The sequence below is a fragment of the Streptomyces sp. NPDC005485 genome (assembly GCF_040606085.1).
Lineage (GTDB): Bacteria > Actinomycetota > Actinomycetes > Streptomycetales > Streptomycetaceae > Streptomyces.
Genome location: NZ_JBEXDZ010000010.1, coordinates 57672 through 99239, shown reverse-complemented (window position 1 = coordinate 99239; position 41568 = coordinate 57672). Strand labels below are relative to the sequence as shown.

The following is a 41568-nucleotide window of genomic DNA, read 5'->3' as shown; positions in this document are numbered from 1 at the left end:
TGCCCTCCTCGACCACGGCTCCCTCGGAACGCGGGAAGAACTCGTACCAGGCGCCGTACAACGCCCGCTCACGCTCCACCAGCAGAGGCATCGGCTCGCACGACGTGACGAAGTCGCGCAGCGGATGGCGGGCGAGGACCTCGTTCACCTCGGGCGTGAGAGCGGCGGCCAGCCGGGCCGCGGCAGGGCGGCCCGTGTCGCGCAGCGCGTCCACGGCCGCGAGGATCGTGTCCCGGCGCCCCTTGCCCTTGGGCACCCCGGCCGCCGCCCGCTCGTACAGGCGTGCGCCCTCCGTCAGGACCAGTTCCGTGTCCATCCCCGCCGGGATCTTGATGCCCGCGTGGTGGCGCCAGGTGCTGACCGGATCGCCCCACGCCTCGACCCGGTACGTCCAGCGGCCCTCCTTCCCCGCGGACACGGTGGCGCCCCAGCGGTCGGTGCCGGGGGCCAGTTCGCGCATCGGGGTCCAGGGGCCGGGGCGGCCGTCCGGGTCACGCAGGACGACGTTGGCGGCGACCGCGTCGTGCCCCTCGCGGAAGACCGTCGCGGAGACCTCGAAGGCCTCGCCGACGACCGCTTTGGCGGGCCGCCGTCCGTGCTGGACGACGGGCCGGACATCGAGGACCGGGATACGCCCCACGGCGTCGCCGCTGCTCGCAGGGGGTGCCGAGGAGGTGGGGGGACCGGTGTCGGCCCGTCGTATCGGAATGGTGTCGGACATGCCGGTCCTCGCTGGTACCTCGGTGCCGGACCTGGCCGGTTCGTCGGTACCGGCCGCGGGGGCCGGGGTGCGCGTCGGGGGTGACGACGAGTGGTGCGTTGCGGGCATGACCGCTCCTGTCCGCATCAACGTGGGTGGGCGGATGAGGGTGTGGGGAGGTGGGGCCTGCGGGGCGTACCGGGGGAGCCTTCCCACCCTATGCGGGTGCGCATTCCGGCACTTTGTTAACTACTCACGCGTATGTCTACACACAAGACCGGCCTCGCCCGGTGAGGACGAGGCCGATACATGTCACATCCGTTCATCCGGGGCTGCTGACCTGCGCGGCCCGGGCGCCTCGGTGGCCCGCCCCGCTATGGGTTGCCGACTTGGAGGAGCTTGTTCGGCGAGCCGGGACCGACGTCCGAAATTCTCCCTGTGACGGCATGTTTTACCAGAGCCTTGCCGACGTCGGCGGGTGCCGCCCGGGGATGGCCCGCCAGATAGAGCGCGGCCGCGCCCGCCACGTGCGGACTCGCCATCGACGTACCGGAGAAGGTCGCCTTCCCGGTGTCGCTCGTGTACGACGCCGACGTGATCGCCACGCCCGGCGCGAACAGGTCGAGCGAGGCACCCGTGTTGGAGAAGGCCGCCCGCCGGTCCGCCTTGTCGCTCGCGCCGACCGTGAGGGCCTGCTTGACCCGGGCGGGTGAATACAGGCCCGCCGGCAGCCCGTCGTTGCCGGCCGCGACGGCGTAGGTGACCCCCGACGCGATCGAGTTGCGCACCGCCGCGTCGAGCTGGAGGTTGGCGTAGCCGCCCAGGCTCAGGTTCGCCACCGCGGGCTTGTGCGCGTGCCGGGTCACCCAGTCGATGCCCGCGATGACCTGCGCGGTCGTGCCCGAGCCCGCGTTGTCCAGGACGCGGACCGCGACCACCTTGGCCTTCTTCGCCACGCCGTACTTCGTGCCGACGATGGTGCCGGCGACATGCGTGCCGTGCCCGTTGCCGTCCTTGGCCGTCCTGTCGTTGCCGACGAAGTCCCAGCCGTAGCTCGCCCGGCCGCCGAAGTCCTTGTGGGTGATCCGGATGCCGGTGTCGATGACGTACGCCGTCACACCGGCGCCCGCTGATTCGGGCCATGTGTAGCCCTTGTCGAGCGGCAGGCCGGGCTGGTCGATGCGGTCCAGGCCCCAGGACGGCGGATTCTTCTGGAAGTGGTCCAGCACCACCCGGGTGTCCTGGGCGACCGAGGCCACGCGGGAGTCCGCCGCGAGCCGCCGCGCCTGCCGCTCGTCGACCCTCACCGCATAGCCGTTCAGGGCCGTGCCGTAGGTGTGGCTGATTCTCGCCCCATACGTGGCGGCGATGCTCCTGCCCGTCTTCGACGGGGCCTTCGTACTCCCCTTGAGTGTCACGATGTAGCTTCCGCTGACGGAACCGGGATCGCCGGCGCCGAGTATCTGCCCCTCCGGGGCGGCGTGCGCGGGCAGGGTGATGGCCGAAAGTGCCGCAGCCGTCATGACGGCGACAAGGCCCCCCGCCCAGCGCAGACGCCTCTCTCGCGTCCGTGCCATGGCTTGAGTTCCCCTCCTCGACAGGCGTACGACGGCCGCGTCTCGCCACGTCCGGCCTGCGCGGTCCGGTCCGCCACTGGGCAGCCTCTCGTGCGGTGTGAAGCACCACAAGAACGCACAGGAGGGCGGAATCAGCCATATCGCTCATGCGGTACACGTGAGGGTTGCGGCAGTTTTCCGCCGAAGTCACCGCAGCGGTGCTCAAGCCGGGGAGGCACGGAGTCGATGCGCCGTAGTTGGATCCGCGCCCGCGCCGCTACCGTCGTAGGGACGAAGGGCGTACGACGAGGTGCGCCCCTCAGAGCCTGTCCCGCAGGCTCTCCACCGCACTGCCGCGTACGTCCTTTGTGAAGGTGGCCGCTGTGAAGGCGATCCGCAGACTCACCGTACGTCCCGTACTCCCCGAAGCCCTTCACCCGCTCAGTGACCTGGCACGCAACCTCCGCTGGTCCTGGCATGCCGAGACACGCGATCTCTTCCAGTCCGTGGACCCCGAGCGCTGGGCCGCGTCCGACGGCGACCCCGTACGGCTGCTCGGCAGCGTGTCCACCGGGCGCCTCGCGGAGCTCGCGGAGGACCGCCGCTTCCTGCGCAGGCTCGGCGCGGCCGTCGACGACCTGCGCGACTACGTGAGCGGCGACCGCTGGTACCAGAACCAGACCGCCGAACTCCCCGCCGCCGTGGCCTACTTCTCGCCCGAGTTCGGCATCACCGCCGCGCTGCCGCAGTACTCGGGCGGCCTCGGCATCCTCGCCGGAGACCATCTCAAGGCGGCCAGCGACCTGGGTGTCCCCCTGATCGGCGTCGGGCTGCTCTACCGGCACGGCTACTTCCGTCAGTCCCTGTCGCGGGACGGCTGGCAGCAGGAGCACTATCCGGTCCTCGACCCCAACGAACTGCCCGTCGCCCCGCTGCGCGAACTCGACGGCACCCTCGCCCAGGTCTCCCTGGCGCTGCCCGGCGGCCGCGCGCTGCACGCCCGCGTCTGGCTGGCCCAAGTCGGCCGGGTCCCACTGCTCATGCTCGACTCCGACGTCGAGGAGAACGACCTCGGCGAACGCGGCGTCACCGACCGGCTCTACGGCGGCGGCAGCGATCACCGGCTGCTGCAGGAGATGCTGCTGGGTATAGGAGGAGTGCGGGCGGTGCGGACGTACTGCCGTCTCACCGGCCACGCCCAGCCCGAGGTGTTCCACACCAACGAGGGGCACGCGGGATTCCTGGGCCTGGAGCGTATCGCCGAACTGGCCGACGAGGGGCTGGAGTTCGATGCCGCCCTGGAGGCGGTCCGGGCGGGCACTGTCTTCACCACGCACACCCCCGTCCCCGCCGGCATCGACCGCTTCGACCGGGAGCTGGTGGCCCGGCACTTCGGCGCCGACGCCGAACTCCCGCGCATCGACGTCGAACGCGTCCTGCGGCTGGGCATGGAGACCTACCCGGGAGGCGAGCCCAACCTCTTCAACATGGCGGTGATGGGGCTGCGGCTGGGCCAACGCGCCAACGGGGTCTCCCTGTTGCACGGTCACGTCAGCCGGGAGATGTTCTCCGGGCTCTGGCCGGGCTTCGACCCGGAGGAGGTGCCGATCACCTCCGTGACCAACGGGGTGCACGCCCCGACCTGGGTGGCGCCCGAGGTCTTCCGGCTCGGCGCCCGGCAGATCGGCGCGCAGCGCACCGAGGACGCGATGACGGTGGGCGCCTCGGACCGCTGGGACGCGGTGGCGGACATCGCCGACCAGGAGATCTGGGACCTGCGCCGCGTCCTGCGGGAACAGCTCGTGGTGGAGGTGCGCGAACGCCTGCACGCCTCCTGGCGCCAGCGCGGCGCGGGAACGGCCGAACTGGGCTGGATCGACGGGGTGTTGGACCCGGACGTCCTCACCATCGGCTTCGCCCGCCGCGTCCCCTCCTACAAGCGCCTGACACTGATGCTGCGCGACCGCGACCGCCTGATGGATCTGCTGCTGCACCCCGAGCGCCCGATCCAGATCGTGGTCGCGGGCAAGGCGCACCCGGCGGACGACGGCGGCAAGCGCCTGATCCAGGAGCTGGTCCGGTTCGCCGACGACCCGCGCGTACGCCACCGGATCGTGTTCCTGCCCGACTACGGCATGGCGATGGCGCAGAAGCTCTATCCCGGCTGCGACATCTGGCTCAACAACCCGCTCAGGCCCTTGGAGGCATGCGGGACGAGCGGAATGAAGGCGGCGCTCAACGGCTGTCTGAACCTCTCCGTCCTGGACGGCTGGTGGGACGAGTGGTTCCAGCCCGACTTCGGCTGGGCCATCCCGACGGCGGACGGCACGGCCACGGACGACGACCGCCGCGACGACGTGGAGGCCGCGGCCCTCTACGACCTGATGGAACAGCGCGTCGCCCCGCGCTTCTACGAACAGGGCCAGGGCGGCCTGCCCGACCGCTGGATCGAGATGGTCCGCCAGACGCTGACCCACCTGGGCCCGAAGGTGCTGGCAGGCCGCATGGTCCGCGAATACGTGGAGCGCCTGTACGCCCCGGCCGCCCACGCCCATCGCGCCCTGTCCCCGGACACCGCCCGCGAGCTGGCCGGCTGGAAGGCACGGGTGCGCGATGCGTGGCACCACGTGAAGGTCGACCACGTGGAGGCGTCCGTCGCCACGACCACCGCCGAACTCGGCACCACCCTGTCCTTGCACGTGCGGGTCGGCCTCGGGGAACTGGTCCCGGACGACGTCGAGGTCCAGGCCGTCTCCGGCCGCGTGGACTCCGACGACGGCATCGCCGACGCGAGCTGCGTCCCGCTGAAACCGGCGGGCGGCCCGGACGCGGAGGGCCGCTGGATCTACGAGGGCCCCCTGTCCCTGGACCGCACCGGCCCCTTCGGCTACACGGTCCGCATCCTCCCGACCCACCGACTCCTCGCCTCCGGCGCGGAGTTGGGCCTGGTGGCGGTGCCTTCGGAGGAGACGGGGGAGGGGGCGGGGGTTCTGCTGCGGTGAGGGGGCCTGCCCCGTTGTGACCTACTCCTCGTACGGCGCGCACAGCTTCCGCAGGACCGCCCCGCACCGTCGGGCGTACGCGTGCTGGAGGCCGCGGGTGGCCGGGCCCGCCGCGCGGGCGTACCACTTGGCGGGGCGGCTGAAGGCGGTGACGGTGAGCCAGACCGTGCCGTCGCCGGTGCGTTCGACGACGAAGGCCTCCTCGCCGCATTCGGGGTGGCCGGGGAGGGTGCCGTAGGCCCAGCCGGCGCGGCGGTACTCCTCCACCGTCCACACGATGCGGCAGGGGGCCTTGATGAGGGGACCGAGGCCGACGGTGACGTGGACGCCGGGGGCCGCCCTGTCGGCGTCCGCGGAGATGCCGACGCCCATCGCGCGGTGCATCTCCCAGGTCAGGACGGCGTCGGCCGCCGTACGGAAGACTTTCTCGCCCTCGCCGATGCGCGTACGTACGTGGAGGGGGTGGAACCCGGGCGGGCAGCGGCCGTCGCGGGTGGCGCCCACGTCCTCGTAGCTGAAGGGGGTGTCCGGGGAGAGCATGGGGGACAGCCTAGGGCGGTACCCGGAGTTGCCTTCGCTCCGGGTACCGCCCTGGCGTCGGTCAGGCAGTGACTAGCTGACGTTGACCGCGGACCAGGCCGCCGCCACCGCCTTGTACTCGGTGCTGGTGGAGCCGTACAGGGCGCTCGCCGCGGAGAGCGTGCCGGTACGGGCGGCCTTGTAGTTGGTCGACGACGTGAAGTATGTCGTCAGCGCCTTGTACCAGATCTGCAGGGCCTTGTCGCGGCCGATGCCGGTGACCGTGGAGCCGTTGGACGTCGGGGAGTTGTAGCTGACCCCGTTGATCGTCTTGGCGCCGCTGCCCTCCGAGAGGAGGTAGAAGAAGTGGTTCGCGACACCGGACGAGTAGTGGACGTCCAGGTTGCCGACGGAGGAGGACCAGGAGTCCGCCGAGCCGCCGTCCTTGCTGGGCTTGTCCATGTAGCGCAGCGGGGTGCCGTCGCCGTTGATGTTGATCTTCTCGCCGATGAGGTAGTCGCCCTTGTCGGAGGCGTTGTTGGCGAAGAACTCGACGCCGGTGCCGAAGATGTCCGAGGTCGCCTCGTTCAGGCCACCGGACTCGCCCGAGTAGTCCAGGCCCGCGGTGTTCGCGGTGACACCGTGGCTCATCTCGTGGCCGGCCACGTCCAGCGAGGTCAGCGGGTCGGTGTTGCCCTCGCCGTCGCCGTACGTCATGCAGAAGCAGCTGTCGTCCCAGAACGCGTTGACGTACGCGTTGCCGTAGTGGACCCGGGAGTAGGCCGCCACACCGTTGTTCTTGATGCCGCTGCGGCCGAACGTGGACTTGTAGAAGTCCCAGGTCTCCTGCGCGCCGTACGCGGCGTCGACGGCCGCGGTCTGGTCCGTGGCCGAGCTGGAGGCCGTGCCGGTGCCCCAGGCGTCGTCCGCGTCGGTGAACAGGGTGCCGGCCGACGAGCTGGTGCCGTGCGACTTGTTGTACGTCTTGTGGCCGCCGCGGGTGCCGTCGGTCAGCTGGTACGTCGTGCCCGACTTGGTGGTGTTGAGGGTGACCGTGCCCGAGTAGAGGCTCTTGCCGGAGCCGGTCTCGATGCCCTGGTACTCGAAGAGCTTCTTGCCGGTGGCGGCGTCGGTGATGACGTGCAGCTGGTTGGGGGTGCCGTCGTCCTGGAGTCCGCCGACGATCGTCTCGTAGGCCAGGGTCGGGGTGCCGTTGCCGGCCCAGATCACCTTGCGTGCGCCGTCCGCGGCGGTCTTCGCCGAGCCCGCGGCCTGCGCCGCGGTCAGGGCCTGCTTCTCGGCCTTGGCGGCGGTGACCTGCGGCTTGAGGGAAGCCACCTTGATGGTCTTCTTCGTCGCCTTGGTCACGGTCTCGGTCTTGCCCGGCTTCTGGTGGACGACCAGGTCGCCGCCGAGGACCGGGAGACCAGCGTACGTGCGCTCGTACCGCGTGTGCACCGTGCCGTCGGCGTCCTTGATGACGTCCTTGACGACCAGCTTCTCCTTGGCGCCGAGGCCTATCTCCTGAGCCGTCGCGGCCGTGTTGGCCTGCGCCTGCTGGATCAGGGACGTGCGCGCCGCCGTGGACAGCGATACCGGGGCACCGGCGAGCTTGGTGCTGCCCGAGGGGGAGGCGGCGTTCTGTGCGGATGCACCGGTGGTCATACCGGTGGCGAGCAGGGCTCCGGCTGCGACAGCAGTGGCGATGGCCAGAGTGGTGCGCTTGTGACGCGCGTAGAACTGAGTCACGCAAGCTCCTCGTGTGGGGGCGTCCGGACAACGTGGGGTAGCCGTACGGACGGTGTGAAGTTGCGGTGCGGGTGAGCCGTGCGGTGGAAGAGTGACATCGGAGGCACATAAATGTCATGACCCCGACCAGATCTTGGCTGAAAATCGACGTCTGGGTGAAGAATTGGGGGTCACACGGAGACGGTTCGGTCCTGGCAAAGCGGCAACCAAGGCACGGCCAGGGCATGGCAAAGAGGGCGCCGCCCCGGGGAGTTGAACCTCCGGGACGGCGCCCTGTCCTGTGCCTTGCGGGAAACCCCGTCGTTCAGGGTTTACGGGAAGGTCAGCTTCCAGCTGTTGATGTAGCCGGTGTCCTGTGCCGCCTTGTCCTGGACCCTCAACTTCCAGGCACCGTTGGCGACTTCGGAGGAAGCGTTGACCGTGTAGGTCGTCTGGACGTTGTCCGCCGAGTCGGAGGAGCTGAAGGCCTTCAGGTTGTACACCGAGCCGTCGGGGGCCACCAGGTCGACGACGAGGTCACCGCGCCAGGTGTGGATGATGTCCACCGCGACCGCGAGGTTGGTCGGTGCGTTGCCGGTGCGGCCGCTGACCGTGATCGACGAGGTGACCGCCGCTCCGTTGTCCGGAATTGATACGTCGGCCGTGTTCTCGAACGACGTACCGCCACCGCCACCACCGCCGGGACGCGAGCCCACGTTCACGCCCGCCCACGCGTTCTGCACGGCCGTGTACTCGGCGCTCGTGGTGCCGTACAGCTCGCCCGCCGCCGCCAGCGTGCCCGTGCGGGCCGACGCGTAGTTGGTGGTCGAGGTGAACTTCGTGGTGAGCGCGCGGTACCAGATCTGCAGAGCCTTGTCGCGGCCGATGCCGGTGACCGGCAGACCGTCGGAGGTGGGCGAGTTGTAGCTGACGCCGTTGATGACCTTGGCGCCGCTGCCCTCGCTCAGCAGGTAGAAGAAGTGGTTGGCGACACCCGACGAGTAGTGCACGTCGAGGTTGCCGACACCCGAGTACCAGGAGTCGGCGGAGCCGCCGTCCTTGCTGGGCTTGTCCATGTAGCGCAGCGGGGTGCCGTCGCCGTTGATGTCGATCTTCTCGCCGATGAGGTAGTCGCCCACGTCGGTCGAGTTGGCCGCGTAGAACTCCACGCCGGTGCCGAAGATGTCCGAGGTGGCCTCGTTCAGACCGCCGGACTCACCGCTGTAGTTGAGGCCCGCGGTGTTGGAGGTGACACCGTGGCTCATCTCGTGGCCGGCCACGTCCAGCGAGGTCAGCGGGTCGGCGTTGCCGGAGCCGTCGCCGTAGGTCATGCAGAAGCAGCCGTCGTCCCAGAACGCGTTGACGTACGCGTTCCCGTAGTGCACCCGGGAGTACGCGCCCACGCCGTTGTTCTTGATGCCGCTGCGGCCGAAGGTGTTCTTGTAGAAGTCCCACGTCTCCGCGGCGCCGTAGTGCGCGTCGGCGCCCGCGGTCGCGGCGTTCGACGTGGTGCTGTTGCCCCACGTGTCGCTGGACTGCGAGAACAGCGTGCCGGTGCCCGACGTCCCGTGGTTCAGGTTGTACGTCTTGTGGTTGCCGCGCGCGCCGTCGTTCAGCGTGAACGTGGAGCCCGACTGCGTCGTCGTCAGCGAGACCTGGCCGCTGTACTGCGTGTTGCCGATGCCGTTCTTGATGCCCTGGTACTCGAAGAGCTTCTTGCCGGTGGCGGCGTCGGTGATGACGTGCAGCTGGTTGGGGGTGCCGTCGTCCTGGAGTCCGCCGACGACGGTCTCGTAGGCCAGGGTCGGGGTGCCGTTGCCGGCCCAGATCACCTTGCGCGGCGCGCGGTCCGCGTCGGTGGACTTGGAGCCCGCGGCCTTCGCGGCGGTCAGCGCCTGCTTCTCCGCCTTCGCGGCGGTGATCTGCGGCTTGACCGAGGCGACCTTGATGGCGGCCTTCGTCGCCTTGTAGACGTGCCCGGTCCTGCCGGACTTGGCGGTGTCGACGACCAGGTCGCCGCCGAGGACCGGGAGACCGGCGTACGTCCGCTCGTAGCGGGTGTGGACGGTGCCGTTCGCGTCCTTGATGACGTCACGGGCGACGAGCGACTCCTTCGCCCCGAGGCCCAGGTCCTTGGCGGTGTCCGCCTTGGCCGCGTTGGCGTCGCGTATCAGCTCGGCGCGCTGCGAGGGGGTGAGCTTCATGGCGACGGCGCCGGGGTTGATCTTGCCCGCCGACGGTGCCTGTGCCGGGGCGGCGCTGGCGGCGCCCGACTGCACGGCCGCGGCCAGCAGGGCGGTGACGCCGACGAGGGCTACGCCCGCGATGCGGCGCTGGGTGGTGTGGGAGGTGCGTCTGTGGGAGGAACTGCTGCTCAACACTGACTCCTTCTGCGTGGCCGCGGGTCGCGCGGCCAGGGGAGACCGAACGGAGGGTGACCCGTCCGGGCACAACAGGGAAGTACGCAGAAACAGGTGCATGGGGTGGAGCGGACACGGCACAGCGATGGGACTGTGAGGTTGCTGTGGAGTGGCCGTGGGAAGAGTGGCAGGAGATTGCATCGTCTGTCAGGACCGCATCAACATGTTGGCCAGAATTGGTCCGTTGTCCGGGGAGTCATGTTCGGTATACGGACTTGTTGGCCGGCGTACGCACAGAGTTGAACAATCCCCAAGTCGGACGGGGGCGGAAGCGCGTCGACGCAGGGGCCGGCGGGGCGCCGCGGTGTGACGGGAGTTGTCCACCGGGGTGGCCGGGGTGCGAGGGGCAACGAGTACGGCCGGGTGTGACGACGCACACCCGACCGCGGTCCTTGGCTTCAGTCGTACGCGTGACCGTCCCCGTGCCACGAGCGCCACAGCGCCGCGTACGCGCCGTCCGCGGCCACCAGGTCGTCGTGCGTGCCGAGTTCGGTGAGGCGGCCGTCCTCCATCACGGCCACACGGTCCGCGTCGTGCGCGGTGTGCAGACGGTGCGCGACGGCGATGACGGTGCGGCCCGCGAGGACGGCGGCCAGCGCGCGCTCCGTGTGGCGGGCGGTCGCCGGGTCCAGCAGGGCCGTCGCCTCGTCGAGGATCAGCGTGTGCGGGTCGGCCAGCACGACGCGGGCCAGGGCGAGTTGCTGGGCCTGCGAGCCGTCCGTGACCGGCGTTCCGCCCGGCCGCCCGGTGCCGGACTCCGGGGCGGGCCCGCCCGAGCCCAGTACGGTGTCCAGGCCGTCCGGCAGCTCGGCCACCCACCCGGCGGCGTCGACGGCGGCGAGAGCCGCCCACAACTCGGCGTCGGTGGCGGACGGTTCGGCGATCAGCAGGTTCTCGCGGACGGTGCCGAGGAACACATGGTGCTCCTGGGTGACCAGCACGACCTGCCGGCGCAACTGCTCGGCGTCCAGATCGGCGACCGGCACCCGCCCCACCGTCACGGTGCCCGAGGTCGGCCGGTCGATGCCCGACAGCAGCCTGCTCAGAGTGGTCTTGCCCGCCCCGGACGGGCCGACGAGCGCCAGCCGTTCCCCGGGGCGCACGGTCAGGTCGATCCCGCGCAGGACCTCGCCCCCGCGGTCGTAGGCGTACCGCACCCCGCGTACGTCGATCCGGTCGTCCTGCGGCACCGGCGCGTCGGCGGCCTCGGCCCGCGGCGCCCGGGCCAGTCCCTCCACCCGGGCGAAGGAGGCGCCGCTGCTCTGCAACTGCTCGACCCGCATCAGGATTCTGTCGAGCGGATCGCTGAGCTGGCGCAGATACAGGGCGGCCGCGACCACTTCGCCCAGGCTCATCGCACCCCGTGCGTGCAGTGCGCCGCCGAGCAGCAGCACGCCCGCCACCGGGACGAGATAGGAGACCTCCACGGCCGGGAAGAACACGCTGCGCAGGAACAGCGTGTACAGCCGCGTACGCCGGGATGTCTCAAGTGCCTCCCGGCTCGCGGCCACCCGGCGCTCCCCGAGCCCGAACGCCTCGACCGTACGGGCCCCGGAGGCGGTGGCCGCGAGGATCTCCGCGACGTCCGAAACGGCCGCGCCCTCCGCCAGATACCCGGCGCGTGCCCGGCGCAGATACCAGCGCAGCCCGATCCAGATCCCGACCAGGCCGACCACCCCGCAGCCGCCCAGCAGCGGATTGATGACGAAGACCGCGCCGAGGATGAACAGCGCCTGCACGGAGGCGATGAGCAGCTCGGGCCCGGCGTCGCGCAGGGTGCTGCCGACGGCGACGACGTCGGCCGTGCCGCGTGCCGTCAGGTCGCCGGTGCCGGCCCGCTCCACCACCGACGCGGGCAGCGCGAGGGCCCGCTCGACGAACTGCTCGCGCACCCGCGCCAGCGTCCGTTCACCGAAGCGGTGCCCGACATACCGGCCCCAGCGCGCCAGCAGCAACTGCACCAGCGCGCACAGCAGGATCACCAGCGCCAGCCGGTCCACGGCGCCGACGCCCCCGCCGGCCCGGACGTCGTCGATGATCCGCCCGAGCAGCCACGGCCCGGCGAGACCGGCACCGGCCGCCAGCGCGTTCAGCCCGAGCACGGCGAGGAACGCCCGCCGGTCGGCCCGGATCAGCCTGAGCGCCGCCCGCCGCACGTCGGCCTGCTCGGCGACGGGCAACTGCCCCGAGCGTTCTCCCGACAGTTCTTTCGGCAGCTGCGTCGCAGGCGTCACCGTACGACCTCCTCGGCGGTCTCGGCGGTCTCGGCGTCCTCGTCCCGTGCGACCAGTGCGCGGTATCCCGGCTCCTCGGCGAGCAGCCGGGCATGGCTGCCGCTCGCGGCGACCTTGCCGTCGACCAGGTAGTGCACGGTGTCCGCCCGGTCGAGGACCAGCGGGGAGGTGGTGGTGACGACGGTCGTACGTCCCTTGCGCGCGGCCCGCAGCCGGTCCGCGACCGTGGCCTCCGTGTGGGCGTCGAGCGCCGAGGTCGGCTCGACGGCCAGCAGCACCTCCGGGTCGGCAAGCAGCGCCCGGGCGAGCCGTACGCGCTGGCGCTGGCCGCCGGAGAGGTTGCGCGCTTGCGCGTCCATGACCGCGTCGAGCCCGTCGGGCAGGCCCTGCACGATGTCGTCGGCGACCGCCGCGTGCACGGCGCGCACGAGGTCGTCCTCGGCGGGTTCCCGGCGCCCGCCGATCAGTTCGCGCAGCGGGCCCGCGAACAGGTCGGCGTCGTGGTCCGCGAGCAGGATCCGCTCGCGCAGCTGTGGCAGGGCGATCTCGTCGAGCGGCACCGCGCCCCAGGTCACCGCCGTCGGCGCGTACCGGCCGAGGCGGTCGAGTACGGCCGCGGACTCGGCGGGACGGGCACCGGCCAGCGCGGTCAGCCGCCCGGGCAGCACCCGCACCCCGGACTCCGGGTCGTGCAGCGCGGCGGGCTCGGCCGGTGCGTCCCGGGTGCCGCTGTCCTCCAGGGGCTCAAGACGCAGGAACCGTACGACCCGACGCGCCCCCACCACGCCGCGGCTGAGCTGGTAACCGAACTCGATGAAGAACGCCACCATCGGCACCACGACCGCGACATAGCCGTACACCGACACCAACTCGCCCACGGTGATGTCACCTTGGGCGGCCAGCCGGGCCGCCAGCCAGGTCACGACGGCGAGGAACACCGTCGGCAGCCCGACACCCAGCGCCTGGATCCAGCTGGTCACCGCCCCGACCCGGTACCCCTGCACCCGCAGCCGCTGCGAGTCCCGCTGGAAGGCGTCGGCGAACAGCCCCTTGCCGCCGAGTCCGTTGAGGACCCGCAGTCCTCCCGCGAGATCGCCGATCCGTGCGGTCAGCACGCCCTGTCGTTCGCGGTACGCCGTCTCCGTGTTCTGCAGCCGTCCCATCAGCGGGCCCACCACGACGACGACCACGGGCAGGCCCAGCAGGATGACGCCGGCCAGCAGCGGCGAGACCGAGAGCAGCAGAGCGGCGACGAAGAGGTAGGAGACGGCGGCGCCGACGCCCGGGCCGACGACGGTCAGCGCCTGGCTGATGGTCTGGACGTCGCCCACGCCGATCGTGACGACCTCCCCGGCCCCGACCTGGCGCGACAGCGCGGAGCCCAGCCGGACCGACTGCCCCACGACGACCTTCACCGTGCGGAAGTTGGCGTCCATCCGGACCCGGGTCATCGTGCGGTGCCGCATGATGCTCAGCCAGGCGTTGAACGCGCCGACACCGACCAGGGCGGCGGTCCAGCCGGCCAGCGCCGTCTGGTCGCCCGGCTCCAGACCGTCGTCGATCGCCCGGGACAGCAGGTACGGCGCCACCGCTATCAGCACCAGCCAGGTGCTGCCGAGCAGCGCCCCGGCCGCGGCGCGGCCCGGCTGCCGGGTGACCAGCCACCACAGATACCGGCCGCCACCGCGGCAGTCCGGGGTACCTGGATCCCCGTACGCGTCAATCATTTTGAGCTCCCTCGCCCCACTCAGGTCTGCGTCCGCTGCCTCCCCGCTGCTAGGGGGTGTTTTGAAAGTCCCGCACAGCACCCACGGCGCCCGGCACGCACACCGCGGGCACCGCACAGGACTTTCAAAACACCCCCTAGACCAGGCTGTCCCGCCACGCCCGGTGCAGGTCCGCGAACCTGCCGGTGTCCGCGATGAGCCGGTCCGGGCTGCCGTCCTCGACGATCCGGCCGTGCTCCATGACCAGCACCCGGTCCGCGATCTCCACCGTGGACAGCCGGTGCGCGATGACCACCGCTGTACGGCCGCGCAGCACCGTCAGCATGGCGCGCTGCACGGCCCGTTCACCGGGGATGTCCAGCGAGCTGGTCGCCTCGTCGAGGATCAGGACCGCCGGGTCGGCGAGCAACGCCCGCGCGAACGCGACCAGTTGGCGCTGACCCGCCGAAATGCGGCCGCCCCGCTTGCGTACGTCGGTGTCGTAGCCCTCGGGCAGCGAGCTGATGAAGTCATGGGCACCGATCGCCTTGGCCGCCTGCTCGATGTCCTCGCGGGACGCGTCGGGGCGGCCGATCGCGATGTTCTCGGCGACCGTGCCGGAGAACAGGAACGCCTCCTGCGTCACCATCACCACACCGCGCCGCAGTTCGGGCACCGACAGCTCGCGCAGGTCGACGCCGTCGAGCAGGACCCGCCCCTCGGAGGGGTCGTAGAAGCGGGCCAGCAGCTTCGCGAGCGTCGACTTGCCGGCGCCCGTCGAGCCGACGACGGCCACGGTCTGCCCGGCGGGCAGCGTGAGGGAGAAGCGCGGGAGGACCTCGCCGCCGGTGCGGTAGGCGAAGCGGACGTCGTCGAACACCACCCCCCGGCCCGGGTGCTCGGACTCCAGGGCGGGCAGCGGGCGCGGTGCGGAAGGCTCCGGGACCGACGGCGTCTGGGCCAGCAGCCCGGCGATCTTCTCCAGCGAGGCCGCCGCCGACTGGTAGGAGTTGAGGAACATGGCAAGGCGGTCGATGGGGTCGTAGAGCCGGCGCAGATACAGCACCGCCGCCGCCAGGACGCCCAGCTCCAGCGAGCCGTCCGCCACCCGGTAGGCGCCCCACAGCACGATGCCCGCCACCGCCACGTTGGCGACCAGGCGGGAGCTGGTGACATAGCGGGCCATCTCCAGGAAAGAGTCGCCGTTGACGCGTTCGTGGCGCTGGTTCAGTACGCGGAAGTCCGCGTCGTTGGCCGCTTCGCGCCTGAACGCGCGCACCGGGCGGATGCCGTTCATCGTCTCCGCGAACTTCACGATGACCGCCGCGATCGCGGTGGACCGCAGCAGGAAGATCCTGGCCGCGCGGCGCCGGTAGAGGCGGATGAGCAGATGGAGCGGCACGAACGAGGCCACCGCCACCGCACCGAGGCCCAGGTCCAGCCAGAGCAGCATCGCGGAGATGTAGACGAAGGACAGGATGACCATGACGAGTTCCTGCAGGCCCTCGCTGAGGAGCTCGCGCAGCGACTCGACGTCCGCGGTGGAGCGGGAGATCAGCCGGCCCGAGGTGTAGCGCTCGTGGAAGTCGATGCTCAGGGCTTGCGCGTGCCGGAAGATCCGGCCGCGCAGATCGAGCAGCACGTCCTGGTTGACCCGCGCGGACGCCAGGATGAACGCGTACTGCAGAGCCCCGGAGAGCACCGCGCACAGCGCGTACGCCACCCCGACCGCGATCAGCGGACCGTGGTCGTCACGGCGGAACGCGGGTACGCCGCGGTCGATGGCGTACGCGACCAGCAGCGGGCCCAGCTGCACCGCCGCCTGCTGGACCAGGAGCAGCACCGTCGTGAGCACGACGCGGGCCCGCAGCGGGGCCAGCAGGGAGCGCAGCAGCGCGGCCGTCGCGCCCGGGGGCGTGGGGAGATCGTCGTGGTCGAAGGGGTCGCGGTGATCCGCCGGTTGCCCGGCCCGCCCCTTGCCGCCGCCGTCGCCGGTGTTCCTGTCCGGGTCCTTGTCCGGCGCGGTCGTCGTCGGCGCCGTCATCGGTCGTCCTCCTCGGTGCCCGACATCAGCCAGGCGTACTCGGCGTTGGTGCGCAGCAGTTCCTGGTGCGTGCCGACCGCCGCGACACGGCCGCCGGAGAGCAGCGCCACACGGTCGGCGAGCAGCACGGTGGACGGGCGGTGGGCCACGATCAGGGCGGTCGTCTCGGCCAGCACGCGGCGCAGCGCGGCCTCCACCGCGGCCTCGGTGTGGACGTCCAGCGCGGAGAGCGGGTCGTCCAGGACGAGGAAGCGGGGGCGCCCGACGACCGCCCGGGCCAGGGCCAGACGCTGGCGCTGGCCGCCGGACAGGCTCAGGCCCTGCTCGCCGACCTGGGTGGCCGTGCCCTGCGGCAGCGTGTGCGTGAAGTCGGCCTGGGCGACGGCCAGCGCCCGCTCCAGCTCCGGTTCGCCCGCGGAGTGAGGCGCGCCCATGAGGACGTTCTCGCCGACGGTGGCCGAGAAGAGGGTGGGCTCCTCGAAGGCGACGGCGACGAGTTCGCGCAGGGCCGCCCGGGGCATCGCCGTGATGTCCACGCCGTCCAGGGTGATGTGGCCCGACGTCACCTCGTGCAGCCGGGGGACGAGCGCGGTGAGCGTCGTCTTGCCGCTGCCGGTCGCGCCCACCAGGGCCATCGACTCGCCGGGGCGGACGTGCAGGTCGATGCGGTCGAGGACGGGGAGCGCGTCGGCGGGAGCGTCGGGGTAGCGGAACCGGACGTCGTGGAACCGGAGTCCGCCGTCCGCGGCGGCGGCGGCCGTGCCTGCCACGGGTCCCTGCGCGGTCGGGGCGTCCGCGACGAGGACGGGTGCGTGCGCCGTCGGGGCGTCCGCCGACTCCGGCTCCTCGTCCATCACCTCGAAGTACCGCTCCGTCGCCGTCGCCGCCTCCTGGCTCATGGCGAGCAGGAAGCCGATGGACTCGATGGGCCAGCGCAGGGCGAGCGCGGTGGAGAGGAAGGCCACCAGGGTGCCGGCCGAGAGGTCGCCGTCGGCGACCTGGACGGTGCCGAGGACGAGAGCGGCGCCGATGGCCAGTTCCGGCAGGGTGACGATGACGGCCCAGATCACGGCGAGCAGCCGCGCCTTGTCGAACTCCGTGCCGCGCAGCGTCGAGGACAGGTCCCGGAAGGCGCGGGCCTGGCTGCGGTGCTGCCCGAACCCCTTGATGATCCGGATGCCGAGCACGCTCTCCTCGACGACCGTCGTCAGATCGCCCACCTGGTCCTGGGCACGCCGGGCCACCGTCGCGTACCGCCCCTCGAACAGCGAGCACATGATCATCACGGGGATGCCCGGCCCCAGGATCACCAGCCCGAGCGTCCAGTCCTGGAACAGCATGATGGCCACGCCCACCACGATCGTCACCGCGTTGACCAGCAGGAACGTAAGAGGGAAGGCGAGGAACATCCGCAGCAGCATCAGGTCGGTCATGCCGCGCGACAGCAACTGCCCCGACGCCCACCGGTCGTGGAAGGCGACCGGCAGCCGCTGCAGATGCCGGTACAGATCCGCCCGCATCCCCGCCTCGACGCCTGCCAGCGGCCGTGCCACCAGCCACCGCCGCAGACCGAACAGCAGCGCCTCCCCGAAGCCGAGCAGCAGCAGATACAGCGCGCCCAGCCAGATGCCCCCGGTGTCCCGGTCGGCCACCGGTCCGTCCACGAGCCACTTCAGGACGAGCGGAATCACCAGACCCAGACACGAGGCGACCACCGCCACGAAGGCAGCGGCGAACAGCCGCAGTCGCACCGGCCGCACATACGGCCACAGGCGCAGCAGCGTCCGTACGGCGGAGTGGTCCTTGGTGGTTGCACGTGTCGTGGGCATCACGGGCGAGCCTACGGATCGGCACTGACAACGCCCAGCGAGTTTTGGCCGGACCGGGATCGGCCGTCGGTCCTACGACCTGCGCGTTCGAGGGGTCGTACGACTGCCTTCGCGGGGTCGTACCGCCGCATCAACCGATCGGCTGATGCGGTCTCCAGCGCGATGGGCGATGTGCCGGGCCCCGCCTCGACGGGACCCTCGAAGCATGTCCGTCAAACCAGCCACATCCGTGATCGAAGTCAGCGGCCTGCGCAAGTCCTACGGCGGCCGGGCCGTCGTCGACGGCGTCTCCTTCGCCGTCGAGGAGGGCGAGATCTTCGGGATCCTCGGCCCGAACGGCGCCGGCAAGACCACCACCGTCGAGTGCGTCGAGGGCCTGCGCGTCCCCGACGCGGGCCGCGTCCGCGTCACCGGCCTCGACCCGGTCGCCGACCACGAGGAGGTCGCCCGCGTCCTCGGGGCCCAGCTCCAGGAGAGCGAGCTCCAGGCGAAGCTCACCGTCGGCGAGGCGCTGGAGCTCTACGCCTCCTTCTACCCGCGCCCGGCCGACTGGCGTCCCCTCGCCGAACGCCTAGGCCTCACCGCGCGGCTGGGCACCCGCTTCGGCAAGCTCAGCGGTGGCCAGAAACAGCGCCTGTTCATCGCGCTCGCCCTCGTCGGCAGTCCCCGGGTCGTCGTCCTCGACGAGCTGACGACCGGCCTGGACCCGCGGGCCCGCCGTGACACCTGGCAGCTCATCGAGGACGTTCGCGCCGGCGGTGTCACCGTCCTGCTCGTCACGCACTTCATGGAGGAGGCGCAGCGCCTGTGCGACCGGATCGCCGTGATCGACCAGGGGCGCGTCGCCGCCCTGGACACCCCGGCCGGGCTGATCCGCCGCTCGGCGGGCTCCACGGTCATCAGCTTCACGCCGTCCGCGCCGCTGGACGAGCGTGACCTGAACGCGCTCCCCGCCCTCGCGTCCGTCGAGCACAAGGAGGGCCGCCTCACCCTGTCCGGCACCGACGAGACGGTCAACGCGGTCCTCACGCTGCTCGCCCGCCACCGCATCACCGCCCACCAGCTCCGCGTCACCGACGCCACGCTGGACGACGCGTTCCTCGACCTGACGGAGACCGCAGCATGAGCACCCTGGTGAAAACCGCCCCGAAGTCCGCCGCGAAACCTGCACTGAAACCCGCACTGAACCCCGCCGTTCTGCGCACCGAGGTCCGGCTCTTCCGCCGCGAACCCGGCGCCCTCTTCTGGATCCTGCTGTTCCCCACCCTCCTGCTGGCGATCCTCGGCTCCATCCCGTCCTTCCGCGAGGCCGACTCCTCCCTCGGCGGGCTGCGCACGGTCGACGCGTACGTCCCGGTCGCCGTGCTGCTCGGCCTGATCATGGGCGGACTCCAGTCGATGCCGCAGACGCTCACCGGCTACCGCGAGCGCGGCATCCTGCGCCGCATGTCCGCCACGCCCGTACGGCCGAGCGCCCTGCTGAGCGCGCAGATGGTGCTCTACGGAGGGGCGGCCCTGGTGTCCGCGCTGCTCGCCCTCGCCGTCGGCCGGCTCGCCTTCGACGTACGCCTGCCGAAGCAGCCCTTCGGCTACGCGCTGGCCCTCCTGCTCGCGGTGCTGGTCGCCCTCGCGCTCGGCTCGGTGATCTCCGCCCTGTCCCGCACGACGAAGATCGCGGGCGCGATCGGGTCGGCCGTGTTCTTCCCGATGATGTTCTGCGCGGGCGTGTGGCTGCCGGTGCAGGCCATGCCGCACACCCTCGCCCGGATCGTCGGCTGCACACCGTTCGGGGCCGCGGCCGAGGCCCTGAACCAGGCGGCGGCAGGGCACTGGCCGGGCTGGACCCACCTGGGCGTGCTCGTGATGTGGATCCTGCTGCTGTCCGGCGCGGCGACGCGCTGGTTCCGCTGGGAGTGAGCCAGGCCGTGCACGACACTGGGGCCATGACGGACGAGGCAGGGGCGGGCGGCACGGGGGCTGCCGCGGTCGCGATGTCGATGCCCGGCATCGCGGTCAGGGCCGCCGACACGGGGAGCGGGGCTCGGCGGGCGGCGTTCCACCGCTGGGGACCGTACGGACTCCTGGGCATCGGCGCCCTCGCCGCCGTCGTCTCGGCCGGCGCGGTCGGCATGGCCACGGCCGAGGCGTACGCGGCCACCGTCCTTGTGCTCGCGGCCCTCGCCCTGCAGTTGGTGTGGGACAGGGCGGCCCGGAGCCGGCCGGGCCCGTCCGCGGCCGGCGCCGTCTACTACGGCGTCCGCTGGGCCTTCGGCTTCGCCCTGTGCTGGCTCAACCCGTTCTTCGCCTTCTACGCCGTCACCGGGTACTACGACGTCAGCCGGCTGCTGCGCCCGCGCCTGGTGAAGGCGGGCCTCTTCGCCACGGCCGTCACCATGTCCGGGTCCCAGGTCGGAGGCATGCCCCCGCACGGCTGGGTGATGTGGCTCGGCTTCTGCCTGGTGCTCGGCGTCAACGTCGGCCTGCTCGCCGTCTTCAGCCGCCTGGCCGCCCAGGACGACGAGCACGCCCGCGTCCAGACCTCCACCATCGCCGAACTCGAACGCACCAACGCCGCGTTGCAGCAGGCCCTCGACGAGAACGCCGCACTGCACGCCCAACTCCTCCTCCAGGCAAGGGAGGCCGGGGTCGCCGACGAACGCCGCCGCCTCGCCGCCGAGATCCACGACACCATCGCGCAGGGCCTGACCGGGATCATCGCCCAGCTCCAGGTCGTCGCGGGCACCCCCGACCCGGCCGACGCCCGGGAACACCTGGACCGCGCCGCCGACCTCGCCCGGCACAGCCTCGGCGAGGCCCGCCGCTCCGTACAGAACCTCGCCCCCGTGGCGCTCGCCTCCGACGGCCTGCCCGAGGCGCTCCGCAAGACGGTCGCCGCCTGGGGCGAACGCACCGGCGTCCGCGCCGAGTTCACCGTCACCGGCACGGCCGAACAGCTCCATGACGAGGTCTCCGCGACCCTGCTGCGCATCGCCCAGGAGTCCCTGTCCAACGCCGGGCGGCACGCGGCCGCCACCCGCGCCGGGGTCACCCTGTCCTTCATGGGCGAGGAGGTCCTGCTCGACATCCGCGACGACGGCCGCGGCTTCGACCCGCTCGCCGTCCCCGCACGCACCGGCAGCGGCGGCTTCGGCCTCGACGGCATGCGTGCCCGCGCCGAGCGCATCGCGGGCGCGCTCACCGTCGAGTCGGAACCGGGGCACGGCACGGCGGTGTCGGCTCGCGTACCGTTGGTCCGCCATGACGGATGACCCTGTGATCACCCTGCTCGTCGTAGACGACCATCCCGTCGTACGGGACGGTCTGCGCGGCATGTTCGAGGCCGCGCCCGGATTCCGGGTGCTCGGCGAGGCGTCGAACGGCGTCGAGGCGGTCGAGCGGGCCGCGGCCCTCGACCCGGACGTGGTCCTGATGGACCTGCGCATGCCGGGGGGCGGCGGGGTCGACGCCATCGCCCGGCTGACGCGCACGGGCGCCCGTGCGAAGGTCCTCGTCCTCACCACGTACGACACCGACTCCGACACGATCCCCGCGATCGAGGCGGGCGCCACCGGCTATCTGCTCAAGGACGCCCCGCGCGAGGAGTTGTTCACCGCCGTCCGCGCGGCGGCCCAGGGACGCACCGTCCTCTCCCCGGCAGTCGCCTCCCGGCTGGTCTCCGCGGTCCGCGCTCCCGCGGCTCCCGGCAACGAGTCCCTCTCCGCCCGCGAGCGCGAGGTCCTCGCCCTGGTCGCCAAGGGCACGTCCAACCGCGAGATCGCCCGCGAACTCTTCATCAGCGAGGCGACCGTGAAGACCCATCTCACCCATCTGTACGCGAAGCTGGGCGTCAGCGACCGGGCGGCCGCGGTGGCGGTGGCGTACGAGCGGGGCATCCTGGGCTGATCCGGGAGCCGCTCCCCGCCGCGCTCAGTCCGCCACCCGCAGCAGCAGCACCGCCCGCGCCGGCACCGTGACCGTCGCCCCCGCCCGGTGCACCAGACCCGGCGCCGCCGCCTGTTCCTCCTGAGAGGTGTCGACGACCACCTCGTACCGCTCCGCCCACGGCGGCCCCGGCAGAACGAAGCTGGTCGGCCGGTCCCCGGCGTGCAGGACGGCCAGGAAGCTGTCGTCGAGAATCGGCGCGCCCCGCGCGTCCCGGCCGGGAATGTCCCGCCCGGAGAGGTACATGCCGAGCGTGCCGGCGGGGGCGTACCAGTCCCGCTCCGTCATCTCCGTGCCCCGCGCCGTGAACCACGCCAGGTCCCGCAGCCCGTCCGCCGAGTGGGCCCGCCCCGAGAAGAACGCCCGCCGCCTCAGCACCGGATGACGGTGCCTCAGCTCGATCAGCCGGGCGGTGAGGTCGAACAGGGCACGCCAGCCCGGCTCCTCCAGCAGGCTCCAGTCGACCCAGCTGATCTCGTTGTCCTGGCAGTACGCGTTGTTGCTGCCCCGCTGCGTGCGCCCGAGCTCGTCGCCCGCGACCAGCATCGGCACCCCGGTCGACAGCAACAGAGTCGTCAGCAGGTTGCGCAACTGCCGTCGGCGCAGGGCCCGTACACGCTCGTCGTCCGCCTCGCCCTCGACCCCGCAGTTCCACGACCGGTTGTCGTCCGTGCCGTCCCGGTTGCCCTCCCCGTTCGCCTCGTTGTGCTTGCGCTCGTAGGAGACGAGGTCGCGCAGGGTGAAGCCGTCGTGGGCCGTCACGAAGTTCACCGACGCGTACGGCCGCCGACCGCCCCACGCGTACAGGTCGCTCGACCCCGACAGGCGGTACCCGAGATCCCGTACGTCCGGCAGCGCACCCCGCCAGAAGTCCCGTACGGCATTGCGGTAGCGGTCGTTCCACTCCGTCCACAGCGGTGGGAACGCGCCCACCTGGTAGCCGCCCGAGCCCACGTCCCAGGGCTCCGCGATCAGCTTCACCCGGCGCAGTACCGGATCCTGGGCGATGACGGCGAGGAAGGGGGAGAGCATGTCGACGTCGTGCATCGACCGCGCGAGCGCCGCCGCCAGGTCGAAACGGAAACCGTCGACCCCCATCTCCGTCACCCAGTACCGGAGCGAGTCGGTGATCAGCCGCAGCACGTGCGGCTGGACGACATGCAGGGTGTTGCCGCAGCCCGTGTAGTCCGCGTACCTGCGCGCGTCCGACTGCAGCCGGTAGTAGCCCCGGTTGTCGATGCCGCGCAGCGACAGCATCGGCCCCAACTCCCCGGCCTCCGCCGTGTGGTTGTAGACCACGTCGAGGATGACCTCGATTCCGGCGGCGTGCAGGGCGCGCACCATGCGTTTGAACTCGCCGACCTGCTGGCCGGTCGTCCCGGACGCCGCGTAGGCCGCGTGCGGGGCGAAGTAGCCGATCGAGTTGTAGCCCCAGTAGTTGCGCAGCCCCTTGCGCAACAGATGGTCCTCGTGGGCGAACTGATGCACCGGAAGCAGCTCGACGGCCGTCACACCGAGCCTCACGAGGTGCTCGACGGCCGCCGGATGCGCCAACCCGGCGTAGGTGCCGCGCAGTTCCTCCGGAATCCCCGGGTGCAGCTTGGTGAACCCGCGCACATGCATCTCGTAGATCACCGAGTCCGCCCACGGCGTCTTGGGGCGGCGGTCGTCCGACCAGTCGTCGTCATCGTGCACGACGACACCCTTGGGGACGTACGGCGCGGAGTCCCGGTCGTCGCGCACGGTGTCCGCGACCTGCTGCTGGGGCCAGTCGCGCACATGGCCGTACACCTCGGGCGGCAGACTGAAGTCGCCGTCCACCGCACGGGCGTACGGGTCGAGAAGCAGCTTCGCCGGGTTCCAGCGGGCGCCGGTCCACGGGTCCCAGCGGCCGCGCACCCGGTAGCCGTAGCGCTGCCCCGGCATGCTCCCCGGCACGAAGCCGTGCCAGATCTCGTGCGTCAGCTCGGTCAGCGGAACCCGGCTCTCCACGCCGAGTTCGTCGAAGAGGCACAGCTCCACCGCCTCCGCGCCGCCCGCCCACAGCGCGAAGTTGGTGCCCGCGACGCCGTCGGGGCCGACACGGAAGCGCGCCCCGAGCGGGGTCGGGGCCCCCGGCCACACCGCCACGGACGGCTCCGCAGGGTGCGCGCCGTTCAGCACGGCGGCGGGGCGCGCGGACGCCCCGCCGCCCGGAGCCGACCCTTCCGGGACCGCCTGCTCCGGGACCGCCCCTTCCTGAACTGCCTCCTGCTTGGCTGCGCTCGACACCTGTCAGCCTCCTGCGGCTCGGTGGAACGGCTCGAAGGGGGGCGTACGGCGTCCCGGCCGCGGCTCCCCTTCGCGTCGTCCTCCCCACTGTTCTGCCCAGACCTTGGCTCGCACTCACGTTTCCCCAGAGGTGCATGGTCGTTGGGCCCTGTGTGATGGACGCACAGAGGCGCGCGCGGCGCGCAGGGGCGGCGCTGGCCGCCGCACTGACATGGGCCGCCCTGCTGGCCGGAGCCGCCGGCTGCACGTCGGACGGGATGGACCAGGTACTCGGCAAGCCCCGCGCACCCGAGGACGTCATCCGCGTCTCGCCGGACGACGGCAGCAGGGCCGTACGCCCCGACGAGCGGCTCAGGGTACGGGTGCCCAGCGGCCGCCTGGAGTCCGTGAAGGCGGTGCGGTCCCAGGACGCCCAGGACTCCCCGGTGCCCGGCCGCATCTCCGACGACGGACTCAGCTGGCAGCCCGACGCAGGGCGGCTGGCGCTCGCCGCCAAGTACACCCTCGACGTGGTGGCCCTCGACGGACACGGGCGGCGCTCGGCACGGCACACGACGTTCACGACATACGTCCCGGACGAGCGCTTCATCGGGTACGTGACCCCCGAGAACCGCTCCACCGTCGGCACCGGAATGATCGTTTCACTGGAGTTCAACCGGGAGATCGAGAACCGGGCCGCCGTCGAGCGCGCGATCCACGTGACGGCGAAGCCCGCCGTCGAGATCCTCCCGCACTGGTTCGGCAAGGAGCGCCTGGACTTCCGGCCCGAGACGTACTGGAAGCCCGGCACCGAGGTCACCGTCGGGCTGCGGCTGCGGGACGTGGAGGGCGCGCCCGGGGTCTACGGACTTCAGTACAAGTCCTTCTCGTTCACCGTCGGCCGCAGTCAGGTCTCCCTCGTCGACGCCGCCGCGCACACGATGCAGGTGCGCCGCGACGGCGACCTCCTCGCGACGGTGCCGATCACGGCGGGCGCCCCGAAGACCACCACGTACAACGGGAAGATGGTGGTCACCGAGATGCTGGAAGTGACCCGTATGAACAGCCGCACGGTCGGCTTCGGCGGTGAGTACGACATCCCGGACGTCCCCCACGCGATGCGGCTGACCGACTCCGGGACCTTCCTGCACGGCAACTACTGGGCGCCCAGCAGCTTCGGCAACACCAATGTCAGCCACGGCTGTGTGGGCCTCAAGGACGTCAAGGGCGGCAGCTCGGAGCAGCCCGCGGGCTGGTTCTTCGACCGCAGCCTCATCGGCGACGTCGTCGAGGTGGTCCACAGCAATGACAAAAAGGTCGCTCCCGACAACGGCCTCGGAGGATGGAACATGGGGTGGAAGGAGTGGAAAGCGGGCGGCGCGGTGAAGTAGCCCGACATAGGGGTACGCCCCCGGGGTGAGTCGGGCACGCCCCCACACGGCCCAAGTTGGGACTGAACAGTGACAATCCCGGGGATCCATCGCCGCAGGCCGTGTGATTAATTAGCGCGATACGCGCGGGGGGCCGCGCTGGAGTGCGGGCCTGATCAGGCCGTGCGAGGGGAGAACGACTGTGAACGGGCGACCGATATCGGGGGCGTCGGTTGGCGCACGGGCACGCGGGAGCAAGGGCCTGTCGGCACTGCTTCTCGGAGTGCTGCTGTTCGCCGTGACGGCATGCGGGGGAGGGGACTCGGGTTCCGGGTCCGGATCCGAGGACGGCAAGGGCAAGGATTCCACCAAGGCGGACACCAAGGCCTCGCAGGCCGTCGTGACGATCGCGCCGAAGGACGGCGCCGACGGCGTGAAGACCAGCGGCGCCCTCAAGGTGAGCGCGGCCAAGGGCAAGTTGACCGAGGTCAAGGTCGCGGACACCAAGGGCAACGCGGTGGCCGGGACGATCACGGGCGGGGGCGCGACCTGGACACCCGCGACGCACCTCGCCGCCGCCACCAAGTACAAGGTCCACGCGGTGGCCAAGGACTCCGGCGGCCGTGAGTCCGCCGAGGACTCGGCCTTCACCACGCTGACCCCGAAGAACACCTTCGTCGGCACCTACTCACCCGAGGACGGCTCCAAGGTCGGCGTGGGCATGCCCTTCTCGATCCGCTTCACGCGCGGCATCACGCACCCCGCGGACGTCGAGAAGGCCATCGAGATCAAGACGGTGCCCGCGGTCGACGTGCAGGGCCACTGGTTCGGCAACGACCGCCTCGACTTCCGCCCGGAGCAGTACTGGAAGGCCGGTACGAAGGTCACCGTCAAGCTCAACCTCGACGGCGTCGAGGGCCGCCCCGGCGTCTACGGCAAGCAGGCCAAGACCGTGACGTTCACCATCGGCCGCAGCCAGGTCTCCACCGTCGACGTCAAGACCCACAAGATGGTCGTCAAGCGCGACGGCAAGGTCTACAAGACCATCCCGATCACCACCGGCAAGCCGGGCTACGACACCTGGAACGGCCAGATGGTCATCAGCGAGCGCCTCCGGGTGACCCGCATGAACGGCGAGACGGTCGGCTACGGCGGCGAGTACGACATCAAGGACGTCCCCGACGCCCAGCGCCTGACCGACTCCGGCACCTTCATCCACGGCAACTACTGGGGCGGCGACGCCTTCGGCAACTACAACGCCAGCCACGGCTGCGTAGGCCTGCGCGACACCCGCGGCGGCGGCGACCGCAACGCGCCCGCGGCCTGGTTCTTCGACCACTCCATCACCGGCGACGTGGTCATCGTGAAGCACTCCAACGACAAGACCGTCGCACCGGACAACGGCCTCAACGGCTGGAACATGTCCTGGGCGGACTGGACTGCGTAGGGCTTCGCCCCTTCTCGGCTCGCGGGCCCGGTGCCGCTCTCACCTCTGTGAGCAACGGCACCGGGCCCGCTCCCGTTAATCCCCGTTAACCTGCCAGCATGACTGTGCATCTCGAAGTGGCAGAAGGCGTCGGAACGATCCGCCTGGACCGCCCTCCCATGAACGCGCTGGACGTCGCCACGCAGGACCGGCTCAAGGAGCTCGCCGAGGAGGCCACGCGCCGCGAGGACGTGCGCGCCGTGGTGATCTACGGCGGGGAGAAGGTGTTCGCGGCGGGCGCGGACATCAAGGAGATGCAGGCCATGGACCACGCGGCCATGATCGTACGGTCCCGGGCGCTGCAGGAGTCCTTCACCGCTGTCGCCCGCATCCCGAAGCCGGTCGTCGCCGCCGTCACCGGCTACGCGCTCGGCGGGGGCTGCGAGTTGGCGCTGTGCGCCGACATCCGCATCGCCGCGGACAACGCGAAGCTCGGGCAGCCGGAGATCCTGCTCGGTCTGATCCCCGGCGCGGGCGGCACCCAGCGCCTCTCCCGGCTGATCGGCCCCTCCAAGGCCAAGGACCTGATCTTCACCGGCCGGATGGTGAAGGCCGACGAGGCACTGGCGCTCGGACTCGTCGACCGGGTGGTACCGGCCGACGAGGTGTACGCACAGGCGCACGCCTGGGCCGCGAGGCTCGCGCAGGGACCGGCGCTCGCGCTGCGCGCCGCCAAGGAGTCGATCGACGTGGGCCTGGAGACGGACATCGAGACCGGCCTCGCCGTCGAACGGAACTGGTTCGCGGGGCTGTTCGCGACCGAGGACCGCGAGCGCGGGATGCGCAGCTTCGTGGAGGAGGGCCCGGGCAAGGCCAAGTTCCTCTGAGCCCGGCCGAGCCCGCCCGTACCCGTCCCTGAAACACGCGGCGAGAGTACGGAAATTCACTCCTCAACTTCTGCTGATCCACTTGCAGTTGACGCGATGTCTCACCCGACGTCCCTCGAAGGGGCGGTTTATGGGAGCCTTAAGGCAACCTTAAGCCTGCCCCTTCGTGGAGGGTTGGCGATTGCCTCAACTGGCCCGTAATGGCAGGTCAAATGGTGTGCAGCAGCAATCGTATTACCGCTGGCATATGACAATCGGACCTTGCGGAATGGTGGCTTCCGGGGGGCGTATTCCTTCGGAACGGCCCCGAAGAGCCCTTTGGACGGCCATGATGGGGGCATGGCGGGGCCGGAGGGTATCGAACAGCCGCGGCGGCACGGGAGTGCGACCGCGGCGCGCTGGTCGCCTGCGGTCGAGGACGAACAGGCGCTGAAGGCGCTGGAGTTGTTCGGCAACCCGACGGAGGCCGAAGTGCCGTTGCCGTCCCGCCCCGAATCCGCGGCCACCGCACGCCGGCTCACCCAGGTGATCGTCCTGCGTCACTGGGGGCTCTCGCCGAAGATGACCGAGGACGCCGTGTTGCTCGTCTCCGAGCTCGTCGGCAACGCCGTACGGCACACGGGCGCCCGCGTGTTCGGCCTCCGGATGCGGCGCCGGCGCGGCTGGATCCGCATCGAGGTCCGCGACCCCTCCCGCGGGCTCCCCTGTCTGATGCCGGTCCAGGAGATGGACCTGAGCGGCCGAGGCCTCTTCCTCGTGGACAAACTCTCCGACCGCTGGGGCGTGGACCTCCTCCCGCGAGGCAAGACCACATGGTTCGAAATGCGAGTGGCCGACCGCTGACGGTCAGGCCCCCGCTCCCCGGCCCCCATGCACCCGCGGCCGCGCACGCGCGGACCCGACCCACAACGCACCCGTACCGGGCCCGCGCCCCCAGGGCGGCGCCGTCCCCACCCGCCCCGGCCAACGACCCGCCCCCTCCGCCAAACAGGTAAATAGCCGGATTTCGCATGAAACCCCCCTTAAATGGGGCAGGTGACCACCACCGACCGCCGCTCGGCCCTGCGCGCGAGCGCCGGATTCGCCGCAGCCGGAGCCCTGGGCACCGGCTGCACGGCGGCCGGTGCCGCCGCCCACCCGGCAGCCACCCGGCCCCACCCCCCGCACAAGCCGCTCGCAGCACCCGCCCCGACCCCCCGCCGCTTCGCGGCGCAACCCGTCGAGATCGCCCACGGCCCCCGCACCCGCCCCCTAGTGGCCCTCACCTTCCACGGCCAGGGCGACCCCGCCATCGCCCGGACGCTGCTGAGCGAGGCCGAGAAGGCCGGAGCCCGGGTCACCGTGCTCGCCGTCGGCAGCTGGCTGGACGAGCACCCGGACGTGGCCCGCCGGATCCTCGACGGCGGCCATGACCTCGGCAACCACACCCTGCGCCACCTCGACATCAACGCGATGTCGGAGGCGGACGCGGACGCGGAGATCCGCGGATGCGCGGAGCGCCTGCGCCGTCTCACCGGGTCGATCGGCACCTGGTTCAGACCCTCGCGCACCCCGCGTGCCTCACCGCTCGTTGAACGGCTGGCCGGCCGCGTGGGATACCCGCACGTCCTGTCGTACGACGTCGACTCGCTCGACTTCACCTCGCCGGGTGCCCCCGCCGTCACCCGCAAGGTCATCGGCGAGATCCGCAACGGGTCGGTGGTGAGCCTGCACTTCGGGTACGCGGACACGGTCGCCGCGCTGCCCGCCGTCCTGGAAGAACTCGACCGCCGCGGCCTGCGCGCGGTGACGACCACGGAGCTGCTGAGCTGATGCACCGCAACCAGAACCGCACCCTGATCGTGAGCCTCGCCCTCGTGGCCGCGGCCGCCCTCGCAGGCTGCGGCGGCGACTCCAAGGGATCCCGCGCCAACGAGGCCCTGGGCACGAAACCCGCCGCACGCCAGCCCGCCCAGCCGGAGAAGAAGAAGATCCAGGGCCTGCCCGGAATGCCCCCGGTGCTGGACCCGACGGACGTCTACGCCGCCGACCGCCCGGATCAACTCGCCCCGGCGGTAAGGGACTTCCCCTCCCGGGTCTACGTCCCCAACACCAACTCCAACACGGTCTCGGTCATCGACCCGAAGACGTACGAGGTCATCGAGACGATCCCGGTCGGTGCGCAGCCCCAACACGTCGTCCCCTCCTGGGACATGAAGACGCTGTGGGTCAACAACGACAAGGGCAACACGCTCACGCCCATCGACCCGATGACCGGCAAGGCGGGCAAGACGGTCGACGTGCACGACCCGTACAACCTCTACTTCACGCCCAACGGCAAGTACGCGATCGTGATGGCCTCACTCGACCGCGAGCTGGTCTTCCGCGACGCGCACACCATGAAGCGCGCGAAGACCGTGCCGGTCAGCTGCTACGGCGTCAACCACGCCGACTTCTCCCTCGACGGCAAGTACTTCATCGTGTCCTGCGAGTTCAGCGGAGAGCTGCTGAAGGTCGACACGGAGAAGATGGAGATCGTCGGCCAGCAGAAACTGCCCTTCGAGGGGGCCATGCCGCAGGACGTGAAGGTCTCCCCGGACGGCAAGCGGTTCTACATCGCCGACATGATGGCCGACGGCATGTGGGTCCTGGACGGCGACAAGTTCACCCAGCCGACCCTGCTGCCCACCGGCAAGGGCACCCACGGCCTGTACGTCAGCCGCGACTCCCGCGAGATGTACATCTCCAACCGCGGTGAAGGCACCATCTCCATCTTCGACTTCACCCAGAACAAGCTGACCAAGAAGTGGTACCTCCCCGACGGCGGCAGCCCCGACATGGGCGGCGTCTCGGCCGACGGCAAGGTGCTGTGGCTGTCAGGCCGCTACAACTCCGAGGTGTACGCCATCGACACCCGCACCGGCGTCCAGCTCGCCCGGATCAAGGTCGGCAGCGGCCCGCACGGCCTCGCCGTGTACCCGCAGCCCGGCCGCTACTCGCTCGGGCACACCGGCATCTTCCGCTGAGACGAAGGCGGTTCGGGACACGCCGCCGTACGGGTGATGATCCACGGCCCGCCCCCGCAGAGACGAGATCGTGCTCTCCATGATCACAACTCATCTGCGGCGGCGGGCCGCTGCCGTAGTCCTGTCCCTCTCGGCCGTCTTCGCGACCTCGGCGGCGACCCTCCCCGCCGCACCCGTCGCCCTCGCGTCCACCCGGGCCGCCGCACCCTCCTGTCCGCAGTTCGACGACCCCGTCAAGGCGGCCGCCGACCGCCGCGTCGACGTCGGCCGCATCACGCCCGAGCCCGTCTGGCGCAAGACCTGCGGCACGCTCTACCGCAGCGACAGCCGTGGCCCGGCGACCGTCTTCGAGCAGGGCTTCCATCCGAAGGACGTGATCGACGGGCAGTACGACGTCGAGCAGTACGTCCTGGTCAACCAGCCCTCCCCGTACGTCTCGACGAGTTACGACCACGACCTGTACAAGACCTGGTACAAGTCGGGCTTCAACTACTACATCGACGCCCCCGGCGGCGTGGACGTCAACAAGACCATCGGCGACACCCACAGGTGGGCCGACCAGGTCGAGGTCGCCTTCCCCGGCGGCATCGCGCGGCAGTACGTCATCGGCGTCTGCCCGGTCGACAAGAAGACCAAGACCGAGATCATGAGCGACTGCGAGAGCAACCCGTACTACGAGCCGTGGCACTGACGTCTACCGAGCGATGAGCAGTGCCTCCGCGCCCACCGGCCGGTAACCCGCTGCCTGGAACGCCCGCATACTGCGGGCGTTCCCCGGCGAGACCTGCGCCCACAGCGGCTCGGCCACGAGATGCCGGGCGGCGCTCACCAGCCGCCGCCCCAGCCCCCGCTGCCGTACGTCCTCGTCCACCTCGACCGAGACCTCGAGGCGCCCGGCGATCCCGCGCCCCGTCACCAGTACGCCGCCGTCCGCCGTCCATGCGCGCACCTCGTCCCGGCGCCCGCGGGCGTAGCCGATGCGGGGATGGCCGGCGTCCTCGATCTCGGTCAGCGCGAGCGGCGGCTCACCCGGCAGCGGGGAGCCGACCAGGACCGCGTCGATGGTCTCCGCCGTACGTCCCGTCCGGTCCATGAAGGCGGCCAGGAAGCGCGGGTTCATGGTCGCGGCGAGGGCGTCGCAGTCCAGTGCGCGCAGCGTCTCGCGGACCCAGTGCGGATCCTCGTCCGTGAAGACGACGGAGTGCGCCGTGAAGGACAGCACGCCGGCGTCCCGTCGGCAGGCCTGCGGGACGACGGTCGTACCGCCGTCCGCGGGCGGGAAGTCGCCCCGGGCGGCCGCGTCGAGAATGTCCCGCAGGGTTGGTGCCACTACACGCTCCTTGGGTTCCCGCCCGATGCCACCCACGAAAGGCCCGGGCTCGGGGGCATGCCGGGGGTGCGTGGGTGGTCGCCGCGCTGCGTGCGCGGGCGGACCGTTAATCTGACCTCCGTCAGTAGGGCCGTACGGCCTGGCATCAGTGCACCATGAAGGGGCGGATCCGGTGGCGGACATCGAGGAAGCACGCAAGCAGTTCGAGCGGATCGACACGGACGGCGACGGGTCCATCACGGCCGCCGAGTTCAAGACCGCCCTCGCCCAGGGCGGCGACTGGAACGTCACCGAGTCGGTGGCCGAGGCCATCATCGCCAACCGCGACCTCAACGGCGACAAGGTCCTGTCGTTCGACGAGTTCTGGGCGCACCTCAACAAGTGACCCGCCCACGAGGGGGCGCCGACCGGACTCCGGTGGGCGCCCCCTCGGCACACCCGGCGACGCCGCTCAGGAGGCCTGCTTCCGGTACCGGCCCGGCGGCACCCCGTACTCCCGCTTGAAGGCCTTGGCGAAGGCGAACTCCGATGTGTAGCCCGTGCGTTGGGCGACGAGACGGAGGGGAATGTCGTCCTCGCGGAGCAGCCGCCCGGCGGTGATCATGCGCCACCAGGTGAGGTAGGTCAGCGGGGGCTCGCCCACCAGGGCCGCGAAGCGGCGGGCGAAGGCCGCGCGGGAGAGGCCGCCGCGGGCGCCGAGTTCCTCGACCGTCCAGGGGCGGGACGGGTCGCCGTGCAGCGCGCGGAGTGCGGCCGCGACGGGCGGGTCGGCGAGGGCGGCCGACCAGCCGGTGGGGTGCCCGCCGCCGTGCCGCTCGCGCTGCCACCAGGCGCGCAGGATGTACAGGAGGAGGGTGTCCAGCAGGGACGTGACGATGGTGTCGGAGCCCGGCTGCGGCTCCTCCAGCTCCATGCCGAGAAGCTCGACGGCCGCCCGCAGCGAGCGGTGCGTGCCGATGCGGGTGGGGAGGTGGACGACCTCCGGCAGCTCGGAGAGGAGGGGGTGGGCGCGATGCCGGTCGAGTTGGTAGGCGCCGCACAGCATGACGGTCACCGGGCCCGATCCGTTCTCGGTGGACGGCGGTCCTGGCCAGCGGCCGTCAGGCCCGAGCCGTACCTCCTCCAGCGGGACGTCGAGACCGCTGGCCAGAGCATGGCCCCGCCCGTGCGCCATGAACACCACGTCACCGGGTCCGACCGCCACCGGCTCGCCCTCCGCAGGGATCAGCCACGCCGACCCCTGCAGCACCACATGGAACCCGGCCCCCTCCGAGGCCTCGAAACGCATCCCCCAGGGCGCGTGTCTGTCCCGGCGCGAGGAGTGCGGGCGTCCGGTGCGCATCGCGGCGATGGCGTCGCTGAGTACGTCCATGCCCGTACCGTAGCGCGCCGACTCCCGGGTGAGACGTACGGACAGGAAAGGGAGACAGGCAGGCATGGTCCGTCTCACGCGTGGCTCCTACCGTCGACGGCATGACTTCAACTACCGCACGTGCAGTGCTCTTTCACGAGATCGGCGGCCCGGACGTCCTGAAGGTCGAGGACGTCGAGCTGCCCGCACCCGGCCCCGGTGAACTCCTCGTCCGAGTCGAGGCGTTGGGGCTCAACCGCGCCGAAGCCCTTTACCGGGCCGGGACTTACTACTACCAGCCGACCCTGCCCGCCTCACGCAACGGCTACGAGGCCGCCGGCACCGTCGAGGCGGTCGGCGAGGGCGTGACCGCCTTCGCACCGGGCGACCCCGTGATGGCGGCTGCCAACTTCGAACTCAGCGCCCACGGCGTGTACGGCGACCGGATCCTGCTGGACGAGAGCGCCGTCGTGTCCCGGCCCGCCGGAGTCGACGCCGTCACCGCGGCCGCCGTCTGGGTCACCTACTCCACCGCGTACGGCGCCCTGCTGCGGACGGCGAGCGTGCAGCCCGGCGACCGGGTGCTGGTCACCGGCGCGTCCAGCGGTGTCGGCACCGCCGCCCTCCAGGTGGTCCGCCGGTCCGGCGCGATCCCGATCGCCACCACCCGCACCGACGACAAACGCCGACGCCTGCTCGACCTCGGTGCGGAGCAGGTGATCGTGACCGAGCAAGAGGACGTCGTGAAGGAGGCGAAGCGGCTGACGGCCGGCCGGGGCGTCGACATCGTCCTCGACGCGATCGGCGGCCCCGGCTTCGCCGCGCTGGGCGACGCCGTCGTCCCCGACGGCACCCTGATCAGCTACGGCTGGCTCTCCGAGAAGCCCACCCTGCTGCCCATGAACTGGCCGCTCACCGTCCACGGCTACGCCAACCCGAACGTCTCCAGGACCGTCGAGGGCCGCCGCCGTGCCGCGCACTACATCAACTCGGGACTGGCCGACGGCACCCTGCGCCCGGTGATCGCCGAGGTCTTCGACGGTCTCGACGCCATCCGTGACGCCCACCGCCTGATGGAGTCGAACACGCACACAGGCAAGATCGTGGTGCGGATCTGAGGACCGTCACCCGTTCGCCGGGCGGCGTGGAATACGTCGTACGCCTCCGAGGTTGATGCCGCCATCAGGCGTATGCACATGCATCAATCGCGGAAGGGTCTGTCATGAAGATCGGCATCATCGGAGCGGGCAACATCGGCGGCAACCTGGCCCGGCGGTTCACCGCCGTCGGTCACGAGGTCTCCATCGCCAACTCGCGTGGCCCTGCGACCCTCACCGCGCTCGCCGAGGAGACCGGGGCGAGCGCCGTGCCGGTCGAGGAGGCCGCGCGCGGCGCCGAGATCGTCGTCGTCACGATCCCGCTGAAGGCTGTGCCGGGCCTGCCGGACGGCATCCTCGACGGGGCCGCCGAGGGATTCGCCGTCATCGACACCGGCAACTACTACCCGCAGCAGCGGGACGGCCGGATCGACGCGATCGAGGACGACGGCCTGACCGAGAGCCGCTGGACCGCCCAGCAGATCGGCCACACCGTGATCAAGGCGTTCAACGGCACCTACGCCCAGGACCTCCTGGACCGCCCGCGCCCGGCCGGCGCCCCCGACCGCCTGGCCCTCCCCGTCGCGGGCGACGACGCGGCCGCCAAGCAGCGCGTGCGGGACCTGATCGACGAGATCGGCTTCGACACGGTCGACTCCGGCGGCCTCGACGACTCCTGGCGCCAGCAGCCGGGTACGCCGGTGTACGGCCTTCAGGAGGGCGTCGACGCGGTCACCAAGGCGCTGGCCGAGGCACCGAAGGAGCGCCCGGCGGACTTCAAGGGCTGAGGGTCCTCCTCAGACGATCTCCAGTGCCCGGTGCGGCCCCTCCGGAAGCTCGACCTTGATCGAGTCCCCGGGCCGCACCAGGCCGCCCGTCAGCACGACGCTCATGATCCCGGACTTGAAGCGGACCTTCCCGGCCTCGTCCCGCCCGACGACCTGCTTCATCAGGCCCTTTTGGAAGTTGTCGATCTGGGCGCAGGGGTTGCGCAGCCCGGTCACCTCGACGACTGCCTCGTCCCCGAGGTGCAGCCGCGTGCCGACGGGCAGCCCCAGCAGGTCGACGCCCCGCGTGGTGACGTTCTCGCCGAGCTCGCCGGCCGCGACCGCGTACCCGCTCTCCCGCAGCTCGTCGAACAACTCCGCGTGCATCAGGTGCACTTGACGCAGATTCGGCTGCGAGGCGTCCTTCTCCATCCGGAAGCGGTGCTTCACCGTCGTACCGGCGTGCACGTCCCCCTCCACCCCGAGCCCGGCGAGCAGCGTGATGCTCTCCCGGGTCGGCTTGGTGAACGAGTACGTCCCGTTGCTGCTGACCGCGGTGACTGTCCCGCTCATGTCGTGAAGCTCCCCTCTTCGGTGCGGCCGCTGTCGCACCGCAGTCCGGAGCCTAAGTGTTCCCTCGCGTCGAGATCCGGCCGGGTGCTCGGTCAGCCGTCCGCGGCCCACTCGCGCAGTGCGGACCTGCTCGCGAAGTCGGCGACGTTCGTGTCCCGGGGATTGTCCGTGTACTGGTGGAAGCGCCATGCGGCCTGGATGCGGGGTTTGCCCGCCGTCACGTAGTCGGCGATCCAGAGGCCGTCACCGGCGTACGAGGTCCTGTCGACGTTCAGCCAGAAGCTTCTGTTGCAGTAGAGCACGACCCGGTGGTTGGGCCGCAGCTCCTTGACCTTCCGTATGAAGCGGTCCTTCTCGCTGTTGGAGGCGTGCGTGCCCTCGCCGGTCGTCTCCCAGTCGACGGCGAGGATGTCACCGGCCTTCTCGGGGGCGTGAGCGACGAAGTACTCCGCCTGGGCGGTGAGGTTGCCCGGCCACAGGAAGTGGTAGAAGCCGACGACGAGGCCGGCCTCGCGGGCGTGCTTCGTCTGGGCGGTGAGCTTGGGGTTGACGTACGAACGGCCCTCGGTCGCCTTGATGAAGACGAAGGAGAGGCTGTCCGTGCCGTACGTGGCGGACTGGAACGCGCTTACGTCGATGCCGCGGAGCATGGGGGGACTCCCTGAAGTGCCGGTGGGGGGACGGGAATTGCAGGATCCACTGATGCATCCTGCCCGCCCCGGCGCGGGAGATCCGGCGGTTCGGCCGGAACCTCGGCTCCGGGTCGTCACCGACCCCGGCATCGACGGCACGAGGTGTCGCGGCCGCTGTTCACCATTCGGGCACGGGGCGGACGTCCACTTCGGTGGGTACGTCGTCCACTTCGGCTGTCAGCGCTTCGCCCGTGAAGCCCGGAACAGCCAGGCGCAGTCGGGGAACCGGCCCCTGGGTGCGGACGGTCAGACGGTTGCCGGTCAGCCGGGCGGTGATGACGGTCCCGGTGCCGTCCTCGTCGCGCAGCAGAGCCCGGGCCGTGCGGGAGGGCTGGGACTGTGGCCGTACCCATACGGCGGTCACCTCGCCGAAGGGGGCGCTGCCCGCACGCTCGGAGGGAGACGTGGTGACCAGCAGGGCTCCGGCCCGCAGCCACAAGGGGGCGGTGGCGAGAGGGAGTTCGACCTGATGCCAGGCCGGCCCGGTGACCGGACGGAGCGTCGCGTCGGAGTACGGCAGCCACTCGCCGGGCGGGAACCAGACCCACCGCCGCCCTCCCGGCGCGAACAGCGGGGCGACCAGCAGGTCGGGGCCGAGCAGGTACTGGAGGTCGGCGGTGTGGGCGTCGGGGCGGTCCGGGTGATCCAGGGGCATCGGGCGGGCGAGGGGTTCGCCGGTGCGTACGGCCTCGGCCGCGGCCGTACGGAGGTGGGGCAGCAGGCTCATCCGCAGCCGGGCCGCGTGCAGCACGGCCGCGTACGCCTCCTCGCCGAAGTCCCAGGGCAGCCGGGAGGTCATGCCGTGGAATCGGCTGAGCGGTGAGAGCAGTCCGAACTGGGCCCAGCGGACGAAGAGTTCGGCCTCCGGAGTGCCGTGGAAGCCGCCGATGTCATGGCTCCAGAAGGGATGCCCGGTCAGGGAGAGGGAGAGACCGGCTCGCAGGGTGGAGGCCAGGTCCTGCCAACGGGCGTCGGGGTCGCCGGTCCACTTGGCGCCGTGGCGCTGGCCACCGGTCCAGGAGGAGCGGCCCCAGGTCAGGCCGTGGCCCGACACGGTCCTGGTCGTCGCGGAGACCAGGTCGTTGTAGAGGAGGGGGTAGAGGTTGTGCAGGCGCTCGCCGGTCATCCCGTTGTGGGCGACCGCGTCGGCGGGGACCGCCTCGCCGAAGTCGGTCTTCAGGACCGACGCCCCGGCGGCCAGGGCCAGGCGGATGCGCTCGCGGAACCAGTCGACGGCCCCGGGGTGGGTGAGGTCCAGCAGCGCCGTGTCCGGGTGGTGGCCGCCCCAGAGCTGCCCGCACCAGGTCTCGCCCGAGGAGGTGTGCAGGAACCAGCCGTTGCGGTCCACCGTGTCGTAGTACGGGCTGTCGATCCCGATGCAGGGGTTCATCCAGAGCGAGATGCGAAAGCCCTGGCCGGTCAGCTCCTCCGCCAGACCCCGTGGGTCGGGGAACGCCTCGGTGTCCCACTCCATGTCCGACCACGAGCCGTGCCGCTGCCAGTAGGTGTCGATGTGCAGGACGTCGCAGGGGAAGCGCCGTTCGCGGACCTGCCTGGCACGCTCGCGTACGTCCGCCGCGGTGTCCTTGCGGAATCCGCCGGAGATCCAGGGGCCGAAGGCCCACTTGGGCGGCAGCAGGGCGGGGCCGGTGAGGTCGCGGTACCCGGCTAGGCACTCGGCGGGGGAGCCGCTGATCAGGTAGTGGTCGAACACCTCGTCAGGGACGGTCATCGACCAGGCGCCGGTGTTGCTGTGGGCGAGGTCGAAGGACGCCGCCGTGGTCGTGTCGACGAGCACGGCGTAGCCCCGGCTGGAGATCAGGAAGGGGCTCGCCAGGTAGGAGCGGGTACCGGTGGAGCCCTTGGCGTCCTCGACCCAGCACTCGACGCGCTGCCCGCGCAGGTCGAGGCCGGTGAAGCGTTCGCCGAGACCGTAGAAGTGCTCGTCGGGCTCGGCGATCCAGCTGTCGTGGTGGACGAGGCGGCCGTCCGCGAGCTCGGTGACGCCCATCGGCAGCACGGTGAGGGCGTCGTCGGGGTCGCGGGCGTCGGTGGCCTGACGCAGCACCCGGCCGTGACGGTCGGTCAGCTCCATCGTGAAAGGCGCGAGACGGACGCTCAGCCGGAGGGCGTCGAGGCGCAGGACCACGGCGTCCGGCGAGTGCGTGGTGGTGCATCCGGCGTCCGTCGGCGCGGTGACGACGGAGGCTCGCGGCGCCGTCGCCACTCCCGCCATGCGCAACGTGACCCGTACGCATTTCGCCGTCGCGGGCCGCAGGCTGAGGGTGCCGGCGCGCCCGGCCGCGGTGCGCACGTCCAGGACCGCGCCGTCCTCGCCGGCGTGCACGACCGAGGCGGCGACGACCGGGTCGAGCGCGCTCGGGCCGGCGGGAGTGAGGGCGGGGGGCGGCGCGACGAAGGGCGCGTGGTCACGGGGATGGAGTGAGGACATGGCTCTCCAGAGGACTGCACCGGCCGCGGCTGAGGAGGTGACGCATCGTCAGCCCCTGACGCTTCCGGAGGCGAGCCCACCGACGATGAAGCGCTGGAAGAGGGCGAAGACGCAGACCACCGGAATGCTGATGAGGGTGGCGGTGGCCATCAGCGCTCCCCACGACGTTCCGTGTTGGCCGACGAAGGCGTTGAGCAGGACGGTGACGGGCTGGACGTCGGGTCCCTCGGCGAGGGTGAGGCCGAAGAGGAACTCGCCCCAGCCGATCAGGAAGCAGAGCCCGGCCACCGCGACCAGGGCGGGCGCCATGACCGGCAGTACGACGCGCAGCAGTACGCCGGGCAGTCCGCAGCCGTCGACGAGCGCGGCCTCCTCCAGCTCGGGCGGGACACTCCGCAGCACCGGGCGCAGCACGATCACCGTGAAGGGCAGGGTGAGGGTGGTGTCGGCGGCGATCAGGCCCAGGTACGTGTTGTCGACACCGGCCCGGTGTTCGAGGATGAACAGTGGCGCCGCCAGCACGATGGCGGGCGGCAGTTGGGCGACGAGCAGGGCGAGCACCATCGCGCCCGAGCCGCGCATCCGGATGCGGGCGAGCGCGTAGCCGAGCGGGACGCCCAGCAGCAGGGTGAGCGCCACCACCCCGCAGGAGATCACCAGGCTGTTGAGCAGGGCCCGGGTCAGCCCCGCGTAGGCCAGTGCCGTCGAGTAGTTCTCCCCGGTAACCGGTGAAGGGACCCACTGCGGGGACGCGGTCAGGATCCGGTCCGGCTTCGTGAGGCTGGTCTTGGCCATCCAGTACACCGGCAGCAGGAAGGCCGCGGTGATCAGCGTCGCCGCGCCCGTGAGCAGCCAGGGGCGGCGCGGCGGTCTCACGTCGCACCTTCCTCGGCCTGCTCCCGCCGCAGCCGGCGGACGTAGAACACGCCCACGAGCAGGGGTACGACGAGCAGCAGCAGGCCCGCGGCGGCTCCCTGCCCGAAGCGGAAGAACGTGAAGAAGACCTCGTAGACGTAGAGGGACAGCACGCGGGTCGCGTCGATGGGTCCGCCGCCCGTCATCACGAAGACGATGTCGAAGACCTTGAAGGTGTAGATGAGGCCGAGCAGCAGCACGGTCACCGAGACCGGTCGCATCAGCGGGAGGGTGATCCTGCGAAAGCGCTGCCAGGCGTTCGCGCCGTCGATGGCGGCGGCCTCGTACAGCTCGGGATCGATCGTGTGCAGCCCCACCAGGAGCAGCAGCATGTTGAAGGGCACCCCGACCCAGACGTTGGCGAAGACGACTCCGCCGAGCGAGGTGTGCGGGTCGGTGAGCCAGTCGTGGGACAGGCTGCCCAGTCCCGCCGACCGGAGCAGGGCGTCGTAGGCGCCGGAGTCCGCGTCGAGCAGCCAGCGGAAGAGGGTTCCGCTGACCACGGGCGGAAGCAGCCAGGCCACCAGCAGCAGGGAGCGGAGCAGACCGTTCAGGGGGAACGGCCGGACGAAGAGCAGGGCCAGGGCGAAGCCGATGGTGAACTGGAAGAACAGCGATCCCAGGGTGAAGACCACCGAGAGGCGCACCGAGTGCCAGAACTCCGGGTCGGACAGCACGGCGCGGTGGTTGGCGAGGCCGTTGAACGGCTCGCCCCCGCCGAGCAGGCCGCTCAGGTTCACGTCGTGGACGGACGTCCACGCGTTGTAGAACAGCGGATAGGCGAGGAAGAGGGCGAGGAAGGCCAGTCCCGGCAGGCAGAACAGGTACCCCTGCCGTCGGCGGCGGGCGGACAGGGGGGTGCGGCCGCCCGGCCGCATCGCGAGGGGGGCGCGGCGGTGCGGCCCCTTCACGGGTGGTGTGCGACGGCCAGGGGGTGGTCTCATGTCCGCCCCAGCGCCTTGTCGATCTTGGCGGCGGCTGCCTTCGCCGCGGCGGAGGGGGCGCTGGAACCGGTGAGGACGGCCTGCTCCGCCTCGGCGACGGTCTGCGAGATGTCGGAGTAGTGCGGTCCGTACTGGCGCGGCCGGGCGAGCGGCAGCTGGCTGAGGAAGAGCCGCAGTGCCGGATCGGACGCCCAGGTGCCCGCGTCGGCCAGGTCCTTGCGGGCCGGGAGTTCGCCGAACGACACCAGATAGGGCACCAGAACGGAGGGACGCTGGGTGTACTCCAGGACCTGCCACGCCTTGTCGAGATGCCGGCTCTTCGCCATCAGGACCCAGTTCTCGCCGCCCAGGCAGGTGGCGGCCTCCTTGTCGCGGGGCAGGGGGACGACATCCCACTCGAGATTCGCCTTCTTGAGCGTGGGGATCTGCCAGGGGCCGTTGATCTGCAGGGCGGCGCGCTTGTTGATGAACCGGGTGTTGACGTCCTGCTGGGTCCAGCCCACGCACTGCTCGGACAGTGAGCCCTTGGCGACCAGGTCGTCGAGGAAGGACAGCGCCGTCGCGCCATGGGTGGCGAAGGTGTCGAGGTCGCCGCCCGCCTGCCACAGAAAAGGCAGGAACTGGAAGACGCCCTCCTCGGTTCTGATCGCGCTCAGTGCCAGGCCGAAGCGGTCCCCGGACGTCAGCCGCGCTGCCGCGGCGGCGAGCTCGTCCCAGGTGGTGGGCGGCTTCACCCCGGCGGACCGGAGCATCTCGGTGTTGTAGTACAGGGCGAGGCAGTTGCTGTTGTTGGGGATCCCCAGCGTCTTCCCGCCTACCTGGCAGCCGG

Annotated in this window: 33 protein-coding genes (1 of these 33 cut by a window edge); 15 read left to right on the top strand and 18 right to left on the bottom strand. The window is 71.2% G+C overall.

What is annotated here, in order from left to right; translation table 11 throughout:
• Both ABZS97_RS06225 and ABZS97_RS06220 read right to left on the bottom strand, forming a co-directional pair.
• On the bottom strand, positions 1-829 hold an 829-nt coding region (locus tag ABZS97_RS06225), incomplete at its 3' end, for a maltotransferase domain-containing protein (protein ID WP_356134133.1).
• A gap of 245 nt (positions 830-1074) precedes the next feature.
• Positions 1075-2277, bottom strand: coding sequence for a S8 family peptidase (locus ABZS97_RS06220; RefSeq protein ID WP_356134130.1), 1203 nt, complete (start codon positions 2275-2277; stop codon positions 1075-1077).
• Between the two features lie 362 nt (positions 2278-2639).
• On the opposite strand from ABZS97_RS06220, the gene glgP reads away from it, so the two are divergent.
• Entirely contained in the window at positions 2640-5258 is a 2619-nt protein-coding gene (gene glgP / locus ABZS97_RS06215) for an alpha-glucan family phosphorylase (RefSeq protein WP_356134148.1), read from the top strand.
• Between the two features lie 21 nt (positions 5259-5279).
• On the opposite strand, the gene ABZS97_RS06210 is transcribed toward glgP, so the two are convergent.
• The 7 genes from ABZS97_RS06210 to ABZS97_RS06180 all read right to left on the bottom strand — a co-directional run bounded on the left by ABZS97_RS06210 (position 5280) and on the right by ABZS97_RS06180 (position 17738).
• On the bottom strand, positions 5280-5798 hold the full coding sequence (locus ABZS97_RS06210) for a DUF1990 domain-containing protein (RefSeq protein WP_356134128.1): 519 nt from the start codon (positions 5796-5798) through the stop codon (positions 5280-5282).
• Between the two features lie 72 nt (positions 5799-5870).
• Positions 5871-7526, bottom strand: coding sequence for a M4 family metallopeptidase (locus ABZS97_RS06205; RefSeq protein WP_356134126.1), 1656 nt, complete (start codon positions 7524-7526; stop codon positions 5871-5873).
• A 311-nt stretch (positions 7527-7837) separates the two neighbouring features.
• Positions 7838-9883: a M4 family metallopeptidase gene (locus tag ABZS97_RS06200; protein WP_356134124.1), complete on the bottom strand. Its 2046-nt coding sequence runs from the start codon at positions 9881-9883 to the stop codon at positions 7838-7840.
• 440 nt (positions 9884-10323) lie between these two features.
• The gene (locus tag ABZS97_RS06195; protein WP_356134146.1) at positions 10324-12129 is read right to left on the bottom strand and encodes an ABC transporter ATP-binding protein; all 1806 of its coding nucleotides are present in this window, start codon (positions 12127-12129) and stop codon (positions 10324-10326) included.
• Between the two features lie 26 nt (positions 12130-12155).
• The gene (locus ABZS97_RS06190) at positions 12156-13886 is read right to left on the bottom strand and encodes an ABC transporter ATP-binding protein (protein WP_356134122.1); all 1731 of its coding nucleotides are present in this window, start codon (positions 13884-13886) and stop codon (positions 12156-12158) included.
• A gap of 136 nt (positions 13887-14022) precedes the next feature.
• Positions 14023-15909 carry an ABC transporter ATP-binding protein gene (locus tag ABZS97_RS06185; RefSeq protein WP_356134120.1) on the bottom strand — a complete coding sequence of 629 codons (1887 nt, stop codon included), beginning with the start codon at positions 15907-15909 and terminating at the stop codon, positions 14023-14025.
• The gene (locus ABZS97_RS06180; RefSeq protein ID WP_356134115.1) at positions 15906-17738 is read right to left on the bottom strand and encodes an ABC transporter ATP-binding protein; all 1833 of its coding nucleotides are present in this window, start codon (positions 17736-17738) and stop codon (positions 15906-15908) included. Before ABZS97_RS06180 ends, ABZS97_RS06185 begins: the two co-directional genes overlap by 4 nt.
• A 205-nt stretch (positions 17739-17943) precedes the next feature.
• On the opposite strand from ABZS97_RS06180, the gene ABZS97_RS06175 reads away from it, so the two are divergent.
• From ABZS97_RS06175 to ABZS97_RS06160, 4 genes are all read left to right on the top strand, one after another.
• Complete coding sequence (locus ABZS97_RS06175; RefSeq protein WP_356134113.1) at positions 17944-18864, top strand: ABC transporter ATP-binding protein; 921 nt, start codon at positions 17944-17946, stop codon at positions 18862-18864.
• Positions 18865-18920: 56 nt separating this feature from the next.
• Complete coding sequence (locus ABZS97_RS06170; RefSeq protein WP_356134144.1) at positions 18921-19655, top strand: ABC transporter permease; 735 nt, start codon at positions 18921-18923, stop codon at positions 19653-19655.
• Between the two features lie 80 nt (positions 19656-19735).
• The gene (locus tag ABZS97_RS06165; RefSeq protein ID WP_356134141.1) at positions 19736-21007 is read left to right on the top strand and encodes a sensor histidine kinase; all 1272 of its coding nucleotides are present in this window, start codon (positions 19736-19738) and stop codon (positions 21005-21007) included.
• Complete coding sequence (locus tag ABZS97_RS06160; RefSeq protein ID WP_356134112.1) at positions 20997-21641, top strand: response regulator transcription factor; 645 nt, start codon at positions 20997-20999, stop codon at positions 21639-21641. The genes ABZS97_RS06165 and ABZS97_RS06160 overlap by 11 nt, the downstream gene beginning before the upstream one ends.
• 24 nt (positions 21642-21665) lie before the next feature.
• Here the strand turns inward: ABZS97_RS06160 and glgX are convergent, their stop codons facing one another.
• A complete protein-coding gene (gene glgX / locus ABZS97_RS06155; protein WP_356134110.1) occupies positions 21666-23951 on the bottom strand; it encodes a glycogen debranching protein GlgX in 2286 nt (761 codons plus the stop codon).
• Positions 23952-24106: 155 nt separating this feature from the next.
• On the opposite strand from glgX, the gene ABZS97_RS06150 reads away from it, so the two are divergent.
• The 7 genes from ABZS97_RS06150 to ABZS97_RS06120 all read left to right on the top strand — a co-directional run bounded on the left by ABZS97_RS06150 (position 24107) and on the right by ABZS97_RS06120 (position 31309).
• Entirely contained in the window at positions 24107-25321 is a 1215-nt protein-coding gene (locus ABZS97_RS06150; protein WP_356134108.1) for an Ig-like domain-containing protein, read from the top strand.
• 181 nt (positions 25322-25502) lie between these two features.
• Positions 25503-26747, top strand: coding sequence for an Ig-like domain-containing protein (locus tag ABZS97_RS06145; protein WP_356134106.1), 1245 nt, complete (start codon positions 25503-25505; stop codon positions 26745-26747).
• Between the two features lie 98 nt (positions 26748-26845).
• Positions 26846-27613, top strand: coding sequence for an enoyl-CoA hydratase-related protein (locus ABZS97_RS06140; RefSeq protein ID WP_356134104.1), 768 nt, complete (start codon positions 26846-26848; stop codon positions 27611-27613).
• Positions 27614-27952: 339 nt separating this feature from the next.
• Positions 27953-28456, top strand: coding sequence for an ATP-binding protein (locus ABZS97_RS06135; RefSeq protein WP_356134101.1), 504 nt, complete (start codon positions 27953-27955; stop codon positions 28454-28456).
• Positions 28457-28639: 183 nt separating this feature from the next.
• Positions 28640-29425: a polysaccharide deacetylase family protein gene (locus ABZS97_RS06130; protein ID WP_356134099.1), complete on the top strand. Its 786-nt coding sequence runs from the start codon at positions 28640-28642 to the stop codon at positions 29423-29425.
• Complete coding sequence (locus tag ABZS97_RS06125; protein ID WP_356134097.1) at positions 29425-30618, top strand: YncE family protein; 1194 nt, start codon at positions 29425-29427, stop codon at positions 30616-30618. Before ABZS97_RS06130 ends, ABZS97_RS06125 begins: the two co-directional genes overlap by 1 nt.
• Positions 30619-30697: 79 nt before the next feature.
• Entirely contained in the window at positions 30698-31309 is a 612-nt protein-coding gene (locus tag ABZS97_RS06120) for an ADP-ribosyltransferase (protein WP_356134095.1), read from the top strand.
• Positions 31310-31312: 3 nt separating this feature from the next.
• Here the strand turns inward: ABZS97_RS06120 and ABZS97_RS06115 are convergent, their stop codons facing one another.
• Positions 31313-31948 carry a GNAT family N-acetyltransferase gene (locus ABZS97_RS06115; RefSeq protein WP_356134093.1) on the bottom strand — a complete coding sequence of 212 codons (636 nt, stop codon included), beginning with the start codon at positions 31946-31948 and terminating at the stop codon, positions 31313-31315.
• 172 nt (positions 31949-32120) lie between these two features.
• On the opposite strand from ABZS97_RS06115, the gene ABZS97_RS06110 reads away from it, so the two are divergent.
• Positions 32121-32333, top strand: coding sequence for an EF-hand domain-containing protein (locus tag ABZS97_RS06110; RefSeq protein WP_356134091.1), 213 nt, complete (start codon positions 32121-32123; stop codon positions 32331-32333).
• 66 nt (positions 32334-32399) lie between these two features.
• Here the strand turns inward: ABZS97_RS06110 and ABZS97_RS06105 are convergent, their stop codons facing one another.
• On the bottom strand, positions 32400-33320 hold the full coding sequence (locus tag ABZS97_RS06105) for an AraC family transcriptional regulator (RefSeq protein ID WP_356134089.1): 921 nt from the start codon (positions 33318-33320) through the stop codon (positions 32400-32402).
• A gap of 101 nt (positions 33321-33421) precedes the next feature.
• Between ABZS97_RS06105 and ABZS97_RS06100 the strand changes: the two genes are divergently transcribed.
• Both ABZS97_RS06100 and ABZS97_RS06095 read left to right on the top strand, forming a co-directional pair.
• Entirely contained in the window at positions 33422-34417 is a 996-nt protein-coding gene (locus ABZS97_RS06100) for a zinc-dependent alcohol dehydrogenase family protein (protein ID WP_356134087.1), read from the top strand.
• Positions 34418-34503: 86 nt separating this feature from the next.
• The gene (locus ABZS97_RS06095) at positions 34504-35184 is read left to right on the top strand and encodes an NAD(P)-binding domain-containing protein (RefSeq protein ID WP_356134139.1); all 681 of its coding nucleotides are present in this window, start codon (positions 34504-34506) and stop codon (positions 35182-35184) included.
• A 9-nt stretch (positions 35185-35193) separates the two neighbouring features.
• On the opposite strand, the gene ABZS97_RS06090 is transcribed toward ABZS97_RS06095, so the two are convergent.
• The 6 genes from ABZS97_RS06090 to ABZS97_RS06065 all read right to left on the bottom strand — a co-directional run.
• Complete coding sequence (locus ABZS97_RS06090; protein WP_356134085.1) at positions 35194-35736, bottom strand: MOSC domain-containing protein; 543 nt, start codon at positions 35734-35736, stop codon at positions 35194-35196.
• A gap of 92 nt (positions 35737-35828) precedes the next feature.
• Positions 35829-36386: a glycoside hydrolase family 25 protein gene (locus ABZS97_RS06085; protein WP_356134083.1), complete on the bottom strand. Its 558-nt coding sequence runs from the start codon at positions 36384-36386 to the stop codon at positions 35829-35831.
• A 160-nt stretch (positions 36387-36546) separates the two neighbouring features.
• Complete coding sequence (locus ABZS97_RS06080) at positions 36547-38880, bottom strand: TIM-barrel domain-containing protein (protein ID WP_356134081.1); 2334 nt, start codon at positions 38878-38880, stop codon at positions 36547-36549.
• Positions 38881-38928: 48 nt separating this feature from the next.
• Complete coding sequence (locus ABZS97_RS06075) at positions 38929-39756, bottom strand: carbohydrate ABC transporter permease (RefSeq protein ID WP_356134079.1); 828 nt, start codon at positions 39754-39756, stop codon at positions 38929-38931.
• Positions 39753-40739, bottom strand: a complete 987-nt coding sequence (locus tag ABZS97_RS06070; RefSeq protein ID WP_356134077.1) for a sugar ABC transporter permease — start codon at positions 40737-40739, stop codon at positions 39753-39755. The genes ABZS97_RS06075 and ABZS97_RS06070 overlap by 4 nt, the downstream gene beginning before the upstream one ends.
• Positions 40736-41568: the 3' portion of a sugar ABC transporter substrate-binding protein gene (locus ABZS97_RS06065; RefSeq protein WP_356134075.1), read on the bottom strand. Its footprint extends 406 nt past the window's final position; 833 of the gene's 1239 nt are visible here — the last part of the coding sequence; the start codon falls outside the window, past its right edge; it ends in the stop codon at positions 40736-40738. Before ABZS97_RS06065 ends, ABZS97_RS06070 begins: the two co-directional genes overlap by 4 nt.

Excerpts from the sequence above, each read along its gene's own strand:
- ABZS97_RS06100 (WP_356134087.1), top strand. The coding sequence starts at position 33,422 with ATGACTTCAACTACCGCACGTGCAGTGCTCTTTCACGAGATCGGCGGC.
- ABZS97_RS06090 (WP_356134085.1), bottom strand. The coding sequence starts at position 35,736 with ATGAGCGGGACAGTCACCGCGGTCAGCAGCAACGGGACGTACTCGTTC.
- ABZS97_RS06105 (WP_356134089.1), bottom strand. The coding sequence starts at position 33,320 with ATGGACGTACTCAGCGACGCCATCGCCGCGATGCGCACCGGACGCCCG.
- ABZS97_RS06085 (WP_356134083.1), bottom strand. The coding sequence starts at position 36,386 with ATGCTCCGCGGCATCGACGTAAGCGCGTTCCAGTCCGCCACGTACGGC.
- ABZS97_RS06175 (WP_356134113.1), top strand. The coding sequence starts at position 17,944 with ATGTCCGTCAAACCAGCCACATCCGTGATCGAAGTCAGCGGCCTGCGC.
- ABZS97_RS06125 (WP_356134097.1), top strand. The coding sequence starts at position 29,425 with ATGCACCGCAACCAGAACCGCACCCTGATCGTGAGCCTCGCCCTCGTG.
- ABZS97_RS06080 (WP_356134081.1), bottom strand. The coding sequence starts at position 38,880 with ATGTCCTCACTCCATCCCCGTGACCACGCGCCCTTCGTCGCGCCGCCC.
- ABZS97_RS06140 (WP_356134104.1), top strand. The coding sequence starts at position 26,846 with ATGACTGTGCATCTCGAAGTGGCAGAAGGCGTCGGAACGATCCGCCTG.
- ABZS97_RS06160 (WP_356134112.1), top strand. The coding sequence starts at position 20,997 with ATGACGGATGACCCTGTGATCACCCTGCTCGTCGTAGACGACCATCCC.
- ABZS97_RS06070 (WP_356134077.1), bottom strand. The coding sequence starts at position 40,739 with ATGAGACCACCCCCTGGCCGTCGCACACCACCCGTGAAGGGGCCGCAC.
- ABZS97_RS06135 (WP_356134101.1), top strand. The coding sequence starts at position 27,953 with ATGGCGGGGCCGGAGGGTATCGAACAGCCGCGGCGGCACGGGAGTGCG.
- ABZS97_RS06120 (WP_356134095.1), top strand. The coding sequence starts at position 30,698 with ATGATCACAACTCATCTGCGGCGGCGGGCCGCTGCCGTAGTCCTGTCC.
- ABZS97_RS06185 (WP_356134120.1), bottom strand. The coding sequence starts at position 15,909 with ATGACGGCGCCGACGACGACCGCGCCGGACAAGGACCCGGACAGGAAC.
- ABZS97_RS06165 (WP_356134141.1), top strand. The coding sequence starts at position 19,736 with ATGCCCGGCATCGCGGTCAGGGCCGCCGACACGGGGAGCGGGGCTCGG.
- ABZS97_RS06220 (WP_356134130.1), bottom strand. The coding sequence starts at position 2,277 with ATGGCACGGACGCGAGAGAGGCGTCTGCGCTGGGCGGGGGGCCTTGTC.
- ABZS97_RS06130 (WP_356134099.1), top strand. The coding sequence starts at position 28,640 with ATGGGGCAGGTGACCACCACCGACCGCCGCTCGGCCCTGCGCGCGAGC.
- ABZS97_RS06150 (WP_356134108.1), top strand. The coding sequence starts at position 24,107 with ATGGACGCACAGAGGCGCGCGCGGCGCGCAGGGGCGGCGCTGGCCGCC.
- ABZS97_RS06180 (WP_356134115.1), bottom strand. The coding sequence starts at position 17,738 with ATGCCCACGACACGTGCAACCACCAAGGACCACTCCGCCGTACGGACG.
- ABZS97_RS06210 (WP_356134128.1), bottom strand. The coding sequence starts at position 5,798 with ATGCTCTCCCCGGACACCCCCTTCAGCTACGAGGACGTGGGCGCCACC.
- ABZS97_RS06190 (WP_356134122.1), bottom strand. The coding sequence starts at position 13,886 with ATGATTGACGCGTACGGGGATCCAGGTACCCCGGACTGCCGCGGTGGC.